Origin of the sequence: Acidovorax sp. WCS2018Noco2-16, assembly GCF_031843945.1 — a bacterium.
In the GTDB taxonomy this organism is placed as follows: Bacteria; Pseudomonadota; Gammaproteobacteria; order Burkholderiales; family Burkholderiaceae_C; genus Paracidovorax.
This window is the reverse complement of record NZ_JAVTJJ010000013.1, coordinates 1-56488: the sequence shown is the minus strand read 5'-3', so window position 1 is coordinate 56488 and position 56488 is coordinate 1. Positions and strand designations below refer to the sequence as shown.

Genomic DNA, 56488 nt, shown 5'->3' with positions numbered 1-56488 from the left:
GCGTTCCATCCCGGCAAGGTGCGGCCCGCGTCGTCCTGACGCTGGAAGAAGACCAGATAGCGCTCTGCGTGCTGCGAGCCGAGCGCAGCACGGTACAGCGTCGGCATGGCGACGTTTTCAGGGGGGCGCGGCGCCTGCACTGCGGCGGCCTGGGCCACGTAGGCGGTATGGGCTTGCATGGCCTAAATTCTGGCATGCGGCCGCCCGCTGCGGGCAGGTTTCGCCTGGCTTGCGATTTCTTGTCCCGGCCCAGACACGGTCGCCATCTTTAGTTCAGTGCGCCTCGCCAAAGTCGAGGCGGCGCAGCCTGTATCAATGCCAAGGAAGATTCGCTGTGCTGCCGCCGCGCGCCAGCCGCTGCGAGCGCAGCAGCGCAATGCACTCCAGCAAGCCTGCCGCCATGCCCATGCAGATGGCGCCGGCAGCGATGAGCCGACGTTTGACCGAGGGTTTGCGGTGAGAAACATAAGTCGCCATGCGGCAGAAGCTTGCACGGCTTTCATGTCAGTTTGAAGTCCGCGGCCAGTGACCCCGCAGCTGCGTAGGCCATGGCATGGAAGGGGCCAACCCGGGCTATTCTGGGTAGGCCTGATGACCATTGCCGCTCTTCTTGTTCTGACCGGTTCGCTAACTTTCTGCCACCCGTGAATGCTCCTTTGTTGCCAGAACTGATTGCGTTGGAACGCATCATCGAGCAGGGGGCGTCGCACTTGCAGGTTCGCATGTTGCGCTCCATCGCTGCGCCGCCGGGGCCGGATCTGCCGCTCTATGCCATTTGCATGGGAAGCGACGCTCCCGACGCACCTGCAGTTGGCTTTTTTGGCGGAGTCCACGGCCTGGAGCGCATTGGCGCTCAGGTCGTCATCGCCTATTTGCAGAACGTGGTGAACCGGCTGCGCTGGGACGGACTTTTGCACCGGCAGCTGGAAGAGGTGCGGCTGGTTTTCATGCCCATCGTCAACCCCGGTGGTATGCGGTGGTCTACGCGCGCCAACCCACATGGCGTGGACTTGATGCGCAACGCCCCCGTTGCTGCCGACGACCGCGTGCCGTTTCTCATCGGTGGGCAACGTATCAGCCCGCGCCTGCCGTGGTTTTGCGGGCAGGCAGGCGCGCCCATGGAAGCGGAAAGCCAGGCCCTTTGCGAGGTGGTGGAAACCGAATTGCTGTCGCGCCAGTTCAGCTTGGCGCTGGATTGCCATTCCGGTTTCGGGCTGACCGATCGGTTGTGGTTTCCGTTCGCCCACACGCGCGAACCTATCAAGCACCTGGGGGAGTTGCATGCGCTGCAGGAAGTCTTCATGCAGGCCTACAGCAACCACCGCTACCTCATCGAGCCGCAAAGCCTGAACTATCTGGCGCACGGTGATCTGTGGGATCACTTGTACATGCGCGCTTGCGAAGAGCCCGGGCGCATCTTTCTGCCGCTGACGCTGGAGATGGGCTCATGGCTCTGGATCAAGAAGAACCCGCTGCAACTCTTCAGCCGTTCTGGCATGTTCAATCCGCTCATCGACCACCGGCAGCAGCGCGTGCTGCGTCAGCATCTGGCCCTGCTGGATTTTCTGCCGCGTGCCGCTTGCGGCTACCGCGAATGGGTTCCTGGTGCCAGCGCGCAGGAAGCACGCCGTGCGGCGGCGTTGGCTGCCTGGTACTGATGCGCCGCACAGTCAGCGGGAACTGCGCGCCATGACATATCGAAGGACCACATGGATCCTGCTTCGAGGGCTCACCAGGGAGGTATCTCACTGGGGCGACTTCCCTGTCAGATTGCATCAGGTGCTGGGTGAGGCAAGTGTGGTATTGCCCATCGATCTCCCTGGAAATGGTTCGCTCAGTCATATGCCGAGCCCGCGCACCGTGCCGCAGATGCTTGATGCGTGCCGGGCGCAAGTGGCGGCGGCGGGCTTGAGGCCGCCATTTCATGTGCTTGCCATGTCGTTGGGCGGGATGGTCGCGGTTGAATGGATGCATCGCTCCCCCGATGAACTTGCGGCATGCGTGCTGCTCAACACCAGCTTGCGGCCCTACAGTCCTTTCTACCATCGACTTCGTCCACGCAGTTATCTGGAGCTTTTGCATCTCGCGCTGGTGTGGGGACAAGCGGCAACGGCGGAAACGTTGATCCACCGCCTGACGAGCAGGAGCGATGATTTTCTGGTGAGCAATGTGTCTCGTTGGGCCGCCATTCGCACCGCGCGGCCGGTTTCCCGAGCCAACGCGCTGCGGCAACTTGTTGCCGCAGCGCGTTATCACCCGGCATCCAAAACACCAGCCGTGCCGGTTCTACTGCTCAGCGGCCAAAGAGACGGCTTGGTGAATTCACGGTGCTCTGCAGCCATCGCGTCCGCATGGTCGTGCGCCGCTGAAAAACACCCTGCTGCCGGACATGACTTGCCGTTGGATGCGCCCGAATGGGTGGTGACCAGAATCAGCCAGTGGCTGTCGGCCTTGGACTCAACCGCGTTGGTGTGCGGCAATGAATTCACCCGCCTGCCGTAGTGATGCAAGTGCCTCATCGAGTGCAGGAGCAAACAGCTGCCAGCAGTGAACCATGCCCTCCCATACCGTGCAATCCACCTCGACGCCTGCCGCTTTCAGTCGCTCGGCCATGGTCACGGAGTCGTCGCGCAGGCGCTCCAGACTTCCCACCTGCAACTGGACTGGTGGCAGGCCGTGCAACTGCGATCCGTAGAACGGGGTGATGGTGGGTGAGCGCAGATCGCCGCTTCCTGCGTACATGGCATTGAAAAAATCCATCAGCTCACGCGTGATGAACGGGTCATTCACTGTGTGATGCGACTCGCCTGAGGACGCAAGATCAAGCGCTGGGGAGAGCGCCACGATGGCCGCCGGCAAGGGCAAGCCCCCATCGCGTGCGCGCACCGCGGTAGACAGAGCCAGATTCCCGCCGGCAGAGTCGCCTGCCAAGGCTGTCGCTGCGGCGGCATACCCCTTGTCCAGCGCCCACCGATAGGCTGCAAAAGCATCTTCGTGCGCAGCAGGCGCCGCATGTTCGGGCGCTAGGCGATAGTCCACGTTCAGTACACAGGCACCACTGAACTGTGACAGATATGAGCACAACGTTCGATGGGACGCCAGCGAGCCGAATACAAATCCGCCCGCGTGGAAGTAGATGATGAGTCGGCGCGGATCGGCTTGCGGCGTGCTGCACCACTCTGCCGCCATGGTGCCACCGGCCGCATTGGGTATATGAAGCGTCTGGGTGGAGAGTCCGTGTGCCGCAGGCATCTGCGAATTGCTGGCGTCAAACCACGCGCGCAATTGAGCAGGGCTTGCGGCGGGTGGGGGCAGATTTTGCGCAGCCATTTGCAAGATGGCCTGAAGCTGTTGGGCAGACATGGCAGTTCCTTTGTGGCTTGGAACTGCAAAAGACATACCACGCCTCCAACACGGCCTGTTCGTGATCCAAAAATCACGATGCCTTCCGAGGCGGCTTAAGGAGTTTCCCTAGGCAATAAATGCAGCCTTTCAGAGACCTTTATTCATCGCTTGAGTTGTGTTTTCACGCAAGGTGCCGCACACCGATTGATCAAATGAGCAACGCTGAAAGGCGGCCACAGGGTCATGAGCTGGCAGGGCGTACGCCGGGATGAGTCACTGAATCGCAGGGCTGCGAAGAAAGCCGAACGCACGGCACCGGGGTTCTGGAATTTCCGCCCCCTCGTGGAGTGGATCGCGGCCCAGGTCTTCGCGCTCGCGCAGCCCTACGGCATCGAGCCGAAACCGCTCTATCGTCAAGGAATGACGCGCGTGGGATATCACATCGATGAAGTTGCTGCCGCAACTGAAGCCCGAGAAGGGGCGGAGAGAATCCGTTCTGCGGTTAATGCTCTCAGGGCGAAACTGGGCATCGTGAAGGAGGTGGCTCCGACCGCAACGACTTGACTCGCCCAAGGGATCACGAGAGGCTGCGTGGCTATGGAGCCTTGTTCTCGCATAAGGCCGAGAAGTCGGCCCACTCAGTTGACGAATGAAATACGCGGATGCCGAGCAGCGCATGCAACTCGCCGCAGTGCCGCCATATGTCGCCCTTGTCTGAGGTGAGCATTGCGTCGCACCCGGCGTCATGCGCGGAGGCGAGGTGCTGAACGTCTGCCTTGTTGTGAGGCCCGATTACTTTGGCGATTGCGGCATGCATGGGGCTCTCCCCAGTGTCATCCCAGGATGCTCCTTCCAAGTCTGACCAAGAGGCGGCACTGCCTCCCCAGGTCAGCTTAGATGGGTGAGCTGTGTTGTCGATGCGGTTGAGGCGCTGCTCGTAAGGGAAGTGCACGGACTCCGCTAGCCCCTTCGCCCTGAGGCGCTTCAACCCCGGCATCTCGCCGCCCGTGTCCACGTAGACCTTGATCATCAGCGCCTCCTTGGTGCCCACTGATCGTAGGGGGGGTGTTGAATGTCTATGAGACTTGTCCCTGGATGCCCTCATGTTCCGCACGCGCGGAAAAAATCCCACCGCTATGAAAACAATCAAATGCGGATTTCAAAGATTGGACGTCTGCGAGTGAGAGATTGCTGCTAATTTGATAGCTGTCAGCGCTTACCCTATAAGCGCAAGAGGCAGATTTCAACGGCAAATCGATACACCTTCCCCTGCGCAAAAGCTGGCTTTCAATGCGGTTTCAATTCGGGCGCCTGGCCACGCCTTCATGGCTTGAGAGTGAAATTCACCACAGTCAGCGAAACGGGTAGCGCAGCAACCGCAAATGGCAACAGGTAGTCAGTGTTGAGTGCGACGAAAACAAATGCTCGCACGGCCATGCAGCGCTTCAGCCAGCCACTTTCTGGGTCCCGCAGTGAACGCGACATACGTTCCTCCGCTTCATCGGTCCTATGCGAACACAACTCCCAAGATAGCAAACCTCTCCACCAGATGTAGAAAAGGTACTCGCCATCATGAGTATCCACCTCACACCATTTGAAAATCCGCCTGTCCATGGCGGCATGGATGCCGAGCCCGCCTTCCTGTTTCAGGTACTGCCAGTATCGAAGCAGGAAATATCCCCAGAGCACCCATGCACCGAGCAGCAAGCGCTCTGGATGGTCAAACGTGATGCCGGCGCCGAAGATGGACACCTTGCCTTCAAAGGTCGCGCCAGCTAGCTGCACTGCCACCAACGCCAAGCTGATAACAAGCAGATTCCTGCGTTGACGCAGCAGGTCGGCACCCATTGGTTCGCGCGCCTTGCCGGTCACATCGAACCCCTCACCATTGATGGGTAAAACAAAAAAACGCCCCGATAGGCGCTTGTTTGTTGGCATTCTGGCGGAGACTGTGAGATTCGAACTCACGGACGGTTGCCCGTCGGCAGTTTTCAAGACTGCTGGTTTAAACCGCTCACCCAAGTCTCCGGAAAGCAGGTTGGCATTCTAGCCTTTGCCTGTTGCCCCATTTGCGTTTCGCCGCAGGTCAGCGGGTCTGCAGCAGCCCTTTTTGTTCGATGAAGCGCACTACCTCATCGACGCCTTGCAGTGTTTTCAGGTTGGTCATCACAAACGGCTTTGCACCACGCATGCGGCGCGTGTCGGACTCCATCACTTCCAGATTGGCACCAACGTGCGGCGCCAGGTCGGTCTTGTTGATCACGAACAGGTCGCTCTTCGTAATGCCGGGCCCGCCTTTGCGGGGGATTTTTTCACCGGCCGCGACGTCGATGACATAGATGGTCAGGTCAGAGAGTTCGGGGCTGAAGGTGGCGGCCAGGTTGTCGCCGCCGCTCTCGACGAAAACCACGTCAGCATCGGGAAACTGCACCAGCATGCGGTCAATGGCCTCCAGGTTGATGGAGCAGTCTTCGCGAATGGCGGTGTGGGGGCAGCCGCCGGTTTCCACGCCCATGATGCGTTCGGCTGGCAACGCGCCGCTGACGGTCAGTAGGCGCTGGTCTTCCTTGGTGTAGATGTCATTGGTGATGGCAACCAGGTCGTACTCGGCGCGCATCGCCTTGCAGAGCATTTCCAAAATGGTCGTTTTGCCCGAGCCGACGGGGCCGCCGATGCCGACGCGCAGCGGGGGCAGGTGCTTGGTGCGGTTCGGGATGTGATGCAGCGCGGGGGAGGCGGTGGAAGACGAGGTGTTCATGATCGGAAAAGGCGTGAGTACTGGGTTTCATGCTGCGCCGACAGGATGGCGAGCATGGGGGAAAAGGCTTGTCTTTCGGCGTCACCGGTCTGCAGGGCGCAGGCCACCGCCGCAGGCATGGCGGCGGCCAGCCGCGCCAGGATGCGTTGGCCTGCGCTTTGGCCCAGCGGGACGGCTTTCAGTGCCGCTTGCACCATGTTTTCAGCCCAGCCGAAGGTGTAAGCCAGCAGCACGTCGCGCGCGCTGGCTTCGGTGAATGACGCAGCCAGTGCAAAGGCCACGGGGTAGGTGGGAGGCAGCGCCGCCAGCGCCGCGACATCGAGCAGGCGCTGGGCGTCGCAGGCATGCTGGTTGCGCAGCCAGTCGGCAAAGGAGCGGCCCATCTGTTCTGTCTGCAACCGCATTTCGCTGGTTTCTCGCGTATGCAGAACCCAGTCGTTCAAAACGCGAACCCGCGCGTGGTCTGTGTTGCGCCAGGCAGCCAGGGCCTGTTGCAGCACCGCCATGTCGCCTCGCACCTGCGTCAGCTGCAACTGTTCGGTCAGCCAATCGGATGCTGCGCTTTCTGTAGCAACACCCGCACGCTCCACGGCCACTTCCAGTCCTTCCGAGTACGAAAATCCGCCGACGGGCAGGGCCGGCGATGCCAGCCAGATCAGCTGCAGCAGACTGGCCGCAGGCAATGATGTGGCGTCTTCGGTGCACGCGTTGGTGGGCGCAGTCAGTGGTGCCGTCACAGGTCAGTGGGCGTGGTGTGCGTGATCGTGGGCAGGGCCGTGCTCGTGCTTGCCGTCACCTTCTGCATGTTCGTGCGCATGAGCATGGCTGTGGTGGCCACCACCATAGGCGCCAGCTTCGGGTTCAAACGGTGCCTGCGTTTCCGCCACGATCAGGTGCATGGCCCGCAGCATGTCGGCCAGCACGTGGTCTGGCTCGATCTGCAGATAAGCCGCTGTCAGCTCGATGGGCACGTGCCGGTTGCCCAGGTGATATGCGGCGCGGGTCAGATCGAACGGCGTGCCGTGATGGCTGCAATGCGTGATGCGCAGCACTGTTTGCGGCGCGGCCACTACGCGGATCATCGATCCATCTTCCGCTACCAAGACGTCGCCACCACGCACGACTGTGCCGCGCGGCAGGAAGATGCCCAGCGCCCGGCAGGTGGAATCGCTGGCGGCAAAGCGGCTCTTCTGGCGCGTGTCCCAGTCCAGTTCCAGCGTGGCTGCGCGCTTGATCAGGACAGGGGCCAGGCCTTGGCCCCGGGGTATGCATTTGCTGATGTGAAGCATGGAGGTTCGGTATCGGGGCAGGAAATGAAAGGAAGAAAAGCGATTTCGAGCGAGCCCCACATCGCATTGCCTTTCGGCCGGCTCGCTGCTCAGCGAGCGGTCGCTCAAAAAAGAAAGTATCGCTGCGCCATCGGTAGCAGCGTGGCGGGCTCACAGGTCAGCAACTGACCGTCGGCGCGCACCGTGTAGGTCTGCGCATCCACCTCCATGCGTGGGGTATAGCTGTTGTGCACCATGTGCTGCTTGCGCACGCCGCGAATGTTCTTCACGGCCGATAGCGGCTTGGCCAAGCCGAAACGTTCGCCGATGCCGTTCGTCAGCCCTGCCTGCGATACGAAGGTGAGCGACGAGCGCGTCAGTGCGCCGCCGTAGGCGCCGAACATGGGGCGGTAGTGCACCGGCTGCGGAGTGGGAATGGACGCGTTCGGATCGCCCATGGCGGCCATTGCGATGAAGCCGCCTTTCAGGATCATCGCCGGCTTCACACCGAAAAACGCCGGCTTCCACAGCACGATGTCGGCCCATTTGCCCACTTCGATGCTGCCCACTTCGTGGCTAATGCCGTGGGCGATGGCGGGGTTGATCGTGTACTTGGCGATGTAGCGCTTGATGCGCGTGTTGTCGCAGCGGTCGGTGTCGCCCGACAGTGCGCCGCGCTGGGCTTTCATCTTGTGGGCCGTCTGCCAGGTGCGCAGGATGACCTCGCCTACGCGGCCCATGGCCTGGCTGTCGCTGCTCATCATGCTGATGGCGCCCAGGTCGTGCAGCACGTCTTCGGCGGCGATGGTTTCCTTGCGGATGCGGCTTTCGGCGAAGGCCAGGTCTTCGGCAATGCTGGCATCCAGGTGGTGGCACACCATGAGCATGTCCACATGCTCGTCCAGCGTGTTCACCGTGTAAGGCATGGTCGGGTTGGTGGACGAGGGCAGGAAGTTGTCTTCGCCCACCACGCGCAGGATGTCGGGCGCATGCCCACCGCCCGCGCCTTCGGTGTGGAAGGCGCAAATGCCGCGGCCTGCCACAGCGGCGATCGTGTTTTCGACGAAGCCGCTCTCGTTGAGTGTGTCGGAATGGATGGCCACCTGCGTGTCGGTGGCGTCGGCTACGTCCAGGCAATTGCTGATGGCGGCCGGCGTGGTGCCCCAGTCTTCATGCAGCTTCAGGCCGATGACGCCGGCATCGATCTGTTCATGCAGCGCGCCCGGCAGGCTGGCATTGCCTTTGCCCAGAAAGCCCAGGTTCATGGGGAACGCATCTGCCGCTTGCAGCATGCGTTCGATGTTCCAGGGGCCGGACGTGCAGGTGGTGGCTAGCGTGCCGGTGGCGGGGCCCGTGCCGCCGCCCAGCATGGTGGTGATGCCCGAGGCCAGCGCTTCTTCGATCTGTTGCGGGCAGATGAAATGGATGTGGCTGTCGATGCCGCCCGCGGTGACTATCAGGCCTTCGCAGCTGATGATCTCGGTACCGGGGCCGATGATGATGTCCACACCGGGCTGCGTGTCGGGATTGCCAGCCTTGCCGATGGCTTCGATGCGACCGCCTTTCAAGCCGATGTCGGCCTTGAAGATGCCCCAGTGGTCGATGATGAGCGCGTTGGTCAGCACCGTGTCCATCGCGCCACCGTCGGAGGGGCCCGTTCCAGTCCCGTCGCGCGTGCGCTGGCTTTGCGCCATGCCGTCGCGAATGGTCTTGCCGCCGCCGAACTTCACTTCCTCGCCATAGGCGCCCGCGCGCAGCGTGTAGTCCTGCTCCACTTCGGCGATCAAGCCGGTGTCGGCCAGGCGTACGCGGTCGCCGACGGTGGGGCCGAACATCTCGGCATAGGCGCGTTTTGAAACAGTGGCCATGGATGGTCTCCAGCTCTCGGGCGGTTCGTTCGGATGAATGGGGAAGTCAGATCAGCTCAACACGGCCCCACTCAGCGCAGGGGCTGGCCGTGCGCTGCGGCTGGAGCGGAAGTGGATGCCGGCGTGCCATACAGCAGGTCGCGCAGGGTGCCCAGTGCCAGGGCCAGCAGCACGGCAGCGCACACGCGGTAGGTGAAGCGTGCCCAGCGTGCGCCGGCGCGGCGAAAGAGCCGGTCGACCACGGCGGCGCAGACGAAGCACCAGAGGATGGACGACGCCATGAAGCCGGCGAAGAACACGCCGTAGTCGCCCGCAGTGGGCTGGGTCACGCCGACGGCGCCCAGCGCGCTGCCCATAGCGGCCCAGTAAGCCAGGTTCTGCGGATTGGTCAGCGACAGCACCATGCCGCTGCGCAGCGCCTGCCGGCCGGCGCGTGCAGGCGTGGCATCCAGCGCATATTCCACGCGGGCGGCGCGCCAGCTGTCCCACGACAGCCAGGCCAGGTAGGCGGCACCTGCCAGGCCGACAGGCCAGCGCAAAGCCTCCACCTGCATTGCCATGCCGATGCCGGCCAGCCCCAGCACGGCCCAGGTGGCGTCGCCCACCAACGAGCCGACCTGCACGGCCAGTGCCGGGCGAAAGCCACCGCGCACGCCCTGGCGCACGGTTTCGGCAAACACTGCGCCGGGCGCGGCGTTGAACACCAGCCCCAGCAAAAAAGCCGCGATGAACAGCGTGGTCATCGGGGTGATGAGCCCAGCGGCCCTTGCGTCAGTCCGCGAAAGCCGTGCACCACACGGTCACCCGCGTAGTCGACCAGCTCTACCGTGCGCTGCTGCCCAGGTTCAAAGCGCACCGCCGTGCCGCTGGCGATGTTCAGGCGCATGCCCTGCGCTGCTGCGCGGTCGAAGTCGAGTGCGCCGTTGGTCTCGGCAAAGTGGTAGTGCGAGCCGACCTGAATCGGCCGGTCGGCCGTGTTGCGCACCACGGTGGTCAGGGTGCGGCGGCCCGGGTTGAGCACATGCTCGCCGTCATCGATGAAGAGTTCGCCAGGAATCATGGCTGTGCCTGTCATAGGTGGAAAAGGCAGCAATCAAGCCAGCCGCGCCAGCAGCACCGCGCCCAGCAGCGCCGTACCCGCGCCGCCGGCCACGGCAAGCCAGCGGTGGCGCGCCATCACCACGTGGCCCAGCGCGACGCCGGCCGCATGCAGCACGGCCGTGGCGATGACCATGCCGGCCAGTGCCAGCCACTGGCTGCTGCCTGCCAGTTCGGTGCCGTGCGCCGCGCCGTGGAAGAACGCGAATACACCCGTCAGCCCCGCCGCCAAGGCCAGCGGCAGATGGCGCCGCCAGGCCACCAGCAGGCCCAGCACCAGCAGCGATGCGGCAATCATCGGTTCCACGGCCGGCACGGCCACGCCGGCAAAGCCCGCCGCCGCACCTGCCGTCAGCAGCGCCACGAATGCTGCTGGTGCCAGCCACACGGGCCGCACGGCCAGCGCGCTCCATACGCCCACGGCCAGCATGGCGGCCAGGTGGTCAAGCCCGGTGAAGGGATGGATCAGGCCGTCCAGAAAACCTGCGCTGGCGTGCACCACGTCGTCAGCGCCGTGGCCGGGGTGTGCCAGGGCCAGAGCGGGCAGCAAGAGGGCGGCGAGGGTGGCGATTTGCTTTGCTTCTTTTTTCATAGCATAAAGTCCAATAGGTATAAGCGCTAGAGGCTTATTTGGCTTGATAAGTGGGTGTCAGATGATGGGCTGATGCACCGTGACGAGCTTGGTGCCGTCCGGGAAGGTGGCTTCCACCTGAATGTCGGGAATCATCTCCGGCACGCCTTCCATCACGTCTGCCCGCGTGAGGATGGAGCGGCCTTCGCTCATCAGCTGCGCCACCGTCTTGCCATCGCGCGCGCCTTCCATCACGGCGGCACTGATGAGTGCCAGCGCTTCGGGGTAGTTGAGCTTGAGCCCGCGCGCGCGTCGCCGCTCGGCCAGCAGAGCGGCGGTGAAGATGAGCAGCTTGTCTTTTTCGCGGGGGGTGAGTTCCATGGCGTGGCCGGGAAGATCGGTAAGAGCGGGAGGATGAATGAAGGCATGAAGGCGCATGAGCGAGCGCAGGCCGCATCGTATTCAGCAAGCGCCGTGCCCGTCCATACGCCAAATGGCGGTGACCGTGCGCCCGGGCGGAGTCCGCCGATGGCATGGAACCTGCACCCCGCCAGTCGCCGCCATGCCGCCCGTACACCCCCCAGCCCTGACCGCCGACGCAGCTCATCCGCCGCTGGACGCCGTGCCGCAGCAGGTCGTCAAGGTGCGCCGCGACTACAACAGCTGGGTGGCCACCGAGACCATGGAGGACTACGCGCTGCGCTTCACGCCCCAGCGCTTTCGCCGCTGGTCTGAATGGCGGGTGGCCAATACGGCGTTCGGCGCCGCTTCGTTTTTGGTGCTGGAGGCGGTGGGTGCCACGCTGCTGGTGCAGTACGGCTGGGCCAATGCCTTCTGGGCGATATTGGCCACCGGGCTCATCATCTTTATGGCCGGCTGGCCGATCAGCGTGTATGCCGCGCGGCACGGCGTGGACATGGACCTGCTTACGCGCGGCGCGGGCTTCGGCTACATCGGCTCCACCATCACGTCGCTGATCTACGCCACATTCACCTTCATCTTCTTCGCGCTGGAGGCGGCCGTGATGGCCTACGCGCTGGAGCTGGCGCTCGACATTCCCCCGCGCTGGGGGTACCTGATCTGCGCGTTGGTGGTGATTCCGCTGGTGACGCATGGCGTGTCGGCCATCAGCCGGCTGCAGATGTGGACACAGCCGCTGTGGCTGGTGATGCTGGTGGTGCCGTTCGTCTTCGTATGGGTGCGCGAACCTGGTGCGTTTTCTGGTGTTCTGCACTACGGTGGTGAATCTGGTTCCGGTGCGGCGTTCAGCCTGCCCCTGTTTGGTGCGGCTCTGACCGTCGGCATTGCGCTGATTACCCAGATGGGGGAGCAGGCCGACTACCTGCGCTTCATGCCGGCGCACACGCCCGCCCGGCGCGGCCGCTGGTGGCTCGGCGTCCTGATGGGCGGGCCGGGCTGGGTGGTGCTGGGGGTGATCAAGATGTTGGGCGGCGCGCTGCTGGCCTACCTTGCCATCACCCACATGGTGCCGGTGGAGCGTGCGGTGGACCCGAACCAGATGTACCTGGCGGCCTATGAATACGTCTTTCCGCACTACGGCTGGGCGGTGGCGGCCACCGCGCTGTTCGTCGTGGTCTCGCAGATCAAGATCAACGTGACCAACGCCTACGCGGGCTCGCTTGCGTGGAGCAACTTTTTCTCGCGCCTGACCCACAGCCACCCGGGCCGCGTGGTGTGGGTGGTGTTCAACACGCTCATCGCCTTCATGCTGATGGAGATGAACGTCTTCAAGGCGCTGGGCCAGGTGCTGGGGCTTTACTCCAACATCGCCATCGCCTGGATGATGGCCGTGGTGGCCGACCTGGTGGTGAACAAGCCGCTGGGCCTGTCGCCGAAGGGCATCGAGTTCAAGCGCGCGCACCTCTACGACATCAACCCGGTGGGCGTGGGCGCGATGGTGCTGGCATCGGCTTTGTCCATCGGGGCGCACCTGGGGTTTTTCGGGCCGCTGGCGCAGGCTTTCTCAGCCGTCATCGCCATGGTGACGGCATTCGTCAGCGCGCCGCTCATCGCCTGGGCCACGCGCGGGCGTTATTACCTGGCGCGTCCTGCCGTGGTTATTGGCGATCCGGCTGGCGTGCAGCGCTGCGTGGTGTGCGAGCGCGAGTACGAAGCGCCCGACATGGCGCAGTGCCCGGCCTACCGCGGCGCCATCTGCTCGCTGTGTTGCACCCTGGATGCGCGTTGCGGCGACATGTGCAAACCGCATGCGCACCTGGCCGTGCAGTGGAGCGCTGCGCTGCGCTGGCTATTGCCGCGCCGGGCGTGGCGCCTGCTCGACACCGGCCTGGGCCACTTTCTGTTGCTGATGCTGGTCATCGCGCCGCTGCTGGCCGCCGTGTTCGGCCTGTTCTATCACCAGGAACTGCAATCGGTCGGGCCTGCCGGCGCGCCGGTGGCGGCGCTGCGCTCAGGGCTGCTCAAAGCCTATCTTGCGCTGCTGGTCATCTCGGGCATCGTCGCCTGGTGGCTGGTGCTGGCGCACACCAGCCGCAAGGTCGCGCAGGAAGAGTCCAACCGCCAGACCCACCTGCTGCAGCGCGAAATCACCCTTCACCGCCGCACCGACGAAGCCCTGCAGGACGCCCGCCGCACGGCCGAGCAGGCACGCGGCGTGGCGGAAGAAGCGCGTGAAGAGGCCGAGCACGCCCGCAAGCTCGCCGACCAGGCCAACCAGGCCAAGAGCCGCTACATCAGCGCCATCAGCCACGAGCTGCGTACGCCGCTCAACAGCATCCTGGGCTACGCACAGCTGATGGGCGAAGACACGGCAGTGCCGCCGCACCGCCAGCAGGCAGTGGGCGTGATCCGGCGCGGGGGCGAGCATCTGCTGTCGCTGATCGAGGGCACGCTGGACATTGCCCGCATCGAGAGCGGCAAGCTCACCTTGCAGGTCAAGCCCATGCGCTTTGCCGACTGCGTGCACGAGATGTGCGAAATGTTCGAGCCGCAGGCGCGCGCCAAGGGGCTGCAGTTTCAGTTCGACCCGCAGGGCGTGCTGCCCGAAGTGGTGCGCGGCGACGACAGGCGGGTGCGGCAGATCCTCATCAACCTGATCGGCAACGCCATCAAGTTCACCGCCAGCGGCCATGTCCGTCTGAGCGTGCGGCATGCGCGCGAACTCGCCCTGATCGAGATCGAGGACAGCGGCCCTGGCCTGACAGAAGCCGAGCGCGCCAGCATCTTCGAGCCCTTCGCGCGCGGCGCGGCCAGCAGCCAGGGCACCGCACCAGGTGCCGGCCTGGGGCTGACCATCGCCAAGATGCTGACCGAGCTGATGGGCGGCGAGATGACCGTGACCAGCCACCCGGGCGCCGGGGCGCTGTTCCGCATACGCCTGTTCCTGCCCGAAGTGCATCCGGGCGCGCTGGGCGCCGAGCAGCCCGTGGCCCGAGCGCGATCCGTACGTCGCGGCTACGCGGGACCGCGTCGCCAGGTGCTGGTGGTGGACAACGAAGAGGCCGACCGCGAACTGCTGGTGCAGTTGCTCGGCCCCATCGGCTTCGATCTGCGCACCGCCGCCAGCGGCCACGACGCGCTCGACCTGCTGGCCGCAGGCTACCGGCCCGACGTGGTGTTGATGGATCTCGCCATGCCCGGCATCGACGGCTGGGAGACCATTCGCCGTCTGCGCGCGGCCGGCCATGAGCACACGCACGTTGCCGTCGTTTCGGCCAATGCCTTCGACAAGGGGCTGGAGAACGATGTGGGCATTCGGCCGGAGGACTTCATCGTCAAGCCCGTGCGCCATAGCGAACTGCTGGACTGGCTGGAGCGGCGCCTGGAGCTGCAATGGCTGGATGCCGCCGCCGTGCCAACGCAGTCCGACGTGGCCTTTGTCACGGCTGCGGCGACGCCCGTGATGGCGCCCGATGCAGCGCGACTGCCGCCGCTGGCCGAAGCCGTGGCGCTGGGCTATTACCGGGGCGTGTTGAACCAGCTCGCCGCCATCGAGGCTGCGCAGCCCGAATGTGCGGCGTGGGTGGCAGAAGCCCGCACGCTCGCGCGGCAGTTCGATTTCGAAGCCGTAGGCCGAATGTTCCCGGCCGCAGTGTCGGCACCTTCCGGCACCTGAATATGGAACACCGATGAACACCGCCACCCCCTTGCTGCACGCCACAGCGCCTGGCTCCGCCATGGACCGCGCCCAGTCCGACCTGGTGCTGATCGTGGACGACGTGCCCGACAACCTGGCCATGCTGCACGATGCGCTGGACGAATCCGGCTACACCGTGCTGGTCGCTACCAGCGGCGAAACGGCCCTGGCCCGGGCAGCGCAGGCCCTGCCCGACGTGGTGCTGCTCGACGCGATGATGCCGGGCATGGATGGCTTCGAGGTGGCGCGGCGAATGAAGAGCCTGCCCGCCACCGCGCACATTCCCATCATCTTCATGACGGGACTCACCGAAACCGAGCATCTGGAGGCGGCACTGGCTGCCGGCGGCGTCGACTACGTCACCAAGCCGATCAAGCCGCGCGAAGTGCTGGCCCGCATGAACGTCCACCTGCAGGGCGCGCGCCGGGCGCGGCAAGAGGTTCGGCAGGCTGGCCAGGCGCGCAATGCACTGGACGCCTTCGGCTACGCCAGCATCACCGTGCGTGCCAGTGACGGGCGGCTGATGTGGCAGACGGCACTGGCACGCACGCTGCTGCGTGACTACTTCGATGCAGGGGGCCCAGCCGGCGGCGCCGACGCGGCCGCTGCGCCCGGGGCCGTGACCGATTGGCTGCGCACGCAGTTGCCGCAGGTGCCGGCGCTTGCCGCGCAGCAGATCGAGCCGCCACGGCTGGTGATCGAACGCGGCGCGCGGAGGCTGTCTTTCAGCCTCCACCAGCAGACGGGTGACAGCGAAGGTGGGGGCGACTGGCTCATCGTGATGCGCGAAGTGTCCGACGCGGCGGTGATCGAAGCCATGGCGCTGGGCTTCAAGCTCACGGCACGCGAGGCCGAGGTGCTGTATTGGCTGGTCAAGGGCAAGACCAACCGGGACATCGGCGACATCCTCGGCTCCAGCCCGGCCACCGTGAAGAAACATCTGGAACGGGTGTACGTCAAGCTGGGGGTGGAAACGCGCACGGCTGCCGCCGGCGCGGCCATGGCGCGCATCCGGCAGTCGCACCCGCAGTTCGAAAGGTAGCCGTGCTTCAGGCAGGCCGAGAGGCCGTGGCGTGCGTCCCGGGGCTCTCGTCGTTCTGCGAGATGTGCCAATAGCTTATTTTGAGCGTTTTAGGCCTCTAGCCCTTGAAGCGAAAGCGCGAGCAGCTATATTATTAATAGCAGATGATGAGACTCAACGCCCGACGGCTTTTTCCAGTTCGGCCTTGTTCATCTTGGAGCGACCCGCAATGCCTTTCTTGCGGGCTTCTTCGTACAACTGCTCGCGCGTGCGGCCCTGCGCGCCGGCATGTGACCGCTGGCCCCCGCGAACGGATGCGGGCGTGTCGCGCACGGTCTTGGGGTTGGCTTTCTTCGCCTCGCCGTGCTGTGCGCGTTCTTTGTTGTCCGTGCGCGCGGCGATGGATTCCGCCGTCTTGGTGCTGCGCCCGCGCTCCTTCAGGCTGTCCTTGATGTGGTCGTACTGGCGTTCGCGCTTGGCGCTCCAGGCTGCTTGGGGCATGGCATACCTCCGTGGGTGTGGGGGTGAACGGGCAAGCCGGAGCGACTGTCGTCCGGCCACATGTTCGCCATCTGATGGCACCCGCCCATGGGGGCGCTGTCGGCCGCGCGCGCCGCGCAACGTAGGACGGCGCTTGTCAGCGGGCCGTCAGGCCGAGGCGCGCGCTGGAGCTGAAGCTGGGGCCTGAATCGGGGGGGGCGCCGCCGCGCCCGCCCCGTCACGGTTGCCGGCTCAGGCCGGATTGGAGCGCCCTGGCCCGGCGGGCACGGTGGCTGGCATGTGGCGCAGAGGCGGCAGCAAAAAGTGCGCAAGCGCCGGCAGCAACACCAGGGCGCCCACCATGTTCCAGAGGAACATGAAGGCCAGCAGAACGCCCATGTCTGCCTGGAACTTGATGGGACTGAAGAACCACGTGCCCACGGCCAGCGCCAGGGTGAGACCGGTCAGCATGACCACGCGACCCGTGAACTGCAAGGCCGCGCGGTAAGCCTGGTCCACCGTGTCGCCCCGGCGCAGGCGCTGCAGCATGACGGCGAGCACGTAGAGCGCGTAATCCACACCGATTCCCACCCCCAGCGCGATCACCGGCAGCGTCGCCACCTTCACGCCCATGCCCAGCAGCACCATCAAGGCTTCGCACAGCATCGACGTCAGCACCAACGGAAGCACGGCAACCACGGTGGCGCGCCACGAGCGGAAGGTGATCCAGCACAGCAAGATGACTGCTCCGTAGACCCACAGCAGCATCTCGCGCATCGCCTTGCGCACTACCAGGTTGGTGGCGGCTTCCACGCCTGCAGGGCCGGCTGCCAGCAAAAAGCGCACGTCCGACGGTGGGCGCGATGCCTTGAAGGCCTCTACTTCTGCGACCACGCGGTCCAGCGTGCTTGCCTTGTGGTCCTTCAAGAAGACATGCAGGCTGAGAAACGAACAGGCCTTGTTGAGCAGTTCGCGTGGTGCGATGGCCTGTACGCCGCCCAGCGCCTGGTCGTTGGCGATCAGTTCATACCACTTGAAGTTGCCTTCGTTGAAACCGACCATGGCCAGTTTTGCCAGCCCCGCCATGGACTGCGTGCCCTCCACGCCGGGCAGCTGCTGCAGCCGCCAGGCCAGTTCATCCACCTGGCCCAGCGTGGCATAGCGGGTGCACTGGTCGTCGGGCGATGTCACCATCACGGTGAGGATGTCGGTGCTCGCCGCGTAGTTCTGTGTGATGTAGGCGTTGTCGCGGTTGTAGCGGGAGTCGGCGCGCAGCTCGGGTGCGCCGGCGTCCAGATCGCCGACCTGAATGCGCATCGACAGCGCCACCGACCCCGCCAGCAGCACGACCGATGCGGCGATGGCGATGAGCGCAGGGCGCCGTTGTGTGAACTGCGCCAGCCAGCCCCAGGCGCCACGCAGCTCGCCCGCCTGTTCCTGCCGCAGGCTGCGCTGCGCCGCCTGCGGGCTCACACCCAGGTACGACAGCAGCACGGGCAGCAGCACCAGGTTGGTGAACACCAGCACTGCCACGCCGATGCTGGCGTTGGCAGCCAGGTCCTGAATGACGCGTATGTCGATCAGCGCCAGCACGGCAAAGCCCACCGCGTCGCAGAGCAGCGCTGTAAGCCCTGCCATAAAGAGGCGGCGGAACGTGTAGCGCGCGGCCACCACGCGGTGCGTGCCGCGCCCCACGTCTTGCAGGATGCCGTTCATCTTCTGCGCACCATGGCTCATGCCGATGGCAAACACCAGGAAGGGAACCAGCACTGAGTAAGGGTCAAGGGCCTGGCCCAGCAAGCGCAACAGCCCCAGCTGCCACACCACTGCGACGAGCGAGCACGCGACCACGATGAAGGTCGAGCGCGCGCAGCGGGTGTAGGCAAACAGCACGCCCCCGCAAATCAAAAGGGCCAGCGCAAAGAACACCGCCACCAGGCGCACGCCTTCGATCAGGTCGCCCATCACCTTGGCAAAGCCTGTGATGTGCAACGCTACACGGTCGCTGCTGTGGCGGTCTCGCAGGGCTTCGAGCTGGCGGCCCAGCTCGCCATAATCCAGCGCCTGGCCGGTGCGCGGGTCTTTGTCGAGCAGCGGCACGTAGACAATGGTGCTCTTGAAGTCGGCCGCGACGAGCTGGCCGATCTCACCGGAGCGCTCGATGTTGGCGCGCACCGCCACCATCGATTCAGCGCTGCCGTCGTAGCTGTCGCTCATCACCGTGTCGCCATCCAGCCCGTCTTCCGTCACGGCGACCCAGCGGGTGTTGCTGGTCCACAGCGACTTGAGGAAAGGGCGGTCCACGCCGGGCATCAAAAATAGCTCATCGCTGATTTGGCGCAGCGTTTCCAGATACGCCTTGTCCAGGATGGTGCCCTCGCGTGCCGCCACTGCGATACGCAGCGCATTGCCCCCGCCACCGAGCTGGTCGCGCTGCTCCAGGAAGTTGACGATGTAGGGATGGCGCGTGGGGATGGTCTTGTCGTAGCTGGCGGACAGCTGGATGGCCAGAGCCTGCCAGCCCAGCACCAGCGTGGCGATCAGGCTGAGCAACAAAACCCACGGGCGGTGGTTGAAGAAAAGGCGCTCGGCGGCCGAGCCGCTCGCGGTGTCGAAATGCTCCAGCTGGCTGATGACCGGCTGCGCGGTGTCGTCTGTGGGCAGGCTCACGTTCGGGTTCTCGGTGTCGGGGGAAGAAGAGGAAGAGGAAAGATCAGCCGGGCGGTCGGCGAGGGCCTTGCACGCTCAGAGCGCCAGCCGCTGCACGCCGCGCAGCCCGCCCAGTACCAGATGGCGGCCATCGGCAGTGGCGGTGACCGATGCCGCTGGCGTCGGGTGAGCCGCGGGCTTATGTTCAAAGCGCTGGCCCTGGTCGCGGCTGAGGAGCAGATCACCGTTTTGCGCCACCAGGGCAATTCCGCCGTCAGGCAGCAAGGTGCCTGCGCTGAGGTTGACGGGCAACGGGTTGGCGATCTGCACCCAGCTTTCACCCCGGTCGGCAGAGCGCCAGATGTTGCCGCGCAGGCCATAGGCCAGCACCGCACCATCGGCAGGCAGCAGCAGGCCGAAGAAGCTGCCTTTGTAAGGAGTAGCCACGGCATTGAACCGTGCGCCGCCATCTTCGGAGCGCAGCAGCAGACCTTGTTCGCCTGCGACGTAGACCTGCGCACCGTCAGCGCGTACCGCATAGCCGTGCAACTGTTTGGGGTTCGGCAGTCGCGGGCCCAGCGCTCCGAATGCGCCGCCATCCGGTGACAACGCCTGCACCGCCAATCCGTAGGCGCCGACGGCCAAGGGTCGCCCGCCGACCAACGCCACGTCGAAGAAGGGCTTGTCCGGGCCTTCATCGACATGGCGCTGCGCCGTGCGTCGCTGTGCGTCGTCTCCGGCACCTTCCAGCTGCAGCTTGGCGGCAGTCACTCCGTCCAGCGCTCGGGTCCAGCTTTCGCCGCCATCGCGGGTGTGCAGCAAAACGCCAAAGTGGCCGCTGGCCCAGCCGTTGCGGTCGTCGGAGAAAGCCATCGCGGTCAGGCTGACCTGCACCGGCACACGAGCCTGGTTCCACTGCGCGCCCTGGTCGTCGCTCCACAGCACGATGCCTCTTTCTCCGCACAGCAGCAGCCTTTGGCCTGCGCGGGTGGCCCCCAGCAGCGCCGCCCGAACAGCCAGCGGTGACGGTATCGAGGCCCGGTCCAGCACGGCAGGCAGGCCCGCGGGCGCTGCACCGGCTTGCGCCGGGGGCGCAGCCGCCGCTGCGCACAGGGGCGCCAGGCCGGCGCCCAGCAGCAGGGCGCGCCGCTTCACCGCGTTCCTTCGTTCGCCAGCTCTTCGGGGCTGAAGAAGCTGCGTTGCAGCGTCGGCAGCGTCTTGACCTGCACTGGCAACTCGTTTGTCGCCATGTTCAGGTAGTAAGCGCCGGTCTGCATGTCATATCCACCCCAGAACACGTTGCCCAACACGGTCGGGATATCGGGTGCCGTCAGCATCAGCGCGAAGTTGGTGCGCCACAACTCGCCCTTGGCATCCCAACCGTCGAAGAGCACGATCTGCCAGCTGTCTTCGTCGATGTAGTACTTGCGTTTGGCTGCGACATGGCGCTTGCCTGCTGCCAGGGTCGCCTCCACTTCCCACACGCGGTGCAGTTCCCAGCGCACCAGGTCTGGGTTAAGCGTGCCGGGCGTCACCAGGTCGGCTACCTTGGCCGTGGCCGCACGGTTGTTGTTGTAGGGGATGTACAGCTCTTTCTTGCCGATCAGTTTCAGTTCGTGTTTGTCGATAGGCCCGAACAGGTTGAAGGCCTCGTCGAATAGCCCGATGCCGGAAGTCACTGCATCCGGCGTGTCGTAGCCCACTGAGGGCGACTTGCGAACGCGCCGCTGCCCCACCAGGTATTGCCACAGCCCGCGCGGCGCAGCGGCGTTCAGCCCGTCGTGCGCAAGGATGGCTTCGCCGGCTTTGGAGCCTGGTTCGGTCGCGGCGAACTTGCCCAGCGAGTAGTAGCCGTCGAACTTCTCCGGCGTCACTTCCGGGTCGTAGTAAGGCCGCCGGAAGGTCTGGTTGCCGCCCGACGCCATGCTGCGGCGTCCGTCCGAGGTCATCACCCACACGCGCAGCGGCGTTTGCGTATTGACGCCCAAGAAGGCGAGACGGTGGTTCCAGATGGCTTCGTAGCCGTCTCGCGGGATGGGAAACGGTATGCCGCCGAACGCGCCGTCGACGCTTTGGCCGTTTTCGCCCATCTTGGCGCGCGTGGCGTTCTTCAGCGTGTTGTCATAGACGTACTGCGGCGCGCCCGCTGTGCGGTGCGTGGGGTAAACGTCGATGCGGAAGTCGGGGTACTTCTTCATCAGCGCTTTCACTCCGTCGGTGAGCTTGTCGGCGTGCTGGTCCATGTTCTTCACGTTGATCTGCAGCCGAGGCTTTTCACCGGGGAACAGGTCGGGGCGCGGGTCGCCGTTGCGGTAGCCGGCCGGCGCCTTGGTGAGGCCGCCGTCCCATGCGGGAATGGTGCCGTCCTTGTTGGCGGCGCGTTCTGCACCGAAGGGCGTGAGCGTGGTCTTGAGCTGCGCGGCCTCTTCCGGCGAAGCTGCGGCATGGACCTGCAGCGGGAGCAGCGCGGCGGCAGCCAGCGCCCAGAGTGTGTGGGGCATCTTCGTCATCATCAAATCCTTGGGTATGGGGCTCTTAGAAAGTGCGGGTAGCGCTGAAGGCGACATAGGCGCGGTCGCGCAAGGTCTGGCCGAAGCTCAGCTGCCGCGGCGATGCGCTCCCCGGCACCTGCGTTTCGGTGAAGGTTTTGGCTTTGCCGAAGAAGTCGGAATAGGTGAGCGAGAACTTCCAGACGTTCTGATAGGTGGCCTTGACGCCGATAGTCCAGTCACCGGTATTGGAGCCGCCCCCGGCAAAGTTGCCGACGGCAGAAGAGCGGCCGCCAAAGTTGTAGCCCAGCCCGATGGGCACTGAAAGATCCAGTCCGGGAGCGACCTGGAAGTAGGTCGGTTCGAACAGCATGCGCAGGGCGAAGGCGCCCTTGGTCGTGTTCGGGTCCAGCCCGCCCAGGCCCACCCAGCTGCCGTCCGGCCCGATGGCGAAGATGTCCCGGGTCACTTTCAGACGGTGGTTGTAGGCCAGCTCGCCCAACAGCGCGCCCCCTTGCCACAGCGCAGTCGGTTGCAGCACGTAGATGCCTGAGACCTGCAGGTGCGCGGTTCGGCCCACCGGGTAGCAGGGCGTGTCGTTGCTGGTGTTGCAGTTCGGGATGGGGCTCGGTCCACCCAGCAGGGCCGGGTCGCCGTTGAGCGGAGCATTGGTGCGCACGGAGCCTTCCACCGCCCAGTTGAGCTGGCCGATGGACGAGGTGACGCTTGCTCCAAAAGTGCGGATGTTGCTGGCATAAGCCAGGTGCGTGTTGCCCCGGGCGAAGTCGAAGACCAGCGCGCTGGGGGTCTTGTCGTGGTATTGCGCCGCGTAGAAGCCGAATTCATATTCGCCACCCTGCGGGCTCCAGCGCAACTGCACCCCGCCCTGGCCCGAGTTCTTGGGACGGATATCGGCCGACTGCATGACCGGCAACTCGTTCGGCGACCCATCGGGGTTGTTGCCGAAGTTGACACGCCCCCCGCCCACGTAGTCCTGATTGGAGAAATAGCTACCCACGCCCGGCAACTTGCTTGGCCGCCACTTCAGCTGGTAGTAAGCGCCCAACTGCACGCCTTCACCTAGGCGCAACGTGCCCGAGATTTGCTCGACTGGCAGCAATACCTCCTTGAACTGCCAGCCTGGTACTGAAGCGATCTTCGCGATGTCGACCGGGCCCTGGGCATTAGCAATACCGTTTTGCCCAAAGAACAGGCTTTCGCCCCATTGAAGCGTGTGCTTGCCCACGCGCACGGTGGCCGGCATGCCGCCCACGTCGCCCTTCAGGTAGGCGAAGGCGTCGAGAATCTCCCCGCTCTGGCCGTGCTGGCGTCGGGTGGCCGGCAGGAACTCATTGGGCGCCTGACTCGGCAGGTTGTTGGCCGTGGAAACCACCGGCCCGAGCGGCATGCCGCCGGCATAGAGTGGTGTGCCTGGGTAGTCGTTGCGGCCGGTGTACGAACCGTCATGCCATGCGGTACCACTCAGGCGCATGCCGAAATTGCGGCCGGTGACATCGAGCTCGGTCAACAGATCAAGCCGTTTGGAGATGACGCCTTTCTTGAAGTTGTGATTGCCGTCGTCTTCGTTCACGGTGCCAGGGTCGACACCTACGTCAAGCCGGCTCAGCGCAGCCGACGGGTTCTTGACGCGGTATGCCGTACTGAATTTGGGGGTGAAGTCCAGGCGAACCTTGATGTCGGGGTCGGGCGTTTCGATGTCGAATGCCTGGGCGGATGGGAGCCCCAAGGCGGTGAGGGCCGCCAGGGCCATGGGTTGTAGGCGCATGTCTTTGTCTCCTCGTTGTGGGTTTTTGCTGAACTGTCAGAGGTAGGTGGCCGCGAAGCCGCCGTCCACAGGGAGGTTCACGCCGTTGATCCACCGTGCGTCGTCGCTGCACAGGAAGGCGAGCGCCGGCGCCACCTCGTCCGCGAAGGCAGGGCGCTTCATGCGTTGGGCATCGGCCTGCACTCTTTCCTCTCCCAGCTGCGTGACGAAGTCGCCCAGGATGGGTGTGAACACCGGCCCTGGTGCCACACAGTTCATGCGCACGCCGTATTGGCGAAACAGGCCTTGCGAGCGCTGCAGGACCCAGACGATCAGCGCTTCCTTGAAGTACTCATAGCAACCGTGCTGGGCTACCGGTTGCTTGGCTAGCCACGCAAGCCCCCCCTCGAAACCGATCACCCCGGCCAGTTCCTTGTGCAGTGCGGCGCGATCCCGGTAGAAGTAGCCCAGGATGGAAGAGACCTGCACGATGCTGCCGCCAGCGGTCATGCGCTCGGCCACACGCTCAGTCAGGTGCCGCTGGCCCAGGTAGTTCACCCTTGCCAGAAGATGCACGGGCGCGGTGCCCGGAACGCCTGCCACGTTGCATAGCCCGTCGATACGGTCGGGCAGTTGCTGCACGGCGGCGTCGATGGCTGCTTCCTCTGACAGGTCCACCTTGATGAAGCCGTCCAGCGTCAGTTGCGGGTCGTTCCGATCCATGCCGATGACCCGGGCGCCGCGCTGGCGCATCAGCCGTGCGGTTTCTGCGCCAATGCCGGAACACGCGCCGGTGATGACGATGGTTTTGCCGATCAGATTCATGGGTTTGTCTCCTTGGAATATGTTGTTCAGAACGGGTAGGCGGGCGGGGCTTCTTTCACTGTCAGCCAGCGCCACGTGGTGAAAGCCTCCCAGTCGGCGGGACCGCCATGCACGCTGCCGTTTCCTGCCACCCCGGGGCCTCCGAAGGGATTGGTGGCGTCGTCGTTGACGGTCTGGTCGTTCACGTGAACCATGCCGGCGCGCAGGCGTTGGGACAGTGCGATGCCGCGGTTGAGCGACCGGGTGATGACGGCGGCAGAGAGGCCGCCCCGGTGGGCGTTGGCCAGGTCGGCCGCCTCGTCGTCGCTGCTGAAGGTGTTGAGGTTCAGCACCGGGCCGAAGACTTCCTCGTCATGCACGCGCATGCCGATGCGGGTGCCGGTGAGCACCGTGGGGCGATAGAAGAGGCCGTCGTAAGTGCCACCGGCCAGCAATTGCGCGCCCGCTTGAACGGCTTCCTGGACCGCCTGGTGAACCCGGTCGCGCTGGCGTTCATCGATGAGCGGGCCCAGTGCGACGGCAGCCGTGGCCCCGTCGCCCACTGGCAGGTGGTTGGCCTTGGCTACCAGCCGCTCGGTCAGGGCCTCGGCAATGGATTCGTGCACCAGCACGCGGTTTGACGCCATGCAGATCTGGCCCTGGTGCAACCATGCGCCCCACGCCGCGTTGCTGGCTGCCAGATCAAGATCGGCGTCTTCCAGAATCACCAGCGAATTGGTGCCGCCGAGCTCCAGCGATGCCTTCTTCAGATGCCGTGCCGCCAGCTCGCCTACACGCCGGCCTGCGGCAGCCGAGCCGGTGAATGACACCATGCCCACCTCGGGTGCGGTGATCAGCGCCTCTCCCACGTCGGCACCGCCAGGCAGCACGCCCAGCACTCCGGCCGGCAGCCCTGCGGCCTCAAACAATTGCGCGATCAGGTGGCCGCCACTCACGGGTGTGCGTGGGTCAGGCTTGATCAAGACAGCGTTACCGGTTGCCAGCGCAGGCGCAACCACCCGCAGCGTCAGGATGAGCGGGAAGTTGAACGGCGATATCACCGCGACCACCCCGTGCGGCACGCGGTGCGCCATGCTCAGCCGGCCGGGAACGCTGGGCAGCACCTGGCCCTGAGCCTGCATGGGCATGGCCGCTGCCTGCAGGCAAAAGGCGATGGCTTCGCGCACTTCGTGCTGGCCCTTGAACAGTGCACCCCCTGTTTCGCGGGTGACCCACAGTGACAGCTCGTCAAAGTGCTGCTGCAGCAGACCGGCGACGCGATGAAAGACAGCGGCGCGGTCTCGCGGTGGCTGCGCAGCCCACGCTGGCTGGGCTTGCCGCGCAAGTGTTGCAGCTTGCGCAACGTCGTCCGTGCCGGCTTGGCCCGTGGTGGCCAGCACCGCTCCAGTGGCCGGCTCGATGATGCTCAGGTGGTGCTGGGCTGCAAGCCAGCCTCCGGCAAAAACGTGCTGGTGCCATGTCTGTGGCGCAAGAAAGGAAACGGGCTGTCCCATGCGGAGGTGCTCCTTGGTGGCTCTTTTGATAGATACCGTTGATTAAAATTAGTCTGGCTAACAAAATGCGTATGGCTAGGCATGGTTGGCACGTAAGCCATCACAGCGACGGTTTCATTGCAGTGCCCGTGCCAGCTGGTGCCGCTGCGCTGCAGCAACGGGCCGGCGGGCAGTCGGTAAGGCCCTGATTTCATTGGGCCGCGAGCATGAAACTCAGGACTTTCCCGAGGGTGCCTGGTGGCACATGTAGTTGGGAACACACAGCCTGTTGGGGTGGCTGCCAATGGCGCAAATCAGCAAATTGGGCACAGACTTGAAGCGATGGAGTTCACGAAAAAATGAAAACACCTGGAGCACGAGAGCGCATCTCGCTGGCCGAGATGGCTCGCCAATCGGGAGCTGTATTGCGGCGCGGAGACAGCGGTCATTTCAGTTGGTCCGGCAGCGAAGCGGCGCCGACCTTGGCCGACCTGACCGAGTCGCTTTTCTTCTCGCCCGGCGACGGGCGTATCTGGCTTAACGATCAGCGCATGGTGCTCATCCACAGCTCTGCCATGGGGCATATGCGCCGCGAACTCATAGACACGTTGGGGCAGGCGAGCGCGCGTGGCCTGCTGACGCGGGCTGGCTATGTGAGCGGTGCCCGCGACGCCCAACTGGTTCGCGAACGCTGGCCCGACGGCGACGCCGCAGCCGTGTTCATGGCCGGCGCCCGGCTGCACGCGCTGGAGGGCATGGTGAAGGTCACGCCGGTGACTTTCTCGTTCGACATGGACCGGGGTGTGTACGACGGCGAGTTCATCTGGGAGCATTCAACCGAAGACGATGAACACATCGGTGCCTACGGCATTGGCTCGGAGGTGGCCTGCTGGCAGCAGATTGGCTATGCCACGGGCTACGTCACCACGCTGTTCGGCCAGCAGGTCATCTTTCGAGAAATTGAATGCCGCGCCACCGGCGCCCCGGTGTGCCGGGTTGTGGGGCGGCATGCGGCCGCATGGGGTGATATCAGCGAAGACCTGCGCTATCTGGAGGCGCAGGATTTCCGCTCACTGGTGCGGCCGATTGCCGAGATACAGCATCCGCAGCCAGCGCGTACCACGGTGGCGGCAGCACAGGTGCAGACGCAGGACGCCACCCTGGCCAACGCAGAACGCCACGCTGTGGTTGGAGCGTCGCCCGCTTTCGTTTCTGCCTGCCACATGCTCGACCGCGTGGCCCGAACCCAGGCCACGGTGCTGTTCACCGGCGAGTCTGGCGTGGGCAAGGAGGCGTTCGCGCGGCGACTGCATCTGGTCAGTCCACGTGCGCAGCAGCCCTTCATCGCCGTCAATTGCGCGGCCATTCCGGAGACGCTGTGGGAATCCGAACTGTTCGGCGTGGACAAGGGTGCCTTTACGGGCGCTACCGCCGCGCGGCCGGGCCGCTTCGAGCGTGCCGATGGCGGCACGCTGTTCCTGGACGAGATCGGAACGCTGAGCATGGTAGCCCAGGCCAAACTCCTTCGCGTACTGCAAGAAGGTGAGATCGAGCGGGTGGGAGGAACGCGGCTGTTGCGCGTGGATGTGCGGCTGGTGGCGGCTACGAATGTGAACCTGCAGGCGGAAGTACAGGCCGGCCGCTTTCGGGCCGATCTGTTCTACCGGCTCAACGTGTTTCCCATCCATCTGCCGCCGCTGCGCGAGCGCCGCGAAGACATTCCTTTGCTGATGAACCATTTCCTGCACCGAGAAGCACGCCGGCACGGCAGGCGGGTGGCGGGCTTCAGCGCGCAGGCTGTGCGTGCGCTGCTGCATTACGACTGGCCTGGCAACATTCGCGAGTTGCTCAACCTCATTGAGCGGGGTGTCATTAGCGCGGAGGACGGCTGCGCGATCGACGTGCACCACATGTTTCGCGGTGAAGCCAGAGGCGCCTTGCCGGTACTAGCACTGTCTGCCAAAGGCGACCTGGTGACGCCGCGTGGCGATGGTGCGGCCGGCGTCGACAACCTGCTGGGACACCTGTGCGCCACGCTTGACGCGCCGGTGCTGGACCTTGCCCGGCTGGAGGCACGGCTGCTGAACGAGGCTGTGCAGGCAAGCGGGGGCAACCTCTCTGCCGCCGCTCGCATGCTGGGCCTGAGCCGTGCACAGATTGCCTACCGGCTCGAGCGCACCGACTGATCGCGACGCGTTGAGGGGTCTTCAAGCCATGCCATCGGCCACGGCAAGGCGCTTGGATCTAGGGTTTGCACCAAGTGATGCATGGAGGCGTTCGGCTACGATAAAACCGTTATCCAAGCTAATCATTTGTTAAATGATCTATGGATGTATTCCCGAACCAACCGTGTCCAACGCCATGCCCCCTGATTCACCCGCATCCTCCCAAGTCAGCGTGAAGATTCACGACACCGTTGCGTGCGTGACCCTGAATCGCCCGCACAAACGCAACGCCCTCAGCCTGTCGGTGATCGCTGAACTGCGCCATGCGATCGAAACCCTGCCCGCGTCCGTGGGCGCCGTGGTGCTCGATGGAGAGGGCGACCACTTCTGTGCAGGGCTGGATCTCAGCGAGCTGTCAGAGACCTCGCCGGCCGAAGGCCTCATGCATTCACGTGTCTGGTATGAGGCGTTCGAGCGCATCCAGTTCGGGCGCTGCCCGGTGGTATGTGTCATGCACGGCGCGGTCATCGGGGGCGGGCTGGAGCTGGCCTCGGTCGCACATGTGCGTGTTGCGGAGCAGGGTGCGTACTTCGGCTTGCCTGAAGGCCAGCGCGGAATTTTTCTGGGCGGCGGCGGCTCGGTGCGCGTTTCCAAGCTGATCGGCGCCTCGCGCGTGGCCGAGATGATGCTCACCGGTCATGTGTACACCGCAGACGAGGGCCTGCAGATCGGCCTGGCCCACCACGTTGTGCCGGCGGGAGAGGGGCGCCGCAAGGGCATGGAGCTGGCCAAGCGCATTGCCAGCAATGCACCGCTGTCCAATTTCGCCATCATCCAGGCGCTGCCGCTCATCGCCGAGCAGCCCATGTCCCACGGCTTGCTCACCGAAGGCCTCATGGCGACAGTAACGCAATCGGATGCTGAAGCCAAGGCCCGTATGCGGGCCTTTCTAGAAAAGCGCGCGGGCAAGGTTGTGCCCGCTTCGCAAACGACCCCCGGAGGCCAGTGATGGACGTGCAACTCATGACGAGCGACTTGCGGCCTTTGTTGGCTCCGCGTTCGGTGGCCATTGTCGGCCTGTCTACCAAGCCTGGCTCCGCTGGCCTGGTGGTGCTGCGCAACGTGCTCGATGCGGGCTATGACGGCGACATGCATCTGGTCGGACGCAGTGGCGGTCAGGTCGGCGGGCGTACGCTGTTGACCAATGTGGCCGAGCTGCCGACGGGCATCGACCTGGCCATCCTGCTGGTCCCCTCGGATGCGGTTTTGGACACCGTGAAGGCCTGCATCGCACGCGGCGTGCGCGCTGCGGTGTGCTTTGCTTCCGGCTTCGCCGAGATGGGTGACGAGGGGCGTGCGCGGCAGCAAGAGATCGCCGAGGTGGCCCGCGCGGGTGGCATGCGGCTGCTGGGGCCCAACACCATTGGCTTCTTCAACAACGTCGATTCATTTCACGTCGCCATGGTCGAGCTGGTGCTGCCGCCCCGCCTTCGCCCGGAAGATGGCCCCGCGATCGCCGTGGTGGCGCAAAGCGGCGGCATCGGTATTCATGTCTCCGCCTCGTTGCAGGCGCGCGGTGTGCCGGTGTCTTACGTGTTGGCCACGGGCAACGAGGCCCAGCTGGGTCTGGCGGAGATCCTCCAGTTTTTCGTGAACGACCCGGCCACGGCGACGGCGGTGATCTACGCCGAGCAAATTCGCGCTGTGCCCGATGTATTGGAGGCGCTTGCGGACATGCAGTCCGCCGGCAAGCGTGTCGTTATGCTGCACCCCGGCCGCAGCGAATTGGCGCAGGCCGCGTCCAGTTCGCACACTGGCGCGCTGGCTGGCAACCACGCCGCCATGCGTCTGGCGCTCGAACGCGCAGGCGTGCTGGTGGTGGACAGCCTGGAAGAACTCATCGACCTGGGCCAGCTGCTGTTGCGCTTTCCGCAAGCGCCTGTCGGCGGGCTGGGGCTCATCACGGCGTCAGGCGCCCTGTGCGGCATCGCGCTGGACTACCTGGAACCCCTTGAATTGGAGATGCCTCCCATGTCCAGCGCGCAAGTCGAAGCCCTGCGCGAACATCTGCCGGTGTACACGCCACCGCGCAACCCGCTCGACCTGGGCACGCTGGTCGGCCCTCGGCCTGATCTGATCGCCCGCGGTGTCATGGCACACCAGGACGACGACGCCATCGGCAGCCTGTTGGTGTCTCTGCCGATGCCATCGCCCGCGATCGCCCCAGTGTGGCTCGAATCGCATCTGGAGGGCATGCAGGGCCGCAGCAAGCCCGCCATCTTTGTGATGCAGAACGAAGACGTGCCTCTGCCCTCAGCGATGATGGAGCGTGCCGCGCGCAGCGGCACCGTGCTGATGCGATCACCCGAGCGTGCGCTGCGCGCATTGGCCCGCTTTGCTCGCCACGGCCGCCTGCGTGCGGACTGGAGTACGAAGGCGGCGTCGGATGCGGCCCAGCAAGCTGCCATCGCAGGCCTTGCGCAACTGCCGTCCGGTACGTTGCCTGAATGGCGGGGCAAGCAACTGCTGCGCACGGTAGGCCTGGCGACTCCCGCTGGAGGTCTGGCGACCTCGCTGGATCAGGCGCTCACGGTGGCAGGGCGCATTGGCTACCCCGTCGTGCTGAAGGCCCAGGCGGCCAAGCTGGCCCACAAGACCGAAGCGGGCGGCGTGCTGCTAGGCATCAAGGACGAGGCACAGCTGCGCCAGGGTTGGCAGCAGTTGCATGACAACATTCGCCGCCATGACGCGAGCCTGACGCTTGATGGCGTGCTGGTCGAAGCCATGGGCGAGCGCGGGGTGGAACTGGTGATCGGCGCCGTGCGTGATCCGCAATGGGGCCCGCTGCTGATGGTAGGCCTGGGCGGCATCTGGGTCGAGGCGCTGGGCGATGTGCAGCTGATGTCGGCCGACCTGCCGCTGCCGGCCATCGTGGCGCGACTGCGTGCGCTCAAGGGCGCGCGCCTGCTGCAGGGCTTCCGTGGTGCGCCCCCGGTGGACCTGGACGCCGTGGCGCAGGCTGTGGCGACAGTGGGTGCGCTGATGATGGCGCGCCCTGACATCACCGAGATCGATATCAACCCTCTGATGGCATATGGGGCCGGACAGGGCGTGATGGCGCTGGACGCGTTGGTGGTCGTGCAATGACGGACTTTCTCGATGGCATTGTCGCGATCGACATGCACACGCATGCAACGCGTTCGCTACGCAACCCGCCCGATGAGGTGTCCATCGCCATTGATGCCGCCATGGATGCTTATTTCAAGCAACCCATGCCGCGGCCGACGGTCGATGAGACGGCAGCGTATTACCGTGAACGCGGCATGCTCGCGGTGATCTTTCCGGTCGATACCGAACGCGAGACCGGGCAGGTGCGCATTACCAACGAAGAAGTGGCCGAAGACGCAGCGCGGCACCCAGATGCGTTGATCGCCTTTGCCAGTGTGGACCCGATGCGCGGCAAGATGGGCGCGCGCGAGGTGCGCCGGCTGGTGGCCGACTACGGAGTGCGCGGATTCAAGTTTCACCCATCGGCACAGGGCTTCTACCCCAACGACCGTGCAGCCTACACGGTGTACGAAGCCATCGCCGATGCGGGCCTTCCCGCCATCTTCCACAGCGGCCAGACCGGTGTGGGTGCGGGCTTGCCCGGTGGCGGTGGCATACGGCTGAAGTATTCCGATCCCATGTTCCTGGACGATGTCGCAGTGGACTTTCCGGCGATGCCCATCGTCATCGCCCACCCCTCTTTTCCATGGCAAGACAACGCGCTGGCCGTGGCCACGCACAAGCCCAACGTCTACATCGACCTGTCGGGCTGGTCGCCGCGCTACTTTCCGCCGCAGCTGGTGCATTACGCGAACACGCTGCTCAAGCACAAGGTGCTGTTCGGCTCGGACTACCCGGTGATCACGCCCGACCGCTGGCTAAAGGACTTCGACGCGCTCGACATCCGGCCGGAAGTGCGCCCGCTCATCTTGAAAAAAAACGCGATCCGTCTGCTCGGACTCGACCGCGATCCGCTGAGCGGCCGCTACATGCGCCTGAAGCCGCCAGCAGTGGCAGGCTGCTGCTGAAGCAAGAAGACGGCGATATGAAACAAGCTGAAGTGATTCCGCTGTTGCTGCTGCCCGGGCTGCTGTGCGATGACGACGTGTGGCTGGAGCAGCGCACCGCGTTGCAAGACGCCTGCGACATCACCATCGGTTGGTACGGCACGCTCAATCGCATTGAGCTGATGGCCAGCCACATGCTGGAAGTGATGAAGGCGCCCCGCTTTGCGCTGGCCGGCCATTCCATGGGGGGTCGCATCGCGCTGGAAATCCTGAGGCAGGCGCCCGAGCGTGTCACCGGCCTTGCGCTGCTCGACACGGGTACTGGCGCGCGTGCTGTTGGTGCGGCAGGCGACACGGAACGGCAGGGCCGCCACGAACTGCTGGCGCTTGCCCGCAGCGATGGCATGCAGGCCATGGCCCGCCGCTGGGCGCCGCCCATGGTGCATCCGGAAGTGGTGGGCACGCCGCTGTTCGACCGTATCGTGGCGATGGTCGACCGCAGCAACACCCAGCGCTTCGCCGCCCAGATCGAGGCGCTGCTGGAGCGACCGGACGCAGAGCCCGTGTTGCGCAGCGTGCAGTGCCCTTTGTTGCTGCTGTGCGGCAACGAAGACCGGTGGAGCCCGCCTGATCGCCACCAGGCCATGCACGCATTGGCGCCCCGGTCCACGCTGCGTCTCATCGATCATTGCGGGCACATGAGCCCGATGGAGCAGCCGCACGTCGTCTCTGCCGCCTTGAAGGACTGGCTGCAGGAGTGCAGAAATGCCTGATAAAGCAGCCTCTCTGGCCAACGCAGCCGACCCCGCGGCCCGGCTGCGCTTGTTGGAAGCAGAGCGGAACTGTCGTGACCTGGTGTTGCGCTCGGCCGCGTTGGTGGATGCGGGCGATGCCTTTGGCGTGGCAGCGCTGTTTGCCGAAGACGCTGAACTGATGCGCCCCAGCGGCTTGGTGATTCGCGGCCGCCCGGCCATCGAGCGCTCGTACCGTGAACGCTCTGCGGGGCACATGACGGCGCACCTGGTTTTCGGTACCTTGTTCGGTGACATGAGCGATGACGTGGCGCATGCGGTCAGCCGCGTCCTGGTATGGACTGCGAATGATGACAGTGAAGCCGGGCCGCAGGGTCGCCCGGCGCAGCCTCGTCAGCGACTGGGGCATTTCGTCGATACGTTCACTCTCACGTCGCAAGGTTGGCGCATCAGCCACCGGCGCGCAGGGTTCGAGCTGTTTCGAGACTGAGTCTGCGGACTGGCAACGGCTCGGTAAGGCCACGGCTCAATCTCTAAGCGCAACGATCCAGCTCTCGCGCGCCAGCGCACACAGGTTCCGGCGTTTTCCTCACATTCCATATTCGGCGCGTTACCCCGCGCGGCCATCAACGCAGGCCTACTATGATTGTTACCTTGGATAAGGAGTCTGCATGCACCGAAACATAGGGCCGGAGCAGGCCGCACCAGCCAAGCGCGCCAAGCCCAAAGCGCGCAAAGCAACAGCCTCTCATGATTTTCAGAGCGATGCGCTCGGGTATAAGCTGCGTCTGGCCCAGGTGCGCGCCTTCGATATGTTCTTCGACATGTTGGCTCCGCTCGATATGTCGCCTGCGCGCGTGACTGCGCTGTCGCTCATTGCGATGAATTCCGGAATCAACCAGGCCGCGCTGGCCAAGGAACTCGGCGTTGCCGGCCCGAGCGTGCTCAAGCTGGTCGATGCGCTGGAAGGCGCCAACTGGATCCGGCGCGTGGAGGTCGAAGGCGACCGCCGGCGTTACTCGCTTGAAATCACCGAGCACGGGCAGGAGCGGCTGGGCGCTTTGAGCGAGCGGCTCGCGGAATATGAAGTGCGCCTGTCGTCGGGCCTGACGGCCGCAGAGCGCGAAACCTTGATGGGGCTGCTGGAGCGCTTGGCGCGCTGAGCGGCCAGGGCCAGTTGCCGAGGCAGTGCTATGCACTTTCCTTGCGGCACGCCCCGTTGCTCATGCCTACATGTGGGTTAAAGCTCCACCACCAGGCGCCCACCCAAAGCCCGTGAACAGCATGGCAGGAACTGGTCGTTGGCCGCCTGCTCCTCGGGTGTGAGGTACTGGTCGCGGTGGTCTGGCGTGCCGCGGACCACACGCGTCAGGCAGGTGCCGCAAACGCCTTCTTCGCACGACGTGTAGAGCGGCAGGCCCGCGTCCTGCATGGCCTTGGCGGCGCTGCAGCCTGCGGGCACGTTGACGATCTGGCCTGTGCCTGCAATCTCGATTTCGAAAGCGCTGTCGTGTTCGTTCGCCGGCACTGGGCCCGCAGCGCCGAACAGTTCACGGTGCAGCCGGTCTGCGCTCCAGCCCTGCTTGCGCCCAGCCTCGAACGCCGCATCCATGAACCCCGCCGGCCCACACACATACAGTTCTGTACCTTCCGGCTGCGTACTTAGCAACGCCGCCAGGTCGAGCGGACCGTGTTCGTCCTTCACGTGCAGGTGTGCCCGGCCAGCCAGCAGGTCTGTGGCCAGCACGTCCGTGAAAGCCATGCGCGCCCGCGTACGTCCGGCGTAGTGCAAGTGGAATGGGCGGCCCTCACGCGCCAACTGGCGCGCCATGCTGAGCACCGGCGTGATGCCGATGCCGCCGGCCAGCAGCAGCTTGGGCGCCGGTGTGGCCTGCAGTGCGAAATGGTTGCGGGGCAGGCTGGTGGCGAGCAGCTGGCCTACCTGCAGCTGTTCGTGCACGGCGGTCGATCCACCCCGTGAGGTGGTTTCGCGCAAGACGCCCAGCACATAACGGTTGCGCTCCGCAGGGTCGTTGCTGAGCGAATAAGGGCGCACCAGTCCACCGGGCAGGTGCAGATCCAGGTGCGAGCCGGCGGCGAAGGCCGGCAGTTCCTCACCTGGCAGTGGCTCCAGCGTCAACTCCACGATGTCTTGCGCCACCGCCCGCTTGGCCGCCACGCGCAATTGCAAGAGGGGCGGGGTGCTCATGCGCTCGCCTCGGCTTCGAGCAGCCGGTCGATGATCTTGCGTGACTGCACGCCGCCGCTATCGATGTTCAGCATGAGCAGCTTGCGCTCGGGGTAGGCGAGCAGATTGGCCTGCTGGCGCTCCAGCATCTCCTGGTCCTCTGCAAAGATTTTGCCTTGGCCCTCGCGGATCTGCGCCGTCAGGTCGTCGTCCTGTGGCTTGAATCGCCGCGCCATGCCCCAGAAGTAATGAATCGACGTGTCGGTCTCTGGCGTGATGAAGTCCACCACCCAGCTGGCGGCCTTGAATTCATCGGGTGCCGAGTGGCCGCCCTTGCCCTGCAGCGCCACACCCACTTCGATCATCACGTGGCTTGGCGGCGTGAAGTGGCAGATCTGCCAGCGGTCTACCGGTTGGTCGTCGGGCAGGCCGTTCATGCGCAATGCCATCTTCCAGAAGGGGGGCGCCTCGATGCCTTCCATGTGGCGCTGCGTGATCACGTGATCGCCTTCCGCGCGGGTCTCGCAGGGCACCTCGTCGATCTCCTTTTGGCCGATGCTGGTGGAGTGAACGTAAGTCTCGTGCGTCAGATCCATCAGGTTGTCGATCATGAGCCGGTACCCGCAGGCGATGTGATAGAGACCACCGCCATAGCCGAATTCGGGGTTGCCCAGCCATTCGAACTGCGGAACGCTGGCCACGTCGGCCAAGGCAGCATTGCCGGGCCACACCCAGACAAAGCCATGCGCTTCGTGGATGGGAAAGGTTCGCACCGCCGGAAAGCCCCGCACGCGCTGGCATGGCATGGACACGGTCTTGCCGTCGCAGCCCATCGCCAGGCCGTGGTAGCCGCAGACCAGCGTGTCACCCTCGACGCTGCCGAGCGAAAGTGGGGCGCCCCGGTGCGGGCAGAAGTCTTCCACGGCGGCAATGGTGCCCTGGCTGTTGCGAAAGAAAGCCATGGGCAGATTGCAGATGCGGCGCCCCAGTGGGCGGTCGTTGGGAATCTCTTCGCTGCGGGCAGCGACATACCAGGTATTGGTGGGAAACATGGCATCTCCTCGGGGTCAGTTCAACGTGTGGGCTTTTTTTCATCAACGCGGCGCCATGCGCAGCGCACCATCCAGGCGAATGACTTCGCCATTGAGGTGCCCGTTGCTGGCGATGTGCAACGCCAGCGCTGCGAACTCTTCCGGATGCCCCAGGCGTTTGGGGAAGGGGATGGAATCGGCCAGCGACTGCTGCACGGCTTCGGGCAATTCCTTGAGTAGCGGCGTGGCGAAGATGCCCGGTGCAATGGTGCACACGCGTATGCCCCACTGCGCCAGATCGCGTGCCAGCGGCAGCGTCATGCCCGCAACCCCGGCCTTCGACGCGGCATAGGCCTCCTGGCCGACCTGGCCATCGAACGCGGCGACCGAAGCCGTGTTCACGATGACGCCTCGCGCGCCGTCGGCCAAGGGCTCCAGCCGCGCCGCGCGTGCGGCCATCAGGCGCACCATGTTGTACGTGCCGACCAGGTTGATGCGCAGCGTGCGCTCGAAGTCGGCCAGTGGGGCGGGTGAACCGTCGCGCTGGATCACGCGCTTGGCACCGCCCACGCCGGCGATGTTCATCAGGATGCGTGCGTCGCCATGCGCGGCGGCGGCGGCGTCCAGCGCGGCAACGGCCGAGCCTTCGTCGCTGATGTCGCACTGCAGCGCCAACGCCTGCCCGCCTTGCGCGCGGATGTCGGCCGCCACGCGCTCGGCGCCGGCCAGATTGATGTCGAGCAGCGCTACCAGGGCACCGGCGTCTGCCAGCGCGCGGGCCACCGCTTCACCCAGGCCCGAGCCCGAGCCGGTGACCAGGGCGGCTTGATTGGCGAATGTCTTCATGGCTGTCATCTCCTTGTGCTTTTGCTTTGTGTGTTGGGGTCAGGTCGTCTTGACGACCTTGGCTGCACGCCCCTGCAGAAAGTCTGCCAGGCGCTGCTTGGCGGCATCGTCGCCCTGGGCGATGGCCGACATGAGCGACTCGACGAACAGCCCGTCGGACTGCGCCATATCGGCGATGCGCGGCAGCGCCTGCACGATCGCGTAGTTGGACAGCGGCGCATTGGTGGCGATACGCTCGGCCAGCGCCACGGCCTTGGCGAGTGCTTCGCCTTCAGGCACCACGTACTGCACCAAGCCCCGCTCGCGGCCTTCGTCGGCATCCAGCACGCGGCCCGTAAGCATCATGTCGCTCATGCAGGCCACGCCCACCAGACGCGGAATGCGGGCTGAGCCGCCGCCGCCCACGAAGATGCCGCGCTGGCCTTCGGGCAGGCCGAAGTAGGCGCTGCTGTCGGCCACGCGCACATGGGCCGCCGCTGCCAGCTCCAGCCCGCCACCCACCACGGCGCCGTGCAAGGCCGCGACGACGGGCATGCGCAAGTACTGCAGCGCATCCATCACCGCGTGCCAACCGCGCGAATGCTGAATGCCTTCGGCCACGCTGCGCTCGCTGAGGTCGGACAGATCCAGGCCTGCGCAAAAGTGCTGGCCTTCACCGCTGATGACCAGTGCTTGCGCGGTGGTGGGCAGCTGGATCAGTGCGGTATGCAGCTGCTGCATCAGTGCCTCGTTGATGGCGTTGCGCTTGGCCGGGCGGTTCAGGCGGATGTGGGCGACGGCGCCGCTGAAGCTGACCTGCAGCTCGTTCAGTTGAGAAAGCAGGCCGTCGGCCGGGGTGAAGGTGGGGAGCGTCATGGTGGCAGGAGAAATAGGTGTTCGGGGAAAAGCTTCAGCGCGCGGTAGGTGCAGCACGGACGGAAAGTGCAGCGCCCAGGCCGCCCCACCGCGCGCTGAAAAGGCCTGCGTCCATCAGCCGCAGGTCACGAATCAAAGGCTTGAAGCCCATGTGGGCGAGCACGTCGCGCTCCAGGTCGATGCCTGGCGCGATCTCGGTCAGCTCCAGCCCCTCGGGGCGCAGGCGCAGCACCGCGCGCTCTGTGATGAAGCTCACCTCCTGCTGGCGGCGTGCGGCGTCGCGCCCGCTGAAGGTGAGCTGCTCGACCTGCTCGATGAACTTGCGCGAGCGGCCCTCCTTCAAGATGGTCAGACGGCCATCGGCGACCTGCAGTTCCAGCCCGCCGGCGGTGAAGGTGCCGCAGAACACCAGGCGCGGCGTTGCGCAGGTGATGTTGATGAAGCCGCCGCAGCCCACCGGGCGACCATTGAATTTGCTGACGTTCACATTTCCCGCCGCGTCGGTCTGGGCCAGGCCCAGGAAACTGCAGGCCAAGCCACCGCCGTCATAGAAATCGAACTGCGACGACTGCTCAATGATCGATTCGGCGTTGTAGGCCATGCCGAAGTCGCCGCCGTAGGCCGGCACGCCCCCGTTGGCGCCGCATTCCACGGAAAGGCTCAGCAGGTGCGCCACGCCTTCCTCGGCCGCCACGGCCGGAATGCCCGCCGGAATGCCCACGCCCAGGTTGGTGAGCGCGCCCGGCTGCAGTTCCAGGGCCGCGCGGCGCGCGATGACCTTGCGCTCGTCCAGCGGCAACGACGGCACGGAATGCATCGGCATGCGCACATCGCCCGACAGCGCCGGGTTGAACTGCGTGCTGATCGTCTGCGGGTGGTTGCGCGGCTCGGACACCACCACGTAGTCCACCATGAAGCCCGGCACCTTCACCGACTTGGGGTGCAGGCTGCCGGCCTGCACCACCGCCTCGACCTGGGCGATGACGATGCCGCCACAGGCGCGCGCTGCCTGGGCAATCGACAGCTGCTCCAGCAGCAGACCTTCCTTGTCCAGGCTCAGGTTGCCGTTCTCGTCGGCATAGGTGGCGCGGATCAGCGCCACGTCGATGCGCGGTGTGGGGTAGAAAAGGCATTCCTTGCCGTCGAACTCCACCACCCGCACCAGGTCTTCGCTGCACGCGCTGTTGAGCTTGCCGCCCTCGATGCGCGGATCGACGAAGGTGCCGATGCCCACCTGCGTGAGCAGGCCCGGCGTGCGTGCCGCGATGTGCCGCGTCAGGTGCGAGAGCGAGCCCTGCGGAAAGTTGTACGCCTCCACCTCGCCTGCCAGCACCAGGCCCATCATGCGCGGGCCGGTCTGGCCGAAATGGCCTGCCACCACACGCCTGACCATGCCGGGGTGCGCCAGGTGAGCCATGCCGCCTTCGCCGGAGTTGCCGATGGCGCCGCAGGCCCAGGTGGTGATCTGCCGTGGGTGGCCGGTGGCCAGAAAGTGCCGCTCCAGCCCCTGCAGCACTTCTTCGGCCAGGCCTGTCATGGCGATACCGCCGAGAAACACCGTGGCGCCGTCGCTGATCAGCGGGCCCACGTCATCCGACTTGATGATTTTCATGCTGTGCTCGTTCTTTCTCAGGCTTCCGTGTTTTCCAGCAGCAGCGCCATGCCCTGGCCACCGCCCACGCAGGCAGACACGACAGCCCAACGCGCACCGCGCCGACGCAGCTCATGCGCTGCCGTCAAGGTCAGACGCAGGCCGGTGGCGGCCAGCGGATGGCCCAGTGCGATGGAGCCGCCGTTGACGTTGAGCCGGTCCATGTCCAGCCCCAGTTCACGTGCGCAGGCCAGCACCTGCGCGCCCTGGGCCTCGTTGATCTCGATCAGCGCGATGTCGGCGAGCTGCAGTCCGCAGCGATCCAGCAGCGCACGGATGGCGGGCACCGGGCCGATGCCCATGATCTCGGGCGGCACGCCGGCCGCCGCGGCGCCGGCCAGCCGCACCAGCGGCTGCAGGCCTTCGGCGCGAATGCGCTTGCCGCTGGCCACCACGGCAGCGGCCGCGCCGTCGACCAGCGCGGCGGAGTTGCCGGCGGTCTGCACGCCGCCGTCGTACACGGTGCGCAGCGCGGCCAGCACCTCGATGGGCGATGCGCGCACATGGGTGTCGCGGTCTTGCTGGCCGGCCTTGCGGGGCAGGCGAATGCCGCGCGACTCGTAGCCAGCCAGCTCGAAGCGCTGGTCGCGCACCGGCTCGATCTCCACGTCGAAGCGGCCGCCGGCCTGCGCGGCTACGGCCCGCTCGAACGACAGTGCGGCGTATGCGTCGACTTCGGCACGCGTGATGCCGTACTTGACGGCCAGGTTCTCGGCCGTCTGGATCATCGACACGCGGGCGGCGGGGTCGTCCAGCGCCTCCCACAGAAAGTCCTTGAACTCGACCGGCGCACCCAGGCGAAAGCCGCTGCGATGGGTGTACGCGCAGATGGGGTTGCGGCTCATCGATTCGGCGCCAACGGCCAGCACCGTATCGGCATAGCCCAGCGCGATCTGGTCGGCTGCCTGGCGCAGCACCTCGAAGCCGCTGCCGCAAATGCGCTGCACGCCGATGGCCGGTGCCTGCAGCGGCACACCGGCATACAGGCCCACGTGGCGGGGCAGCATGTAGGCGTCGAAGTCTGCTTGCGCCATGGAGGTCGCCACGGTGGAGTCGACGCTGTCCGGTGCAATGCCACTGCGTGCGATGGCGGCACGCGCCGCATGAATGCCCAGGTCGGTGGGCGACACCAGCGCGAGTGGGCCGCAGTAGTCCACCCAGGGAGTGCGGGCTGCGCCAAGCAGCCAGGTGTCGTCGATGCGGCGCGAGAAAAGCGTAGAGGTCATGGCGAGGGCCTGATCGCCAGCCGCCCAATGAGCGGTTGGCGAATTGATTTTTCGGATATCAGTTAGTCTAGCTAACGATTTGAAAAATACAAAGCCTCAGGCCGTCGATGCTTGCAGGGGTTTACCCGGTCATGCGCTTGCCCGGGTTGTGGGGGATGTGTGTGCGTGGCTGCGTAACAGCCGCTGGCAGCGAGGCACAGCCGGTGCGCCTGCCCGGCCCCTGTGCCTGGGGCCGGTTTTAGAGGGAAATCGGGCTCTAGCGCTTATCTATCAAGCGCTGGTAGCTATTAAAATAATAGCAATTACATACCCAGCGACCGCAGCAGCGCATCGGTGTCGCTGTCGCCGTTGCTGCTGGCCTGCGAAGCCGAGCCCGATGCGGCGGGGGACGCCGACGCCTGGCCCTGGGCTGCGATCAATGCGTCGGGGTCGGGTGTGTCTTGCGGTTCAAAGTCCACCACCTTCACGAATTCGGTGCGGTCGATGGCCAGTTCCAGGTAGAAGATGTGGTTGCTGGCTGTGTAGAACGTCACGCGGCGCGCCTCGGGTTTGTCCAGGTTGGCGTCCACGCTCAGCAGCACCTGCTGGTTCAGCACCAGCATCTTGGGCTGGTTCTGCGTGATGTGGGTCTGCAGCTCGCGGCGCACCTTGCCGGTGAAGTCGCCCACCACCTGGTTCATCAACTCGCCCATCACGTTGGAGACTTCGTCTGAGGTGTACGACGCGGCCAGGTCGGACTGCGACATGCCCATGCTGAGCAGGTAGCTCTGATAGATCTCCATCGCCGCCTCTTTCGAGAAGTTGATGATGACCAGCCCCGAAAAGCCCCCGTCGAACAGCACGAAGCAGCCGATGTCGGGCTTCAGGCAGGTCTTGGAAATGCGCTGCACCATGCCCGAGTAATGAAACGGCTTCTGCGTGGCGACGCTGAGCACGCGCGTCACGGAGTTGCACAGGCTCACGAGGATGTCTTCGGTGCCGTACACGACGGTGGTTTCTGTGGGATGCATGGCGGCGGCTTGGGGTAGGGCGAGAGCGGGGCAAAAAAGGGCGGCGCAAGCGCCGGGCGCGTCCGGCTGTGGACGGCCTGCCGCAGTGTATCGCCGGCCGGCGCTTTCGCCGGCTGCCCGGCCGGGTGAATGCGCAGGGCGTTGGAACCGCCCCACGGCCGGATCGCGGCGGTGTCTTTCAGTGCTGAGAAATGCGCCGGGCGTACGCCGCCAGCACGATGCGCTCGGACTGCACCAGGTATTCGTTGAGATGGGCCGCCGCGTCCTGCAGCTTGCCGGCCTCGAACAGCTCGACGACCCTCACGTTCATGTCCACATAGGGCGCGTGCAGGAATTCCGGGTCTTTCAGCAGGCCGAAGGCCAACCGCAACTCGGCCAGCAGATGCGAGAACATCACGTTCAGGCGCTCGCTGTCGGCCAGTTCCACCACGGCCATGTGCAGCTCCATGTTGGCCGTGCCCACGCCCTGCCAGTCGCCCGCGTCGCGGCAGCGCTGGGCGGCGTCCACCGCTTCGCGCAAGTGCTGCCTGGCCGGGTGGCGCGGGTAGGCCTGCGCCAGCGCCTGGCATTCGATCAGTCGGCGCACGCGATAGATGTCGATGATCGACGCGATGCTGGGTACCGCCACGGACACGCCCCGGTTGGGCTCGTGCTTGAGCAGCCCTTCCTTGGTCAGCAGGCGGAACACCTCGCGCAGGGTGTTGCGCGAGATATCCAGGCTCTCGGCCAGGGCGGCTTCGGACAGGCGCTGGCCGGGGGCGAATTCCCCCGCCACGATCCTGCGGCGGATCTGGTCGCCGACGCGGTCGGTCAGGTTCAGGGCAGGTTGTTCACTCATCGGGTGTTGGATCAAGCGGTAGCGCGATAGGCGCCAGGGGTTGGCGGCATGGGATCGGCTGCTGGATTGTGCAACGACATACCGGGCGCACTGCGGCAGGGCGCTGGTGCACCCTGCAAGTGCGGGTAATCCCCATCATCGATCACATTCATATTGTTCAACAATAAGTAATTAATGATTTATCAATCAGGTAGACATTGATCAAGCTGGCGCAGTACTTGCTCTCTATCTCAAGTCTTCTCAAGTCGTCTACCTCGGAAACGGAACACACCATGTGGCTCAAGGAAACCAACCCGGCAGAGCGCAAAACGCTCTTCGCCGCATTCGTCGGATACGGGGTCGATGCGTTCGACTACATGATCTACACGTTCATGATTCCGACGTTCATCCTCGTATGGGGCATGACCAAGGCCGAGGCGGGCTACATCGCCACGGGCGCGCTCATCAGCTCGGCCGTGGGCGGCTGGCTGGCGGGCATCCTGGCGGACCGGTACGGGCGGGTGCGCATCCTGCAGCTGACGGTGCTGTGGTTCAGCTTCTTTACCTTTCTGAGCGGCTTCACCCAGTCGCCCGAACAGCTCTTCGTCACCCGCATGCTGCAAGGCCTGGGCTTCGGCGGTGAGTGGGCCGTCGGCTCGATACTGGTGGCCGAAATGGTTCAGGCGCGCCACCGCGGCAAGGCCGTGGGCCTGGTGCAAAGCAGCTGGGCGGTGGGCTGGGGGGTGTCGGCCATCGCCTTCTGGGCGGTGTATGCCCTGGTGGACCAGGCCTATGCCTGGCGCGTGCTGTTCTGGCTGGGCGCGCTGCCGGCGCTCTTCATCCTCTACATCCGCCGCAACATCAGCGAGCCTGACGTGTATCGGGAAACGAAGGCCCGGCTGGCCCGCACCGGGCAGAGCAGCAACTTTCTGCTGATCTTCAAGCCCGGTGTGCTGCGCGTGACCGTGTTCGCCAGCCTGCTGGCCACCGGCATGCAGGGCGCCTACTACGCGGTGACGACCTGGCTGCCCACCTACCTGAAACTGGAGCGCAACCTGTCGGTGCTGGGCACCAGCGGCTACCTGATGGTGCTGATCGTCGGCTCGTTCTGCGGCTACCTCACCAGCGCCTGGCTGTCCGACAAGCTGGGTCGCCGTCGTTGCTTCATGCTGTTCGCCGTGTGTGCGGGCCTGCTGGTCATTGCCTACACGCGGTTGCCCATCACCGATGCGGCCATGATGCTGCTGGGCTTTCCGCTGGGCTTCTTCCTCTCGGGCATCTTCTCGGGCATGGGTGCCTATCTGTCCGAGCTGTATCCCAGCCACATCCGTGGATCGGGCCAGGGCTTTTGCTACAACTTCGGCCGTGCGGTCGGCTCCATCTTTCCAGCGATGATCGGGTACACGAGCGCCACCATTCCGCTGGGCATGTCCATCGGCTACATGGCGGCAGGCGCCTACCTGCTGGTCATCATTGCCTGCCTGGCATTGCCTGAAACGCAGGGGCGCGAGCTGTCCGCCGGCACCGACGCTGTGTGAGCGTGATCGCCAAACCGTCCTCATCCTCCCACCCCGACTGCGAGAACCTATGCATATCGACCTGAACAGCGACCTGGGAGAAAGCCTGGGCGCCTGGCACATGGGCGACGACGCCGCCATGCTGGGCATCGTCACCAGCGCCAACGTGGCCTGTGGCTTCCACGCGGGCGATGCGGCCGGCATTCTCGCCACGCTCAAGGCCGCCAAGGCCGAGGGCGTGGCCGTGGGCGCCCACGTGTCCTACCCCGACCTGGCCGGCTTCGGGCGCCGCAACATGGACGTGGCCAGTGCCGACCTGGTGGCTGACGTCATCTACCAGATCGGCGCGCTGCAGGGCCTGGCTACAGCCGCCGGCACGCGCGTGAGCTACGTGAAGCCGCATGGCGCGCTCTACAACACCATTGCCCACGACCCGCGCCAGGCACGCGACGTGATCACTGCCATGCGCGAGATCGACCCCGCGCTGGTGCTGGTGGCGTTGGCAGGTTCGCCCTTGATCGGCTGGGCGCAGGATGCGGGCCTGCGCGTGGTGGCAGAGGCCTTTGCGGACCGGGCGTACACGCCCCAGGGCGCGCTGGTATCGCGCCGGGAGCCTGGCGCCGTGCTGCACGACGCGCAGCACATTGCCGACCGCATGCTGCGCCTGGTGTGCGACGGCACGCTGGAGGCCATCGACGGCAGCACGGTGCGGATCCAGGCCGACTCCCTCTGTGTGCACGGCGACAGCCCCGGCGCGGTGGCAATCGGGCGGCAACTTCGGGCGCGCCTGGAGCAAGAGGGCGTCGCCATCACTGCCTTTGCTGGTTGATCGCCCGATGATGCGTTTTCTTCCCGTCAACCTCAATGCGCTGCTGGTGGAACTGGACGATCTGGACCAGACGCTGGCGCTGCTGGCCTCGCTGCGGCACGACCCCATCGCCGGCATCGACGAACTGGTGCCTGCCGCGCGCACCATCCTGGTCCAGTTCCGGCCCGCCGCCCAAAGCTTTGCCGCGCTGGTCGAGAAGATAGCGCTGCGCGACGTGAGCGCGGCTGCCCAGCGCAGCGACACACTGGTCGAGATCCCCGTGCATTACGACGGTGAAGACCTGGCCGAAGTGGCGCAGATGCTGGGCATCTCGCCCGAAGAAGTCGTGCGCCGCCACACCGGCAGCGAATACACCGTCGCCTTCACCGGCTTCGCGCCCGGTTTCGGCTACCTGGCGGGTGGCGACCCCAGCCTGGACGTGCCCCGCCGCACCACGCCCCGCACCCGCATTCCGGCCGGCGCCGTGGGCCTGGCCGGCACCTTCAGCGGCGTCTACCCGCAGGCCAGCCCGGGCGGCTGGCAGATCATCGGCACCACGCCCACGGCCATGTGGGATATCGACCGCGAGCCGCCCGCGCTGCTGCAGCCGGGCTGGCGGGTGCGCTTTGCTGATATTGCTATTAAAAGCATAGCTGCTAGCGCTTATCCAGCAAGCGCTAGAGGCCAAAAAGGCTTGAATGCTTTTGTGCAGGCGCCACCAGCAGGCTCCGCGCTGGAAGTGCTGGCGCCCGGCCTGCAGACGCTGTTCCAGGACCTGGGCCGGCACGGCCAGGCAGGGCAGGGTGTGTCCGCCTCCGGCGCCATGGACCAGTCTGCCTGCCGCGCCGCCAACCGGCTGGCGGGCAATGCCCCCGGCGCGGCCTGCCTGGAGACGGTGAACGGCGGCCTGCGCCTGAAAAGCCGGGGCGACGTGGTGGTCGCGGTCACCGGAGCGGAGGCGCCGCTCACGCTCACCAATGCCGCGGGCCACGCCTGGGCCGTCGGCCGCTACCAGCCACTGGCGCTTGCCGATGGCGACGTGCTGGCTTTTGGCGAACCCGTGGCAGGCACGCGCAGCTACATCGCCGTGCGCGGCGGCTATGCCGTCGAACCGGTGCTGGGCAGCTGCGCCACCGACACGCTCGCCAGCGTCGGCCCCGCGGCGCTGGCGGCCGGCGACGTGCTGGCCGTGCGGCCCACGCCGCGCGGCGCCATCGTCGGCACGCCCGAGGTGCCGCCGCAGGATCTGCCCACCGTGCATGAAGACGTGGTGCTCGACGTGGTGCTCGGCCCGCGAACCGACTGGTTCACGCCCGAGGCCGTGGAGCTGCTCAGCAGCCAGCGCTGGCAGGTCACGCCGCAATCGAACCGCGTGGGCATCCGCCTGGCCGGCGAGTCGCCGCTCACCCGCGCCGTAGCGGGCGAGCTGCCCAGCGAGGGCACTCCCACCGGCGCCATCCAGGTGCCGCCCAGCGGCCAGCCGGTGCTGTTTCTGGCGGACCACCCGCTGACCGGCGGCTATCCCGTCATCGGCTGCGTAGCCCCTTATCACCGGGACCGCGCGGGGCAGATTCCCGTCGGCGCCTGGATCCGTTTCCATCCCATCCGGGCGTTCGAGCCTGTGACACTGACTTGAATGCCATGAAAAAATTTTTGATCGCCAGCCAAGGCGAAAACGACCGCGCAGCGGGCGTTTCTACAGATTGCCGTGCCTGCGCAGCAGGCGACAGCGAGCTCGCCACCCCCATATTGGCTTGAGGCAAAAGGTGAAAGCTATGAAAAAAGTTCTGATTGCCAACCGGGGCGAGATCGCCGTCCGGATTGCCCGCGCCTGCGCCGACTACGGTGTGAAATCGGTCGCTGTCTACGCCAATGCTGACCTGGGCGCCTTGCACACCTGCATGGCTGATGAGGCCTACGGCCTGGACGGCGACCGTCCGGCCGACACCTATCTGAACGTGGCCAAGCTGCTGGCCGTTGCCCAGCGCAGCGGCGCAGATGCAGTGCACCCCGGTTACGGCTTTCTCTCGGAAAGCGCGGCCTTCGCCCAGGCGGTCATCGACGCCGGCATGGTCTGGATCGGCCCGTCGCCCGAGGCCATCGCCCGGCTGGGCGACAAGGTCGAGGCGCGCAAGATCGCCCTGAAGGTGGGCGCGCCGCTGGTGGCGGGCACGGAAGGTCCGGTGAACGACGCCAGCGAAGTGGTCGCCTTTGCCGAGCGCATCGGCCTGCCCATCATCATCAAGGCAGCATTCGGCGGCGGCGGTCGCGGCATGAAGATCGCCTGGCGCATGGACGAGGTGGAAGACCTCTACGCATCCGCCGTGCGCGAGGCCGTCACCGCGTTCGGTCGCGGCGAGTGCTTCGTCGAGCAGTTCCTCGACAAGCCCCGCCACATCGAAGCGCAGGTGCTGGCCGACCAGCACGGCACCGTGCGGGTGCTGGGCACGCGCGACTGTTCGTTGCAGCGCCGCAACCAGAAGCTGGTGGAAGAGGCCCCAGCGCCTTTTCTGACCGACGCGCAGCGTGAGCGCATTCACCAGGCCGCGCGCGACATTTGCGCCGAGGCCGGCTACAGCAGTGCGGGCACGGTGGAGTTTTTGCTGTCGGGCAGCGGCGCGTTGTCGTTCCTCGAAGTGAACACGCGCCTGCAGGTCGAACACCCGGTGACCGAGCAGACCACCGGCATCGACCTGGTGGTGGAGCAACTGCGCGTGGCCGACGGCCACCGGCTGGATGCCACCGACGTGCCCGCCCCGCTGGGCCACGCCATCGAATTCCGCATCAACGCCGAAGACGTCGGCCGCGGCTTTCTGCCCACGCCTGGCGCCATCACGCGCTTCGAGGTGCCCTCGGGTCCTGGCGTGCGGGTGGACTCGGGTGTGGCTGCAGGCTCGGTCGTTCCCGGCACCTTCGATTCACTCATGGCCAAGCTCATCGTCACCGGTGCCACGCGGGCCCAGGCACTGGCCAGGGCGCGGCGCGCGCTGCGTGAATTCCGCATCGAAGGCGTGGCCTCGGTGCTGCCGTTTCACCGCGCGGTCATCGAGCATGCCGATTTCGCGGCAGGAAATGAATACGGAGATGGCGCACAGGGCGGGGCCGAAGGCTTCAAGGTGCACACGCGCTGGATCGAAACCGAATTCGCCAACGACCTGGCTGCCGCCGTGCGCGCCGGGCCACAGCCCGACGGCACGCTGCTGCGCATGGAAGCGGAGATCGACGGCCGGCGCGTCACGCTGGGTTTGCCGGCCGGACTGCTGCGCGGTCTGCAGGCGCTGCCGGGTGGCGCGCAGGGCACATCATCGGGTGCTGTGGCCGCAGGGGCCCCAGACCCGGCCGCCGTGGCAGCACCCATTGCCGGCACGCTGCAGACCTGGAAGGTGGCGGACGGCGACACCGTGGCCGAAGGCGACGTGGTGGCCGTGATGGAAGCGATGAAGATGGAAATGCAGGTGACGGCCCACCGCGCAGGCCGCATCACGCTGCGGGCCGCAGCCGGCAGCCTGCAAGCTGCCGGGGCGAGCCTGGCCGAGATCGGCTAGAGCGCGATCCAAGCGCCGGGGTTGGCTGCGCCTTCGGGGCGCCAAGGGGTCTGAGCATGGCCGTTGCGCACCCAACTCTGACCTGGCGTGTGGCAGCCCGGCGCCATCATCGCTGTGTGTTGGGACGCATCCAGAGGCGCATCTTCCGCCGCTGGCATCCAACACCCCGGCCAGCCAACGCCAGTAAGCCTCGTTTCCAGGGCGTACGACGCAGGTATGCTGACCGGCTCGTACATTCCGCACGTCAGCCTGATCACTTGCCATTCAGGCGCAGCCAGAGTGCGAAAAAGCGCTGCACGTTCAAAAAAATTGAATAAATGCATCAACTTCATTGCAACTTTGCGACCGATCGCCGCTCTAGACTGCTGCGCTCACGTTGCGGGGCTGCTAAAGCTTGCGCGCAGATCTTTCCACCACCGACCCAGCCATGACCTCATCTCGCCCGGCCCGATATACCGCTACCGCCATCGCTTTGCATTGGTCGCTGGGCTTGGCCATCGTTGCCGTATTCGGGGTGGGTTACTACATGACCGGCCTGCCGTTCTCACCCCAGCGGCTGAAGCTGTACAACTGGCACAAGTGGGCCGGCGTGGCAATTTTGGCGCTTTCGATGGTGCGGCTGGCATGGCGCCTCACGCATCGGCCGCCGGCGCTGCCCGCTGCCATGAAGTCGGCCATGCCGCGCTGGCAGGAGGTGGCTCACCACGCCACGCACCACTCGCTCTATGCGCTCTTTTTCATCGTGCCGCTGGTGGGCTGGGCCTACAGCTCGGCGGCTGGTTTTCCCATTGTGTTTCTGGGGGTGCTGCCGCTGCCCAGCTTCGTGCCGGTCAGCCCTGAACTGGCAGAGGCCATCAAGCCCTGGCACGAGATCACCGCCTATGCGCTGGCTGCGCTGGTCGTGCTGCACGTGGCGGCCGCGCTCAAGCACCAGCTCATCGACCGCGACGGATTGCTCTCGCGCATGCTGCCCGGCCGTGGCTGAGCCCCTTTTTTTCTTCCATTCCGACGGAGCGATCCTATGAAGTATTCGACGACCCTGGCCAGCCTGGCGCTGGCATCCACCACATGGATGGCTGCCGTCCCCGCCTTTGCGCAACAGGCGCTGGTGCCCGCGCAAAGCGAGATTTTGTTCGTCAGCAAGCAGATGGGCGTGCCGGTGGAAGGCCGCTTCAAGAAGTTCGACGCGCAGGTCGCTTTCGACCCCGCCAAGCTGGCCACCAGCAAGATCGCCTTCACCGTCGATACCGGCAGCGCCACGCTGGGTGTGAAAGAGACCGATGCGGAGCTGCCCAAGCCCACCTGGTTCAACGTGCCCAAGTTTCCACAGGCTACCTTCCAGTCCACGGCCATCAAGTCCGTGGGCCCCGGCAAGTTCGAGGTGGCCGGCAAGCTGAGCATCAAGGGTGCGTCGCAGGACGTGACCGTGCCCGTCGCGCTGACGCAAAGCGGTGCCACGACCACCGCCACGGGCGCCTTCACCATCAAGCGCCTGGCGTTCAAGCTGGGCGAGAACGAATGGGCTGACACCTCCATGGTGGCCGACGACGTTCAGGTGAAGTTCAAGCTTGCTCTGACCGGCGTGGGCAAGCTCTGAGGGGCGGTTCCTCGTTTTTGTTTTCTCTGCCATTCCCTTTTGTTTTTCCCGTTTCTTTTCAACCAGGAGATCTCGACATGCGCAAATCCCTCTTCGCCCTCGCCGCTGTGGCCGCTACCCTTGCTGCCGGCGCCGTGCAGGCCCAGACGGCCACCTACGTCGTAGAGCCTACCCACACGTTCGCCACGTTCGAGATCAGCCACTTCGGTGCGGCTATGAACCGTGGCCGCTTCGACAAGAAGGAAGGCACGATTCAGCTGGACAAGACGGCCAAGACTGGCAAGGTGGAGCTGACCATCGACATCACCTCCGTCAACACCGGTGTGGCTCCGTTTGACAAGCACTTGCAAGGCGCCGACATCTTCGACGCGGCCAAATTCCCCACCGCCAAGTTTGTGGGTGACAAGTTCACGTTCGAAGGCGACAAGGTGGTGTCGGTTGCGGGCGATCTGACCATCAAGGGCAAGACCCAGCCAGTGACCTTCAAGGCCAACCAGTTCGCTTGCTACCAAAGCCCGATGCTCAAGCGCGAAGTGTGCGGCGGCGACTTTGAAACCACCATCGACCGTACCTTGTTCGACGCTGACTACGGCGTGAAATTCGGCATGACGAAGACCGTGCGCATCGTGGCGCAGATCGAGGCTGTGAAGCAGTAAGTCAGCCCGCCATTGCCGGCTCAGGCGCCTAACGCGGGCGCTTGACAGGCAAGCCGATACAGGCCGGCCCGCACTCTTTGTGTGGGGCCGGCCTTTTTCTTGGGCCGCTGCGGGCGTGGAGGGTTCAGTTCTGCTGCGGGCAGGCGCGGAAGGCCGGCAACTGTTCTGCCTGTGCGGTGAAGGCATTCAGTGCTGGATGCAGATCGGGCGGCACGGTGCCCGGCAGCACGAACTGCGTGAAGCTCCAGGCCACGGCGGCGATGAGCCCTCCGTGCGTGAGATCGCCCGCGTCGGACGCGGATGACGGGTGGGCCGCTATGTCGCCAGCCCGGCATTCCTCTCCATGCGCATCGACAAGAAAGACTGGCTGGTCCTGCAGGCGCTACAGATCGACGCGCGGCAAAGCCTGGCGGCGCTCGGAAAGCGCATCGGGTTGTCGCAGCCAGCCATGAGCGAGCGCGTTGCCAAGTTGCAGTCGGCCGGTGTGATCGAAGGCTACGGGCCATCGCCGAGCCGGCCGACCTAGAACGTGTTAGATGCACTGGCCTTGCACGGCGCCGTCACCACGTCGCTGGTGCTGTCCAGTCCGGTGAGCAAGAGCGCCACCATAGAAGCCCTGCACATGCCTGCGCATTAGGGCGTTCAGGCGGCCTTGGCGTGTTCCGTACGCCATGTGGCGTATTTGCGGTTGGCAGCCTGCTCCCCAGAATCGACTCCATCGCTTGAGGACTGGCCCGACCGGCCCGGCGACCCGAGTCCTTTCACCCCCTACGGAGCCGTATTCATGCAACGTCGTTTCACTCTCAAGGCCTTGTCCGCCGCCGCAGCACTGGCGGGCCTGTGCGTGCTGCCAGCCCATGCGCAGGACACCATCAAGGTGGGAGTGCTGCACAGCCTCTCGGGCACCATGGCGATTTCTGAAACCGTGTTGAAAGACACGGTGCTGATGGCCATTGACGAGATCAACGCAAAGGGCGGCGTGCTGGGCAAGAAGCTCGAACCCGTGGTGGTGGACCCGGCCTCCAACTGGCCGCTGTTCGCTGAAAAAACCAAGCAGCTGCTGGGCCAGGACAAGGTCTCGGTCATCTTCGGTTGCTGGACGTCGGTGAGCCGCAAGAGCGTGCTGCCGGTGGTCGAGGAAATGAACGGCCTGCTGTTCTACCCCGTGCAGTACGAGGGCGAAGAGCTGTCCAAGAACGTGTTCTACACCGGCGCTGCGCCCAACCAGCAGGCCATTCCTGCGGTCGACTACCTGATGAGCAAGGACGGCGGCAGTGCCAAGCGCTGGGTGCTGCTGGGCACCGACTACGTGTACCCGCGCACCACCAACAAGATCCTGCGCGCCTACCTGAAGTCCAAGGGCGTGAAGGATTCCGACATCGACGAGAAGTACACCCCCTTCGGCCACGCCGACTACCAGACCATCGTGGCGGACATCAAGAAGTTCAGCCAGGGCGGCAAGACGGCAGTGGTGTCCACCATCAACGGCGACTCCAACGTGCCCTTCTACAAAGAGCTGGGCAACGCCGGCCTGAAGGCCAAGGACGTGCCGGTCGTTGCCTTCAGCGTGGGCGAGGAAGAGCTGCGCGGCGTGGACACAAAACCTCTGGTTGGCCACCTGGCTGCCTGGAACTACTTCATGTCCATCAAGAACCCCACCAACACCGCCTTCATCAAGCAGTGGGGTGATTACGCCAAGGCCAAGAACATCGCCGGCCACAAGGACAAGCCCCTGACCAACGACCCGATGGAAGCCACCTACATCGGCATCCACATGTGGAAGCAGGCGGTTGAAAAGGCCAAGAGCACCGACGTGGACAAGGTCATCGCTGCCATGGCCGGCCAGACCTTCAAGGCCCCCAGCGGCATCGTGAGCAAGATGGACGAGAAGAATCACCATTTGCACAAGAGCGTGTTCATCGGCGAGATCAAGGCCGATGGCCAGTTCAACGTGGTGTGGAAGACACCCGGCCCGGTGAAGGCCAAGCCATGGTCTCCTTACATCGAAGGCAACGACAAGAAGAAGGACGAACCGGACGGCAAGTCGAAACTGTGACACCCCCCTGAGGCGCTTCGCGCCTTCACCCCCTCTCTCGAATCGCTGCGCGATTCGGGAGGGGGGACGCCGCCAGCGCGGCGGGGCGGCCCTTGCGCGGCGGCCCTGGTCTGGGCCCTGCGCGCTGCACAAGCCTGTTTTCTTCGACCTACCGGCCCCCTCATGTTTGCCTCATTCTTTTCTCGCCTGATCGCCTGTGTGCTGCTGTGCGCAGCCGCGCAGGCGCAAGCGCTCACGGCCGAGGCCGCGCGGGCCATGGCCGCGGGCGATACCGATGAGCGGATTGCCGCGCTGCAGGCGGCCATTGCCACGCCCGACGACGCCACCGTGGCCTTCATCCGCGCCATGGCCGATGACGCCGTCAAGGTCGCCGGCGACAAGGCCATCGTCACCAAGGACGACAAGGGGCTGGACCCCGTCACCGGCGCCGAGGTGCCGGTGCCAGACGATGCCGAAGACATCGTCAACAACAACCGCATGCGGGGAGAATTCGATGCCGCGCTGGCGTCGCTGCAGCTGATGTCGCCCGACGCGGCACAGCGGCGCGCTGCCATCGAGGCGCTGAAGGAAGAAACCGACGAGGCGCGCCTGCCGCTCGTCGAAAAGGCGCTGGCCCAGGAAAAAGACGCATCCCTGCAGGCACGCCTTGAAGCCATTCGCGCGCGCATCCTACTGGCCAGCAGCCACGCGGGCCGTCGCCTGGAGGCCGCGCAGTACCTGGCCAGCAGCGGCAACCCTGGCACGCGCACCGTGCTGCTGGAGCAACTGCGCACCGAGGCCGACCCCAAGGTCAAGGCCGCCATCCAGTCCGCGCTGACGGCGGTAGAAGGCCGCCTGCAGTGGGGCGAAAAGCTCGCCGCGCTGTTCTCGGGCATCAGCCTCGGCTCCATCCTGCTGCTGGTCGCCCTGGGGCTGGCCATCACCTACGGGCTGATGGGCGTGATCAACATGGCGCACGGCGAGTTGATGATGATCGGCGCCTACGCCACCTACGTCATGCAGGGCCTGTTCCAGAAGTACCTGCCCGGTGCCTTCGACTGGTACCTGGTGGCGGCGGTGCCGGTCGCGTTCATGGCGTCGGCACTGATCGGCGCGTTGCTGGAGCGCGGCGTGATCCGCTTTCTGTACGGCCGCCCGCTGGAGACACTGCTGGCCACCTGGGGCATCAGCCTGATGCTGCAGCAGCTGGTGCGCACCGTGTTCGGCGCGCAGAACGTGGGTGTGGAAAACCCGTCATGGATGAGCGGCGGCGTGCAGTTGATGGACAACCTGCAGCTGCCGTGGAACCGCGTGATCATCGTCGCCTTTGCTTTTGCGGTGCTGGCGGGCGTGGCGTTTCTCATCAGCCGGACGCGCTTGGGCCTGTTCGTGCGCGGCGTGACGCAGAACCGCCCCATTGCGTCATGCATGGGTGTGAACACGGCGCGTGTCGACACCTATGCCTTCGCGCTCGGCTCCGGCATCGCGGGCCTGGCGGGCTGCGCGTTGAGCCAGGTCGGCAATGTCGGCCCCGACCTGGGCCAGGGCTACATCGTCGATTCGTTCATGGTGGTGGTGCTGGGCGGCGTGGGCCAGCTGGCCGGTACCGTGTATGCGGCGCTGGGCCTGGGCGTGCTGAACAAATTCCTCGAAGGCTGGACGGGCGCCGTGCTGGCCAAGATCGCCGTGCTGGTGATCATCATCATCTTCATCCAGAAACGGCCGCAAGGCATCTTTGCCATGAAAGGCCGCAGTGCGGAAGCCTGACGCCATGCCAGCGAACCCCTCCCTCGTTTTACCGCAGCGCGCGCCGCTGCTCTCACGCGCCGGCTGGTCGGCCTTTCTGGTCGCTCTGCTGGTGGTGTGCGCCGTGGCGCCGGTGCTGAATCTGGCCGTGCCGGCCGGCAGCCCGCTGCACCTGTCCGACTATGCCGTGGCCCTGCTGGGCAAGATCATGTGCTATGCCATCTGCGCGCTGGCCATGGACTTGATCTGGGGCTACACCGGCATCCTGAGCCTGGGGCACGGCCTCTTTTTCGCTTTGGGCGGCTACGTGATGGGCATGTACCTCATGCGCCAGATCGGCCGCGATGGCAACTACCAAAGCGAGCTGCCCGACTTCATGGTGTTCCTCGACTGGAAAGAGCTGCCCTGGCACTGGGCGCTGTCCGACAGCTTCATCGCCACGCTGATCCTCATCGTCGCGGTGCCTGGCGCCATCGCCTTCGTGTTCGGCTACTTCGCCTTCCGCTCGCGCATCAAGGGCGTGTACTTTTCGATCATCACGCAGGCCATGACGTACGCGGCCATGCTGCTCTTTTTCCGCAACGAAACGGGCTTTGGCGGCAACAACGGCTTCACCGACTTCAAGCGCATCTTCGGCCAGCCCATCGCCACGCAGAACATGCGCATGCTGCTGTTCGTGCTGACCGGGCTGGCGCTGCTAGGCTTCTTTTTGATGGGCCGCTGGCTGGTGGCATCCAAGTTCGGCCGCGTGCTGCAGGCCGTGCGCGACGCGGAGACGCGCGTGATGTTCTCGGGCTATTCGCCGCTGCCCTACAAGCTCACCATCTGGACCATCAGCGCCATGATGTGCGGCGTGGCCGGCGCTTTGTACGTGCCGCAGGTCGGCATCATCAACCCCGGCGAGATGAGCGCCGCCAACTCCATCGAGATCGCCATCTGGGCGGCGGTGGGCGGCCGCGCCACGCTGATCGGGCCCATCGTCGGTGCGTTCATCGTCAACGGCGCCAAGAGCTGGCTGACCGTGGTGGCTCCTGAGTTCTGGCTGTACTTCCTCGGCGCACTGTTCATCGCCGTGACGCTGTTTTTGCCGAACGGCGTGGTGGGCCTGTTGCGCGGCCGCACGCGCAAGGGCCCCGAGGCCATGGCCGACAGTGTCAAGAAAGAAGAGGGCACTGCGCCATGACCCCCGATCTGATGGAAGAAGGCGTTCGCCGCGCCAGCCGTGCGCCAGAGCCCAGCGCCTTGGGCAAGACCGAATCGGGCGGCCGCGCAGCCGGCTTCTCGCGCGTGGCCACACCCGGCGAGGTGGACGTGACGCACGGCCGCATCCTGTATTTGGAAGACGTGCACGTCAGCTTCGACGGCTTCAAGGCCATCAACGGGCTGAACCTGGACATCGCGCCTGGCGAGCTGCGCTGCATCATCGGCCCGAATGGCGCGGGCAAGACCACGATGATGGACATCATCACCGGCAAGACCCGGCCCCAGCAGGGAACGGTCTTCTTCGGCAGCACCATCGATTTGCTGCGCCACAACGAGCCGCAGATCGCCAGCTTGGGCATCGGCCGGAAGTTCCAGAAGCCCACCGTGTTCGAACAGCTGACCGTGTTCGAGAACCTGGAGCTGGCGCTGAAAACCCACAAGGGCGTGACGTCGTCGATGTTTTTCCGGTTGGACTCGGTGCAGTCGGACCGTCTGGCGGAGGTGCTGCACACCATTCACCTGGCGGGCAGTGTGTCGCGCCTTGCCGGTAACCTGAGCCATGGGCAAAAGCAGTGGCTGGAGATTGGGATGCTGCTGATGCAGGACCCTAAGTTGCTGTTGCTCGACGAGCCTGTGGCTGGGATGACGGATGACGAGACTGCTCGTACCGCCGAGTTGTTTTTGACGCTGAAGGGCAAGCACTCTTTGATGGTGGTGGAGCACGACATGTCGTTCATTCGGACGATTTCAGAGAAGGTCACCGTGCTGTGTGATGGGGCTGTGTTGGCGGAGGGGACGTTGGATCAGGTGCAGGCGGATGAGCGGGTGATTGAGGTTTATCTGGGGCGGTGATGGATCGGTGCTGTATCGATTCTTGTGGTGGGTTTGTTTCCCGGGGCCGGGATGTGCTCCCGGCGGCGCACCTCCTTTCTTTTGCTTCGCCAAAAGAAAGTAGGCAAAGAAAAGGCGACCCGACTGTCTGCGACCCCTTTCGCCTGCGGCGAGCGGGGCAACCTGTGTCGGGCAGGGCGCGGGGTGCGCCGCGGAACTCACTGCGCG

The 56488-nt window shown here is 65.3% G+C and carries 53 protein-coding genes, 1 tRNA gene and 1 pseudogene (1 of these 55 cut by a window edge); 25 read left to right on the top strand and 30 right to left on the bottom strand.

From position 1 onward, the window contains the following. Positions 1-179, bottom strand: the 5' end (the start) of a protein-coding gene (locus RQI28_RS18520) for an SPOR domain-containing protein (RefSeq protein ID WP_311224087.1). It extends 1033 nt beyond the left edge of the window; the window shows 179 of its 1212 coding nt (coding positions 1-179); the start codon lies at positions 177-179; its stop codon lies off the left edge, out of view. A gap of 133 nt (positions 180-312) precedes the next feature. Then, on the bottom strand, positions 313-477 hold the full coding sequence (locus RQI28_RS18515; protein WP_311224088.1) for a hypothetical protein: 165 nt from the start codon (positions 475-477) through the stop codon (positions 313-315). Between the two features lie 158 nt (positions 478-635). Here RQI28_RS18515 and RQI28_RS18510 point away from each other — a divergent pair, with 158 nt between their 5' ends. Both RQI28_RS18510 and RQI28_RS18505 read left to right on the top strand, forming a co-directional pair. After that, entirely contained in the window at positions 636-1658 is a 1023-nt protein-coding gene (locus tag RQI28_RS18510; RefSeq protein ID WP_404976942.1) for a M14 family zinc carboxypeptidase, read from the top strand. Between the two features lie 31 nt (positions 1659-1689). Continuing rightward, a complete protein-coding gene (locus RQI28_RS18505; protein WP_311224090.1) occupies positions 1690-2502 on the top strand; it encodes an alpha/beta hydrolase in 813 nt (270 codons plus the stop codon). Here the strand turns inward: RQI28_RS18505 and RQI28_RS18500 are convergent. Continuing rightward, positions 2458-3363: an alpha/beta hydrolase gene (locus RQI28_RS18500; protein WP_311224091.1), complete on the bottom strand. Its 906-nt coding sequence runs from the start codon at positions 3361-3363 to the stop codon at positions 2458-2460. The two genes, RQI28_RS18505 and RQI28_RS18500, sit on opposite strands and share 45 nt — an antisense overlap. A 204-nt stretch (positions 3364-3567) precedes the next feature. Here RQI28_RS18500 and RQI28_RS18495 point away from each other — a divergent pair, with 204 nt between their 5' ends. Continuing rightward, a complete protein-coding gene (locus RQI28_RS18495) occupies positions 3568-3909 on the top strand; it encodes a phosphoadenosine phosphosulfate reductase family protein (protein WP_311224137.1) in 342 nt (113 codons plus the stop codon). A 31-nt stretch (positions 3910-3940) separates the two neighbouring features. Here RQI28_RS18495 and RQI28_RS18490 read toward each other — a convergent pair whose 3' ends face one another. From RQI28_RS18490 to RQI28_RS18440, 11 genes are all read right to left on the bottom strand, one after another. After that, entirely contained in the window at positions 3941-4375 is a 435-nt protein-coding gene (locus tag RQI28_RS18490) for a hypothetical protein (RefSeq protein ID WP_311224092.1), read from the bottom strand. A 293-nt stretch (positions 4376-4668) separates the two neighbouring features. Further along, entirely contained in the window at positions 4669-5313 is a 645-nt protein-coding gene (locus tag RQI28_RS18485; RefSeq protein WP_311224093.1) for a hypothetical protein, read from the bottom strand. Then, positions 5286-5373 (bottom strand) — tRNA-Ser (locus RQI28_RS18480). Before RQI28_RS18480 ends, RQI28_RS18485 begins: the two co-directional genes overlap by 28 nt. A 58-nt stretch (positions 5374-5431) precedes the next feature. After that, complete coding sequence (ureG, locus tag RQI28_RS18475) at positions 5432-6103, bottom strand: urease accessory protein UreG (RefSeq protein ID WP_311224094.1); 672 nt, start codon at positions 6101-6103, stop codon at positions 5432-5434. Next, positions 6100-6840, bottom strand: coding sequence for an urease accessory UreF family protein (locus RQI28_RS18470; RefSeq protein WP_311224095.1), 741 nt, complete (start codon positions 6838-6840; stop codon positions 6100-6102). Before RQI28_RS18470 ends, ureG begins: the two co-directional genes overlap by 4 nt. Before the next feature lie 3 nt (positions 6841-6843). After that, positions 6844-7392, bottom strand: coding sequence for an urease accessory protein UreE (gene ureE, locus RQI28_RS18465; protein ID WP_404976941.1), 549 nt, complete (start codon positions 7390-7392; stop codon positions 6844-6846). Positions 7393-7496: 104 nt separating this feature from the next. Continuing rightward, a complete protein-coding gene (gene ureC, locus RQI28_RS18460) occupies positions 7497-9239 on the bottom strand; it encodes an urease subunit alpha (protein ID WP_311224096.1) in 1743 nt (580 codons plus the stop codon). Between the two features lie 71 nt (positions 9240-9310). Then, the gene (locus tag RQI28_RS18455; RefSeq protein ID WP_311224097.1) at positions 9311-9982 is read right to left on the bottom strand and encodes a LysE family transporter; all 672 of its coding nucleotides are present in this window, start codon (positions 9980-9982) and stop codon (positions 9311-9313) included. Further along, on the bottom strand, positions 9979-10299 hold the full coding sequence (locus RQI28_RS18450) for an urease subunit beta (protein WP_311224138.1): 321 nt from the start codon (positions 10297-10299) through the stop codon (positions 9979-9981). The genes RQI28_RS18455 and RQI28_RS18450 overlap by 4 nt, the downstream gene beginning before the upstream one ends. 33 nt (positions 10300-10332) lie before the next feature. Further along, on the bottom strand, positions 10333-10929 hold the full coding sequence (locus tag RQI28_RS18445; RefSeq protein WP_311224098.1) for a HupE/UreJ family protein: 597 nt from the start codon (positions 10927-10929) through the stop codon (positions 10333-10335). A gap of 57 nt (positions 10930-10986) precedes the next feature. Continuing rightward, positions 10987-11289: an urease subunit gamma gene (locus RQI28_RS18440; RefSeq protein WP_311224099.1), complete on the bottom strand. Its 303-nt coding sequence runs from the start codon at positions 11287-11289 to the stop codon at positions 10987-10989. A gap of 181 nt (positions 11290-11470) precedes the next feature. Between RQI28_RS18440 and RQI28_RS18435 the strand changes: the two genes are divergently transcribed. Together RQI28_RS18435 and RQI28_RS18430 are read left to right on the top strand one after the other, a co-directional pair. After that, a complete protein-coding gene (locus RQI28_RS18435) occupies positions 11471-15004 on the top strand; it encodes an ATP-binding protein (protein ID WP_311224100.1) in 3534 nt (1177 codons plus the stop codon). Between the two features lie 13 nt (positions 15005-15017). Next, entirely contained in the window at positions 15018-16067 is a 1050-nt protein-coding gene (locus RQI28_RS18430; protein WP_311224101.1) for a response regulator transcription factor, read from the top strand. Between the two features lie 153 nt (positions 16068-16220). On the opposite strand, the gene RQI28_RS18425 is transcribed toward RQI28_RS18430, so the two are convergent. The 7 genes from RQI28_RS18425 to RQI28_RS18395 all read right to left on the bottom strand — a co-directional run bounded on the left by RQI28_RS18425 (position 16221) and on the right by RQI28_RS18395 (position 25747). Continuing rightward, a complete protein-coding gene (locus tag RQI28_RS18425; protein WP_311224102.1) occupies positions 16221-16547 on the bottom strand; it encodes a plasmid stabilization protein in 327 nt (108 codons plus the stop codon). Between the two features lie 231 nt (positions 16548-16778). Beyond that, complete coding sequence (locus RQI28_RS18420) at positions 16779-19196, bottom strand: MMPL family transporter (RefSeq protein ID WP_311224103.1); 2418 nt, start codon at positions 19194-19196, stop codon at positions 16779-16781. 75 nt (positions 19197-19271) lie between these two features. Continuing rightward, positions 19272-20330: a YCF48-related protein gene (locus RQI28_RS18415; RefSeq protein WP_311224104.1), complete on the bottom strand. Its 1059-nt coding sequence runs from the start codon at positions 20328-20330 to the stop codon at positions 19272-19274. After that, a complete protein-coding gene (locus RQI28_RS18410; RefSeq protein ID WP_311224105.1) occupies positions 20327-21685 on the bottom strand; it encodes a DUF1329 domain-containing protein in 1359 nt (452 codons plus the stop codon). The genes RQI28_RS18415 and RQI28_RS18410 overlap by 4 nt, the downstream gene beginning before the upstream one ends. A 25-nt stretch (positions 21686-21710) precedes the next feature. After that, positions 21711-23450, bottom strand: coding sequence for a DUF1302 domain-containing protein (locus RQI28_RS18405; protein ID WP_311224106.1), 1740 nt, complete (start codon positions 23448-23450; stop codon positions 21711-21713). A gap of 36 nt (positions 23451-23486) precedes the next feature. Next, a complete protein-coding gene (locus RQI28_RS18400) occupies positions 23487-24254 on the bottom strand; it encodes a coniferyl-alcohol dehydrogenase (RefSeq protein ID WP_311224107.1) in 768 nt (255 codons plus the stop codon). Between the two features lie 26 nt (positions 24255-24280). Next, complete coding sequence (locus tag RQI28_RS18395; protein ID WP_311224108.1) at positions 24281-25747, bottom strand: benzaldehyde dehydrogenase; 1467 nt, start codon at positions 25745-25747, stop codon at positions 24281-24283. A gap of 338 nt (positions 25748-26085) precedes the next feature. Here RQI28_RS18395 and RQI28_RS18390 point away from each other — a divergent pair, with 338 nt between their 5' ends. From RQI28_RS18390 to RQI28_RS18360, 7 genes are all read left to right on the top strand, one after another. Next, positions 26086-27912 (top strand): sigma 54-interacting transcriptional regulator, encoded by a 1827-nt coding sequence (locus RQI28_RS18390; protein ID WP_311224109.1) that lies wholly within the window; start codon positions 26086-26088, stop codon positions 27910-27912. Positions 27913-28087: 175 nt separating this feature from the next. Beyond that, on the top strand, positions 28088-28900 hold the full coding sequence (locus RQI28_RS18385; protein WP_311224110.1) for a crotonase/enoyl-CoA hydratase family protein: 813 nt from the start codon (positions 28088-28090) through the stop codon (positions 28898-28900). Then, the gene (locus tag RQI28_RS18380) at positions 28900-31038 is read left to right on the top strand and encodes an acetate--CoA ligase family protein (RefSeq protein WP_311224111.1); all 2139 of its coding nucleotides are present in this window, start codon (positions 28900-28902) and stop codon (positions 31036-31038) included. The genes RQI28_RS18385 and RQI28_RS18380 overlap by 1 nt, the downstream gene beginning before the upstream one ends. Continuing rightward, on the top strand, positions 31035-31967 hold the full coding sequence (locus RQI28_RS18375; RefSeq protein WP_311224112.1) for an amidohydrolase family protein: 933 nt from the start codon (positions 31035-31037) through the stop codon (positions 31965-31967). The genes RQI28_RS18380 and RQI28_RS18375 overlap by 4 nt, the downstream gene beginning before the upstream one ends. A 17-nt stretch (positions 31968-31984) precedes the next feature. Continuing rightward, positions 31985-32719 carry an alpha/beta hydrolase gene (locus tag RQI28_RS18370; protein WP_311224113.1) on the top strand — a complete coding sequence of 245 codons (735 nt, stop codon included), beginning with the start codon at positions 31985-31987 and terminating at the stop codon, positions 32717-32719. Continuing rightward, positions 32712-33188 (top strand): nuclear transport factor 2 family protein, encoded by a 477-nt coding sequence (locus RQI28_RS18365; protein WP_311224114.1) that lies wholly within the window; start codon positions 32712-32714, stop codon positions 33186-33188. The genes RQI28_RS18370 and RQI28_RS18365 overlap by 8 nt, the downstream gene beginning before the upstream one ends. A gap of 181 nt (positions 33189-33369) precedes the next feature. Continuing rightward, positions 33370-33861, top strand: coding sequence for a MarR family transcriptional regulator (locus tag RQI28_RS18360; RefSeq protein ID WP_311224115.1), 492 nt, complete (start codon positions 33370-33372; stop codon positions 33859-33861). A gap of 77 nt (positions 33862-33938) precedes the next feature. Here RQI28_RS18360 and RQI28_RS18355 read toward each other — a convergent pair whose 3' ends face one another. From RQI28_RS18355 to RQI28_RS18320, 8 genes are all read right to left on the bottom strand, one after another. After that, positions 33939-34907, bottom strand: coding sequence for a PDR/VanB family oxidoreductase (locus RQI28_RS18355; RefSeq protein ID WP_311224116.1), 969 nt, complete (start codon positions 34905-34907; stop codon positions 33939-33941). After that, on the bottom strand, positions 34904-35938 hold the full coding sequence (locus RQI28_RS18350) for an aromatic ring-hydroxylating dioxygenase subunit alpha (RefSeq protein WP_311224117.1): 1035 nt from the start codon (positions 35936-35938) through the stop codon (positions 34904-34906). The genes RQI28_RS18355 and RQI28_RS18350 overlap by 4 nt, the downstream gene beginning before the upstream one ends. A 42-nt stretch (positions 35939-35980) precedes the next feature. Next, positions 35981-36763 (bottom strand): SDR family NAD(P)-dependent oxidoreductase, encoded by a 783-nt coding sequence (locus tag RQI28_RS18345; protein WP_311224118.1) that lies wholly within the window; start codon positions 36761-36763, stop codon positions 35981-35983. A 39-nt stretch (positions 36764-36802) separates the two neighbouring features. Further along, positions 36803-37618 carry a crotonase/enoyl-CoA hydratase family protein gene (locus RQI28_RS18340; protein ID WP_311224119.1) on the bottom strand — a complete coding sequence of 272 codons (816 nt, stop codon included), beginning with the start codon at positions 37616-37618 and terminating at the stop codon, positions 36803-36805. A 34-nt stretch (positions 37619-37652) separates the two neighbouring features. Further along, positions 37653-39230, bottom strand: coding sequence for a CoA-transferase (locus RQI28_RS18335; protein ID WP_311224120.1), 1578 nt, complete (start codon positions 39228-39230; stop codon positions 37653-37655). Between the two features lie 17 nt (positions 39231-39247). Beyond that, positions 39248-40495 carry a thiolase family protein gene (locus RQI28_RS18330; protein WP_311224121.1) on the bottom strand — a complete coding sequence of 416 codons (1248 nt, stop codon included), beginning with the start codon at positions 40493-40495 and terminating at the stop codon, positions 39248-39250. Between the two features lie 302 nt (positions 40496-40797). Beyond that, positions 40798-41505: a DUF3334 family protein gene (locus RQI28_RS18325; RefSeq protein ID WP_311224122.1), complete on the bottom strand. Its 708-nt coding sequence runs from the start codon at positions 41503-41505 to the stop codon at positions 40798-40800. 178 nt (positions 41506-41683) lie between these two features. After that, positions 41684-42343 (bottom strand): GntR family transcriptional regulator, encoded by a 660-nt coding sequence (locus tag RQI28_RS18320; RefSeq protein ID WP_311224123.1) that lies wholly within the window; start codon positions 42341-42343, stop codon positions 41684-41686. 272 nt (positions 42344-42615) lie between these two features. On the opposite strand from RQI28_RS18320, the gene RQI28_RS18315 reads away from it, so the two are divergent. The 8 genes from RQI28_RS18315 (at position 42616) to RQI28_RS18280 (ending at position 50445) form a co-directional block, all read left to right on the top strand. Next, entirely contained in the window at positions 42616-43860 is a 1245-nt protein-coding gene (locus RQI28_RS18315) for an MFS transporter (protein ID WP_311224124.1), read from the top strand. Positions 43861-43909: 49 nt separating this feature from the next. Next, complete coding sequence (locus RQI28_RS18310) at positions 43910-44668, top strand: 5-oxoprolinase subunit PxpA (protein ID WP_311224125.1); 759 nt, start codon at positions 43910-43912, stop codon at positions 44666-44668. A gap of 10 nt (positions 44669-44678) precedes the next feature. Then, positions 44679-46283, top strand: a complete 1605-nt coding sequence (pxpB, locus tag RQI28_RS18305; RefSeq protein ID WP_311224126.1) for a 5-oxoprolinase subunit PxpB — start codon at positions 44679-44681, stop codon at positions 46281-46283. After that, the gene (locus RQI28_RS18300; protein ID WP_311224127.1) at positions 46280-46405 is read left to right on the top strand and encodes a hypothetical protein; all 126 of its coding nucleotides are present in this window, start codon (positions 46280-46282) and stop codon (positions 46403-46405) included. Before pxpB ends, RQI28_RS18300 begins: the two co-directional genes overlap by 4 nt. Positions 46406-46422: 17 nt before the next feature. After that, on the top strand, positions 46423-48192 hold the full coding sequence (locus RQI28_RS18295; RefSeq protein ID WP_311224128.1) for a biotin carboxylase N-terminal domain-containing protein: 1770 nt from the start codon (positions 46423-46425) through the stop codon (positions 48190-48192). Positions 48193-48619: 427 nt separating this feature from the next. Further along, the gene (locus RQI28_RS18290) at positions 48620-49177 is read left to right on the top strand and encodes a cytochrome b (RefSeq protein WP_311224129.1); all 558 of its coding nucleotides are present in this window, start codon (positions 48620-48622) and stop codon (positions 49175-49177) included. A gap of 36 nt (positions 49178-49213) precedes the next feature. Then, positions 49214-49789, top strand: coding sequence for a YceI family protein (locus tag RQI28_RS18285; RefSeq protein WP_311224130.1), 576 nt, complete (start codon positions 49214-49216; stop codon positions 49787-49789). 77 nt (positions 49790-49866) lie between these two features. Further along, a complete protein-coding gene (locus tag RQI28_RS18280) occupies positions 49867-50445 on the top strand; it encodes a YceI family protein (protein ID WP_311224131.1) in 579 nt (192 codons plus the stop codon). Between the two features lie 124 nt (positions 50446-50569). On the opposite strand, the gene RQI28_RS18275 is transcribed toward RQI28_RS18280, so the two are convergent. After that, entirely contained in the window at positions 50570-50698 is a 129-nt protein-coding gene (locus tag RQI28_RS18275) for a hypothetical protein (RefSeq protein ID WP_311224132.1), read from the bottom strand. A 90-nt stretch (positions 50699-50788) separates the two neighbouring features. On the opposite strand from RQI28_RS18275, the pseudogene RQI28_RS18270 reads away from it, so the two are divergent. From RQI28_RS18270 to urtD, 5 genes and pseudogenes are all read left to right on the top strand, one after another. Next, a pseudogene (locus tag RQI28_RS18270) lies at positions 50789-51082 on the top strand (Lrp/AsnC family transcriptional regulator). 147 nt (positions 51083-51229) lie between these two features. Next, entirely contained in the window at positions 51230-52501 is a 1272-nt protein-coding gene (urtA, locus tag RQI28_RS18265; RefSeq protein WP_311224133.1) for an urea ABC transporter substrate-binding protein, read from the top strand. A 162-nt stretch (positions 52502-52663) separates the two neighbouring features. Next, positions 52664-54247, top strand: coding sequence for an urea ABC transporter permease subunit UrtB (gene urtB, locus RQI28_RS18260; RefSeq protein ID WP_311224134.1), 1584 nt, complete (start codon positions 52664-52666; stop codon positions 54245-54247). Positions 54248-54251: 4 nt separating this feature from the next. Continuing rightward, positions 54252-55409, top strand: coding sequence for an urea ABC transporter permease subunit UrtC (urtC, locus tag RQI28_RS18255; protein WP_311224135.1), 1158 nt, complete (start codon positions 54252-54254; stop codon positions 55407-55409). Beyond that, positions 55406-56281: an urea ABC transporter ATP-binding protein UrtD gene (gene urtD / locus RQI28_RS18250; RefSeq protein WP_311224136.1), complete on the top strand. Its 876-nt coding sequence runs from the start codon at positions 55406-55408 to the stop codon at positions 56279-56281. Before urtC ends, urtD begins: the two co-directional genes overlap by 4 nt. Positions 56282-56488: the final 207 nt, after the last annotated feature.

Excerpts from the sequence above, each read along its gene's own strand:
- RQI28_RS18350 (WP_311224117.1), bottom strand. The coding sequence starts at position 35,938 with ATGTTTCCCACCAATACCTGGTATGTCGCTGCCCGCAGCGAAGAGATT.
- RQI28_RS18370 (WP_311224113.1), top strand. The coding sequence starts at position 31,985 with ATGAAACAAGCTGAAGTGATTCCGCTGTTGCTGCTGCCCGGGCTGCTG.
- RQI28_RS18515 (WP_311224088.1), bottom strand. The coding sequence starts at position 477 with ATGGCGACTTATGTTTCTCACCGCAAACCCTCGGTCAAACGTCGGCTC.
- RQI28_RS18505 (WP_311224090.1), top strand. The coding sequence starts at position 1,690 with ATGACATATCGAAGGACCACATGGATCCTGCTTCGAGGGCTCACCAGG.
- RQI28_RS18315 (WP_311224124.1), top strand. The coding sequence starts at position 42,616 with ATGTGGCTCAAGGAAACCAACCCGGCAGAGCGCAAAACGCTCTTCGCC.
- RQI28_RS18330 (WP_311224121.1), bottom strand. The coding sequence starts at position 40,495 with ATGACCTCTACGCTTTTCTCGCGCCGCATCGACGACACCTGGCTGCTT.
- RQI28_RS18500 (WP_311224091.1), bottom strand. The coding sequence starts at position 3,363 with ATGTCTGCCCAACAGCTTCAGGCCATCTTGCAAATGGCTGCGCAAAAT.
- RQI28_RS18445 (WP_311224098.1), bottom strand. The coding sequence starts at position 10,929 with ATGAAAAAAGAAGCAAAGCAAATCGCCACCCTCGCCGCCCTCTTGCTG.
- RQI28_RS18320 (WP_311224123.1), bottom strand. The coding sequence starts at position 42,343 with ATGAGTGAACAACCTGCCCTGAACCTGACCGACCGCGTCGGCGACCAG.
- RQI28_RS18395 (WP_311224108.1), bottom strand. The coding sequence starts at position 25,747 with ATGGGACAGCCCGTTTCCTTTCTTGCGCCACAGACATGGCACCAGCAC.
- urtA (WP_311224133.1), top strand. The coding sequence starts at position 51,230 with ATGCAACGTCGTTTCACTCTCAAGGCCTTGTCCGCCGCCGCAGCACTG.
- RQI28_RS18430 (WP_311224101.1), top strand. The coding sequence starts at position 15,018 with ATGAACACCGCCACCCCCTTGCTGCACGCCACAGCGCCTGGCTCCGCC.
- RQI28_RS18450 (WP_311224138.1), bottom strand. The coding sequence starts at position 10,299 with ATGATTCCTGGCGAACTCTTCATCGATGACGGCGAGCATGTGCTCAAC.
- ureG (WP_311224094.1), bottom strand. The coding sequence starts at position 6,103 with ATGAACACCTCGTCTTCCACCGCCTCCCCCGCGCTGCATCACATCCCG.
- RQI28_RS18360 (WP_311224115.1), top strand. The coding sequence starts at position 33,370 with ATGCACCGAAACATAGGGCCGGAGCAGGCCGCACCAGCCAAGCGCGCC.
- RQI28_RS18355 (WP_311224116.1), bottom strand. The coding sequence starts at position 34,907 with ATGAGCACCCCGCCCCTCTTGCAATTGCGCGTGGCGGCCAAGCGGGCG.
- RQI28_RS18340 (WP_311224119.1), bottom strand. The coding sequence starts at position 37,618 with ATGACGCTCCCCACCTTCACCCCGGCCGACGGCCTGCTTTCTCAACTG.
- RQI28_RS18375 (WP_311224112.1), top strand. The coding sequence starts at position 31,035 with ATGACGGACTTTCTCGATGGCATTGTCGCGATCGACATGCACACGCAT.
- RQI28_RS18285 (WP_311224130.1), top strand. The coding sequence starts at position 49,214 with ATGAAGTATTCGACGACCCTGGCCAGCCTGGCGCTGGCATCCACCACA.
- pxpB (WP_311224126.1), top strand. The coding sequence starts at position 44,679 with ATGCGTTTTCTTCCCGTCAACCTCAATGCGCTGCTGGTGGAACTGGAC.
- RQI28_RS18405 (WP_311224106.1), bottom strand. The coding sequence starts at position 23,450 with ATGCGCCTACAACCCATGGCCCTGGCGGCCCTCACCGCCTTGGGGCTC.
- ureE (WP_404976941.1), bottom strand. The coding sequence starts at position 7,392 with ATGCTTCACATCAGCAAATGCATACCCCGGGGCCAAGGCCTGGCCCCT.
- RQI28_RS18385 (WP_311224110.1), top strand. The coding sequence starts at position 28,088 with ATGCCCCCTGATTCACCCGCATCCTCCCAAGTCAGCGTGAAGATTCAC.
- RQI28_RS18290 (WP_311224129.1), top strand. The coding sequence starts at position 48,620 with ATGACCTCATCTCGCCCGGCCCGATATACCGCTACCGCCATCGCTTTG.
- RQI28_RS18335 (WP_311224120.1), bottom strand. The coding sequence starts at position 39,230 with ATGAAAATCATCAAGTCGGATGACGTGGGCCCGCTGATCAGCGACGGC.
- RQI28_RS18345 (WP_311224118.1), bottom strand. The coding sequence starts at position 36,763 with ATGAAGACATTCGCCAATCAAGCCGCCCTGGTCACCGGCTCGGGCTCG.
- RQI28_RS18325 (WP_311224122.1), bottom strand. The coding sequence starts at position 41,505 with ATGCATCCCACAGAAACCACCGTCGTGTACGGCACCGAAGACATCCTC.
- ureC (WP_311224096.1), bottom strand. The coding sequence starts at position 9,239 with ATGGCCACTGTTTCAAAACGCGCCTATGCCGAGATGTTCGGCCCCACC.
- RQI28_RS18490 (WP_311224092.1), bottom strand. The coding sequence starts at position 4,375 with ATGATCAAGGTCTACGTGGACACGGGCGGCGAGATGCCGGGGTTGAAG.
- RQI28_RS18410 (WP_311224105.1), bottom strand. The coding sequence starts at position 21,685 with ATGACGAAGATGCCCCACACACTCTGGGCGCTGGCTGCCGCCGCGCTG.
- urtC (WP_311224135.1), top strand. The coding sequence starts at position 54,252 with ATGCCAGCGAACCCCTCCCTCGTTTTACCGCAGCGCGCGCCGCTGCTC.
- RQI28_RS18280 (WP_311224131.1), top strand. The coding sequence starts at position 49,867 with ATGCGCAAATCCCTCTTCGCCCTCGCCGCTGTGGCCGCTACCCTTGCT.
- RQI28_RS18365 (WP_311224114.1), top strand. The coding sequence starts at position 32,712 with ATGCCTGATAAAGCAGCCTCTCTGGCCAACGCAGCCGACCCCGCGGCC.
- RQI28_RS18455 (WP_311224097.1), bottom strand. The coding sequence starts at position 9,982 with ATGACCACGCTGTTCATCGCGGCTTTTTTGCTGGGGCTGGTGTTCAAC.
- RQI28_RS18390 (WP_311224109.1), top strand. The coding sequence starts at position 26,086 with ATGAAAACACCTGGAGCACGAGAGCGCATCTCGCTGGCCGAGATGGCT.
- RQI28_RS18310 (WP_311224125.1), top strand. The coding sequence starts at position 43,910 with ATGCATATCGACCTGAACAGCGACCTGGGAGAAAGCCTGGGCGCCTGG.
- RQI28_RS18440 (WP_311224099.1), bottom strand. The coding sequence starts at position 11,289 with ATGGAACTCACCCCCCGCGAAAAAGACAAGCTGCTCATCTTCACCGCC.
- RQI28_RS18400 (WP_311224107.1), bottom strand. The coding sequence starts at position 24,254 with ATGAATCTGATCGGCAAAACCATCGTCATCACCGGCGCGTGTTCCGGC.
- urtD (WP_311224136.1), top strand. The coding sequence starts at position 55,406 with ATGACCCCCGATCTGATGGAAGAAGGCGTTCGCCGCGCCAGCCGTGCG.
- RQI28_RS18425 (WP_311224102.1), bottom strand. The coding sequence starts at position 16,547 with ATGCCCCAAGCAGCCTGGAGCGCCAAGCGCGAACGCCAGTACGACCAC.
- RQI28_RS18295 (WP_311224128.1), top strand. The coding sequence starts at position 46,423 with ATGAAAAAAGTTCTGATTGCCAACCGGGGCGAGATCGCCGTCCGGATT.
- urtB (WP_311224134.1), top strand. The coding sequence starts at position 52,664 with ATGTTTGCCTCATTCTTTTCTCGCCTGATCGCCTGTGTGCTGCTGTGC.
- RQI28_RS18435 (WP_311224100.1), top strand. The coding sequence starts at position 11,471 with ATGCCGCCCGTACACCCCCCAGCCCTGACCGCCGACGCAGCTCATCCG.
- RQI28_RS18380 (WP_311224111.1), top strand. The coding sequence starts at position 28,900 with ATGGACGTGCAACTCATGACGAGCGACTTGCGGCCTTTGTTGGCTCCG.